Origin of the sequence: Ensifer sp. ENS02 (assembly GCF_014851885.1) — a bacterium.
Lineage (GTDB): Bacteria > Pseudomonadota > Alphaproteobacteria > Rhizobiales > Rhizobiaceae > Ensifer > Ensifer adhaerens.
In genome coordinates this window covers 115343-170916 of record NZ_JACVAO010000005.1, presented here as the reverse complement: position 1 = coordinate 170916, position 55574 = coordinate 115343, and the positions used below count along the sequence as shown (strand labels likewise).

61 protein-coding genes and 3 pseudogenes (2 of these 64 running past the window's edge) are annotated in these 55574 nt (G+C 59.8%); 33 read left to right on the top strand and 31 right to left on the bottom strand.

Annotated features, from left to right (window positions below; translation table 11 throughout):
- The 6 genes from IB262_RS12515 to IB262_RS12490 form a co-directional block, all read right to left on the bottom strand.
- Nucleotides 1–152 carry the 5' portion of a glycosyltransferase family 2 protein gene (locus tag IB262_RS12515; protein ID WP_192493625.1) on the bottom strand. 1828 nt of this gene lie to the left of the window's left edge, so only the first 152 of its 1980 coding nucleotides appear in the window; its start codon is at nt 150–152; the stop codon falls past the left edge of the window.
- 573 nt (nt 153–725) lie between these two features.
- A complete protein-coding gene (locus IB262_RS12510) occupies nt 726–1538 on the bottom strand; it encodes a sterol desaturase family protein (protein ID WP_113079420.1) in 813 nt (270 codons plus the stop codon).
- Between the two features lie 81 nt (nt 1539–1619).
- Nucleotides 1620–2417 carry a 3-methyl-2-oxobutanoate hydroxymethyltransferase gene (locus tag IB262_RS12505; RefSeq protein ID WP_113079421.1) on the bottom strand — a complete coding sequence of 266 codons (798 nt, stop codon included), beginning with the start codon at nt 2415–2417 and terminating at the stop codon, nt 1620–1622.
- A gap of 48 nt (nt 2418–2465) precedes the next feature.
- Nucleotides 2466–3692, bottom strand: coding sequence for an FAD-dependent oxidoreductase (locus IB262_RS12500; protein ID WP_113079422.1), 1227 nt, complete (start codon nt 3690–3692; stop codon nt 2466–2468).
- Nucleotides 3693–3741: 49 nt separating this feature from the next.
- A complete protein-coding gene (locus IB262_RS12495; RefSeq protein ID WP_113079423.1) occupies nt 3742–4059 on the bottom strand; it encodes a MocE family 2Fe-2S type ferredoxin in 318 nt (105 codons plus the stop codon).
- A 30-nt stretch (nt 4060–4089) separates the two neighbouring features.
- Complete coding sequence (locus IB262_RS12490; RefSeq protein WP_113079424.1) at nt 4090–5181, bottom strand: fatty acid desaturase family protein; 1092 nt, start codon at nt 5179–5181, stop codon at nt 4090–4092.
- 163 nt (nt 5182–5344) lie between these two features.
- On the opposite strand from IB262_RS12490, the gene IB262_RS12485 reads away from it, so the two are divergent.
- From IB262_RS12485 to IB262_RS36465, 6 genes are all read left to right on the top strand, one after another.
- On the top strand, nt 5345–6376 hold the full coding sequence (locus tag IB262_RS12485) for a LacI family DNA-binding transcriptional regulator (protein WP_113079425.1): 1032 nt from the start codon (nt 5345–5347) through the stop codon (nt 6374–6376).
- A 174-nt stretch (nt 6377–6550) separates the two neighbouring features.
- Complete coding sequence (locus IB262_RS12480) at nt 6551–7363, top strand: TIM barrel protein (RefSeq protein WP_113079426.1); 813 nt, start codon at nt 6551–6553, stop codon at nt 7361–7363.
- Between the two features lie 229 nt (nt 7364–7592).
- Complete coding sequence (locus IB262_RS12475) at nt 7593–8522, top strand: sugar ABC transporter substrate-binding protein (protein WP_113079427.1); 930 nt, start codon at nt 7593–7595, stop codon at nt 8520–8522.
- Nucleotides 8523–8687: 165 nt separating this feature from the next.
- Nucleotides 8688–10229, top strand: coding sequence for a sugar ABC transporter ATP-binding protein (locus tag IB262_RS12470; protein WP_034800591.1), 1542 nt, complete (start codon nt 8688–8690; stop codon nt 10227–10229).
- A 31-nt stretch (nt 10230–10260) separates the two neighbouring features.
- Complete coding sequence (locus IB262_RS12465) at nt 10261–11286, top strand: ABC transporter permease (protein ID WP_034800589.1); 1026 nt, start codon at nt 10261–10263, stop codon at nt 11284–11286.
- Between the two features lie 213 nt (nt 11287–11499).
- On the top strand, nt 11500–11622 hold the full coding sequence (locus IB262_RS36465) for a hypothetical protein (protein WP_255381084.1): 123 nt from the start codon (nt 11500–11502) through the stop codon (nt 11620–11622).
- Nucleotides 11623–11739: 117 nt separating this feature from the next.
- Here the strand turns inward: IB262_RS36465 and IB262_RS12460 are convergent, their stop codons facing one another.
- Nucleotides 11740–13119: a sensor histidine kinase gene (locus IB262_RS12460; protein WP_060583813.1), complete on the bottom strand. Its 1380-nt coding sequence runs from the start codon at nt 13117–13119 to the stop codon at nt 11740–11742.
- Entirely contained in the window at nt 13116–13793 is a 678-nt protein-coding gene (locus IB262_RS12455; protein ID WP_043616209.1) for a response regulator transcription factor, read from the bottom strand. Before IB262_RS12455 ends, IB262_RS12460 begins: the two co-directional genes overlap by 4 nt.
- 77 nt (nt 13794–13870) lie before the next feature.
- On the opposite strand from IB262_RS12455, the gene IB262_RS12450 reads away from it, so the two are divergent.
- Nucleotides 13871–14938 carry an ABC transporter substrate-binding protein gene (locus IB262_RS12450; RefSeq protein ID WP_113079428.1) on the top strand — a complete coding sequence of 356 codons (1068 nt, stop codon included), beginning with the start codon at nt 13871–13873 and terminating at the stop codon, nt 14936–14938.
- A gap of 60 nt (nt 14939–14998) precedes the next feature.
- Here the strand turns inward: IB262_RS12450 and IB262_RS12445 are convergent, their stop codons facing one another.
- Nucleotides 14999–15448 carry a DUF1801 domain-containing protein gene (locus IB262_RS12445; RefSeq protein ID WP_034800579.1) on the bottom strand — a complete coding sequence of 150 codons (450 nt, stop codon included), beginning with the start codon at nt 15446–15448 and terminating at the stop codon, nt 14999–15001.
- A gap of 460 nt (nt 15449–15908) precedes the next feature.
- Here IB262_RS12445 and IB262_RS12440 point away from each other — a divergent pair, with 460 nt between their 5' ends.
- From IB262_RS12440 to IB262_RS12420, 5 genes are all read left to right on the top strand, one after another.
- Nucleotides 15909–16853: a tripartite tricarboxylate transporter substrate binding protein gene (locus IB262_RS12440; RefSeq protein ID WP_113079469.1), complete on the top strand. Its 945-nt coding sequence runs from the start codon at nt 15909–15911 to the stop codon at nt 16851–16853.
- On the top strand, nt 16850–17341 hold the full coding sequence (locus tag IB262_RS12435; protein WP_192493624.1) for a tripartite tricarboxylate transporter TctB family protein: 492 nt from the start codon (nt 16850–16852) through the stop codon (nt 17339–17341). The genes IB262_RS12440 and IB262_RS12435 overlap by 4 nt, the downstream gene beginning before the upstream one ends.
- A 14-nt stretch (nt 17342–17355) precedes the next feature.
- On the top strand, nt 17356–18873 hold the full coding sequence (locus IB262_RS12430; protein WP_060583819.1) for a tripartite tricarboxylate transporter permease: 1518 nt from the start codon (nt 17356–17358) through the stop codon (nt 18871–18873).
- A 135-nt stretch (nt 18874–19008) separates the two neighbouring features.
- Nucleotides 19009–19176 (top strand): hypothetical protein, encoded by a 168-nt coding sequence (locus IB262_RS12425; protein WP_089045897.1) that lies wholly within the window; start codon nt 19009–19011, stop codon nt 19174–19176.
- 278 nt (nt 19177–19454) lie between these two features.
- On the top strand, nt 19455–19622 hold the full coding sequence (locus IB262_RS12420; RefSeq protein ID WP_089045876.1) for a hypothetical protein: 168 nt from the start codon (nt 19455–19457) through the stop codon (nt 19620–19622).
- A 185-nt stretch (nt 19623–19807) separates the two neighbouring features.
- Here IB262_RS12420 and IB262_RS12415 read toward each other — a convergent pair whose 3' ends face one another.
- The 15 genes from IB262_RS12415 to IB262_RS35930 form a co-directional block, all read right to left on the bottom strand.
- Nucleotides 19808–20254, bottom strand: coding sequence for a universal stress protein (locus IB262_RS12415; protein WP_060529669.1), 447 nt, complete (start codon nt 20252–20254; stop codon nt 19808–19810).
- Between the two features lie 101 nt (nt 20255–20355).
- Nucleotides 20356–20631: a hypothetical protein gene (locus IB262_RS12410; RefSeq protein ID WP_060643727.1), complete on the bottom strand. Its 276-nt coding sequence runs from the start codon at nt 20629–20631 to the stop codon at nt 20356–20358.
- A 99-nt stretch (nt 20632–20730) separates the two neighbouring features.
- Nucleotides 20731–21723, bottom strand: coding sequence for a P-type DNA transfer ATPase VirB11 (virB11, locus tag IB262_RS12405; RefSeq protein ID WP_113079470.1), 993 nt, complete (start codon nt 21721–21723; stop codon nt 20731–20733).
- A gap of 10 nt (nt 21724–21733) precedes the next feature.
- Nucleotides 21734–22906: a type IV secretion system protein VirB10 gene (gene virB10 / locus IB262_RS12400; protein WP_192493623.1), complete on the bottom strand. Its 1173-nt coding sequence runs from the start codon at nt 22904–22906 to the stop codon at nt 21734–21736.
- 9 nt (nt 22907–22915) lie between these two features.
- Complete coding sequence (virB9, locus tag IB262_RS12395) at nt 22916–23770, bottom strand: P-type conjugative transfer protein VirB9 (RefSeq protein ID WP_112975804.1); 855 nt, start codon at nt 23768–23770, stop codon at nt 22916–22918.
- Nucleotides 23770–24441: a virB8 family protein gene (locus IB262_RS12390; RefSeq protein WP_113079431.1), complete on the bottom strand. Its 672-nt coding sequence runs from the start codon at nt 24439–24441 to the stop codon at nt 23770–23772. Before IB262_RS12390 ends, virB9 begins: the two co-directional genes overlap by 1 nt.
- A gap of 4 nt (nt 24442–24445) precedes the next feature.
- Complete coding sequence (locus tag IB262_RS12385) at nt 24446–24721, bottom strand: hypothetical protein (protein WP_112975802.1); 276 nt, start codon at nt 24719–24721, stop codon at nt 24446–24448.
- A 36-nt stretch (nt 24722–24757) separates the two neighbouring features.
- Entirely contained in the window at nt 24758–25693 is a 936-nt protein-coding gene (locus tag IB262_RS12380; RefSeq protein ID WP_113079432.1) for a type IV secretion system protein, read from the bottom strand.
- A 3-nt stretch (nt 25694–25696) separates the two neighbouring features.
- Nucleotides 25697–25927: an EexN family lipoprotein gene (locus IB262_RS12375; protein ID WP_113079433.1), complete on the bottom strand. Its 231-nt coding sequence runs from the start codon at nt 25925–25927 to the stop codon at nt 25697–25699.
- Complete coding sequence (gene virB5 / locus IB262_RS12370; protein ID WP_192493670.1) at nt 25924–26622, bottom strand: P-type DNA transfer protein VirB5; 699 nt, start codon at nt 26620–26622, stop codon at nt 25924–25926. The genes IB262_RS12375 and virB5 overlap by 4 nt, the downstream gene beginning before the upstream one ends.
- Nucleotides 26622–29006 carry a VirB4 family type IV secretion system protein gene (locus IB262_RS12365; protein WP_192493622.1) on the bottom strand — a complete coding sequence of 795 codons (2385 nt, stop codon included), beginning with the start codon at nt 29004–29006 and terminating at the stop codon, nt 26622–26624. Before IB262_RS12365 ends, virB5 begins: the two co-directional genes overlap by 1 nt.
- Complete coding sequence (locus IB262_RS12360; protein WP_060529680.1) at nt 28981–29322, bottom strand: type IV secretion system protein VirB3; 342 nt, start codon at nt 29320–29322, stop codon at nt 28981–28983. The genes IB262_RS12365 and IB262_RS12360 overlap by 26 nt, the downstream gene beginning before the upstream one ends.
- 4 nt (nt 29323–29326) lie before the next feature.
- On the bottom strand, nt 29327–29626 hold the full coding sequence (locus IB262_RS12355; protein ID WP_060643736.1) for a TrbC/VirB2 family protein: 300 nt from the start codon (nt 29624–29626) through the stop codon (nt 29327–29329).
- On the bottom strand, nt 29623–30294 hold the full coding sequence (locus IB262_RS12350; protein WP_060529682.1) for a lytic transglycosylase domain-containing protein: 672 nt from the start codon (nt 30292–30294) through the stop codon (nt 29623–29625). The genes IB262_RS12355 and IB262_RS12350 overlap by 4 nt, the downstream gene beginning before the upstream one ends.
- A gap of 2 nt (nt 30295–30296) precedes the next feature.
- Nucleotides 30297–30818 (bottom strand): hypothetical protein, encoded by a 522-nt coding sequence (locus IB262_RS35930; RefSeq protein ID WP_082572927.1) that lies wholly within the window; start codon nt 30816–30818, stop codon nt 30297–30299.
- A 93-nt stretch (nt 30819–30911) separates the two neighbouring features.
- Between IB262_RS35930 and IB262_RS12345 the strand changes: the two genes are divergently transcribed.
- On the top strand, nt 30912–31274 hold the full coding sequence (locus tag IB262_RS12345; protein ID WP_192493621.1) for a MarR family transcriptional regulator: 363 nt from the start codon (nt 30912–30914) through the stop codon (nt 31272–31274).
- 231 nt (nt 31275–31505) lie between these two features.
- Here the strand turns inward: IB262_RS12345 and IB262_RS12340 are convergent, their stop codons facing one another.
- The 3 genes from IB262_RS12340 to IB262_RS12330 all read right to left on the bottom strand — a co-directional run bounded on the left by IB262_RS12340 (nt 31506) and on the right by IB262_RS12330 (nt 34901).
- Entirely contained in the window at nt 31506–33038 is a 1533-nt protein-coding gene (locus IB262_RS12340) for a hypothetical protein (protein WP_192493620.1), read from the bottom strand.
- Between the two features lie 51 nt (nt 33039–33089).
- On the bottom strand, nt 33090–33794 hold the full coding sequence (locus IB262_RS12335; protein ID WP_063979496.1) for an autoinducer binding domain-containing protein: 705 nt from the start codon (nt 33792–33794) through the stop codon (nt 33090–33092).
- Nucleotides 33795–33941: 147 nt separating this feature from the next.
- On the bottom strand, nt 33942–34901 hold the full coding sequence (locus IB262_RS12330; RefSeq protein WP_192493619.1) for a LysR family transcriptional regulator: 960 nt from the start codon (nt 34899–34901) through the stop codon (nt 33942–33944).
- Between the two features lie 151 nt (nt 34902–35052).
- Between IB262_RS12330 and IB262_RS12325 the strand changes: the two genes are divergently transcribed.
- Nucleotides 35053–35958 (top strand): nucleotidyltransferase and HEPN domain-containing protein, encoded by a 906-nt coding sequence (locus IB262_RS12325; protein WP_113079441.1) that lies wholly within the window; start codon nt 35053–35055, stop codon nt 35956–35958.
- A 221-nt stretch (nt 35959–36179) separates the two neighbouring features.
- Here the strand turns inward: IB262_RS12325 and IB262_RS12320 are convergent, their stop codons facing one another.
- Nucleotides 36180–36497 (bottom strand): hypothetical protein, encoded by a 318-nt coding sequence (locus IB262_RS12320; RefSeq protein ID WP_162731795.1) that lies wholly within the window; start codon nt 36495–36497, stop codon nt 36180–36182.
- An 80-nt stretch (nt 36498–36577) separates the two neighbouring features.
- Nucleotides 36578–37732 carry an amidohydrolase gene (locus IB262_RS12315; protein WP_192493618.1) on the bottom strand — a complete coding sequence of 385 codons (1155 nt, stop codon included), beginning with the start codon at nt 37730–37732 and terminating at the stop codon, nt 36578–36580.
- 74 nt (nt 37733–37806) lie between these two features.
- Between IB262_RS12315 and IB262_RS12310 the strand changes: the two genes are divergently transcribed.
- The 18 genes and pseudogenes from IB262_RS12310 to IB262_RS35925 all read left to right on the top strand — a co-directional run.
- Nucleotides 37807–38043, top strand: coding sequence for a hypothetical protein (locus tag IB262_RS12310; RefSeq protein WP_192493617.1), 237 nt, complete (start codon nt 37807–37809; stop codon nt 38041–38043).
- Nucleotides 38044–38254: 211 nt separating this feature from the next.
- Entirely contained in the window at nt 38255–39280 is a 1026-nt protein-coding gene (locus tag IB262_RS12305; RefSeq protein ID WP_192493616.1) for a BMP family protein, read from the top strand.
- An 18-nt stretch (nt 39281–39298) separates the two neighbouring features.
- Nucleotides 39299–40939: an ABC transporter ATP-binding protein gene (locus tag IB262_RS12300; protein WP_210337630.1), complete on the top strand. Its 1641-nt coding sequence runs from the start codon at nt 39299–39301 to the stop codon at nt 40937–40939.
- Nucleotides 40929–41978 carry an ABC transporter permease gene (locus IB262_RS12295; RefSeq protein ID WP_192493615.1) on the top strand — a complete coding sequence of 350 codons (1050 nt, stop codon included), beginning with the start codon at nt 40929–40931 and terminating at the stop codon, nt 41976–41978. Before IB262_RS12300 ends, IB262_RS12295 begins: the two co-directional genes overlap by 11 nt.
- Before the next feature lies 1 nt (nt 41979).
- Entirely contained in the window at nt 41980–42921 is a 942-nt protein-coding gene (locus tag IB262_RS12290; protein ID WP_192493614.1) for an ABC transporter permease, read from the top strand.
- A complete protein-coding gene (locus IB262_RS12285; RefSeq protein ID WP_192493613.1) occupies nt 42918–44210 on the top strand; it encodes an amidohydrolase family protein in 1293 nt (430 codons plus the stop codon). Before IB262_RS12290 ends, IB262_RS12285 begins: the two co-directional genes overlap by 4 nt.
- A gap of 379 nt (nt 44211–44589) precedes the next feature.
- Nucleotides 44590–44856: an AbrB/MazE/SpoVT family DNA-binding domain-containing protein gene (locus IB262_RS12280; RefSeq protein WP_034800189.1), complete on the top strand. Its 267-nt coding sequence runs from the start codon at nt 44590–44592 to the stop codon at nt 44854–44856.
- A complete protein-coding gene (locus IB262_RS12275) occupies nt 44853–45290 on the top strand; it encodes a type II toxin-antitoxin system VapC family toxin (protein ID WP_034800191.1) in 438 nt (145 codons plus the stop codon). The genes IB262_RS12280 and IB262_RS12275 overlap by 4 nt, the downstream gene beginning before the upstream one ends.
- Nucleotides 45291–45566: 276 nt before the next feature.
- On the top strand, nt 45567–45815 hold the full coding sequence (locus tag IB262_RS12270) for a hypothetical protein (RefSeq protein WP_112975789.1): 249 nt from the start codon (nt 45567–45569) through the stop codon (nt 45813–45815).
- Between the two features lie 216 nt (nt 45816–46031).
- Nucleotides 46032–47072, top strand: a complete 1041-nt coding sequence (locus IB262_RS12265; protein ID WP_060643746.1) for an ABC transporter substrate-binding protein — start codon at nt 46032–46034, stop codon at nt 47070–47072.
- A gap of 80 nt (nt 47073–47152) precedes the next feature.
- On the top strand, nt 47153–47962 hold the full coding sequence (locus tag IB262_RS12260) for an ABC transporter permease (protein ID WP_246802053.1): 810 nt from the start codon (nt 47153–47155) through the stop codon (nt 47960–47962).
- Between the two features lie 15 nt (nt 47963–47977).
- Nucleotides 47978–48781: an ABC transporter permease gene (locus tag IB262_RS12255; protein ID WP_192493612.1), complete on the top strand. Its 804-nt coding sequence runs from the start codon at nt 47978–47980 to the stop codon at nt 48779–48781.
- Nucleotides 48778–49866 carry an ABC transporter ATP-binding protein gene (locus tag IB262_RS12250; RefSeq protein ID WP_192493611.1) on the top strand — a complete coding sequence of 363 codons (1089 nt, stop codon included), beginning with the start codon at nt 48778–48780 and terminating at the stop codon, nt 49864–49866. Before IB262_RS12255 ends, IB262_RS12250 begins: the two co-directional genes overlap by 4 nt.
- Nucleotides 49867–49988: 122 nt before the next feature.
- Complete coding sequence (locus tag IB262_RS12245; RefSeq protein ID WP_060643750.1) at nt 49989–50849, top strand: TauD/TfdA family dioxygenase; 861 nt, start codon at nt 49989–49991, stop codon at nt 50847–50849.
- Nucleotides 50850–50882: 33 nt separating this feature from the next.
- Nucleotides 50883–51530: an RraA family protein gene (locus IB262_RS12240; RefSeq protein ID WP_192493610.1), complete on the top strand. Its 648-nt coding sequence runs from the start codon at nt 50883–50885 to the stop codon at nt 51528–51530.
- Nucleotides 51530–52459 carry a carbon-nitrogen hydrolase family protein gene (locus tag IB262_RS12235; protein WP_082584583.1) on the top strand — a complete coding sequence of 310 codons (930 nt, stop codon included), beginning with the start codon at nt 51530–51532 and terminating at the stop codon, nt 52457–52459. Before IB262_RS12240 ends, IB262_RS12235 begins: the two co-directional genes overlap by 1 nt.
- A 58-nt stretch (nt 52460–52517) precedes the next feature.
- Entirely contained in the window at nt 52518–53888 is a 1371-nt protein-coding gene (locus IB262_RS12230; protein ID WP_192493609.1) for an MmgE/PrpD family protein, read from the top strand.
- 98 nt (nt 53889–53986) lie between these two features.
- A pseudogene (locus IB262_RS35925) lies at nt 53987–54123 on the top strand (integrase); the annotation flags it as partial.
- 41 nt (nt 54124–54164) lie between these two features.
- Here the strand turns inward: IB262_RS35925 and IB262_RS35920 are convergent.
- Both IB262_RS35920 and IB262_RS35915 read right to left on the bottom strand, forming a co-directional pair.
- Nucleotides 54165–54311: pseudogene (locus IB262_RS35920) on the bottom strand (type II toxin-antitoxin system RelE/ParE family toxin); the annotation flags it as partial.
- Nucleotides 54290–54367 (bottom strand): annotated as a pseudogene (locus IB262_RS35915) (type II toxin-antitoxin system ParD family antitoxin); the annotation flags it as partial. The pseudogenes IB262_RS35915 and IB262_RS35920, both read right to left, overlap by 22 nt.
- Nucleotides 54368–54534: 167 nt before the next feature.
- Here IB262_RS35915 and IB262_RS12225 point away from each other — a divergent pair.
- Nucleotides 54535–55574 carry the 5' portion of an ornithine cyclodeaminase gene (locus IB262_RS12225; RefSeq protein WP_192493608.1) on the top strand. The gene runs 37 nt beyond the window's last position, so 1040 of the gene's 1077 nt are visible here — the first part of the coding sequence; the start codon lies at nt 54535–54537; its stop codon lies off the right edge, out of view.

Here is a 55574-nt window from a genome sequence, read left to right as displayed (position 1 = left end):
AGTCGGTGATCGGGATCGTGGACCGAAACCATGATTGGTCGGTCGGCGTAACGGTCCGCCGCATCCGCTAGTGAAACACCAAACTCGGCTCGACCAACCTCTTTCATCATCTTCCAATCAAAAACGGTATCGAGTTTTTCGGACAACGCCATTACAAGAAAGTCGACGAGAAGTAACTAGATGCGCAAGCAAGGAATCTCCTATGCTTTTCGACACGTTGTAGGCGAGATACATCTCCCACCGGACAGTCCGGTCTTTGGGATCGCGGATCGCGGATCGCGCAAGGTGATTGCAGTGGGTCGCGTAGCGATCATCACGGAGTGGTGGTTGGTGAGATGAATGCGGAAACAAGCAGTGTTTCACGGGGAAAACCATGCGACAGACGGGAATAGCACGATGCGATTGGTGAAGTTTACCTTGATTGGAGACAATAACGCTCCCGTGTACGTGAACCCCGATCACGTCGTGTCAGTAACTCCATTTGCCAAGTACACTTCGATCTTGACCACATGTCCAAGCTCGGATTCGAAAGAGGCTCGCATCAATGTAAGAGAGGCTCTCGATTCGGTGGTTTCAGGGCTCATTGGATAACGCTCTTCGCGGGATGTCACGAACCTGCCGGCATCCCAACTACAACCGCTAGGCCCACGACGAAGCAGAGGCATACCAGCGGACCCTGGGGGATGGCTGATCCGTTAACAGCATGGTCAGACATTTGCCTGGAATTAGTCGCCAGTAGGCTGTTCGACGACGTTCTTTTCCGCAAATGAATGTCGCAAATTGAGTGGTGGCGCCTCGCCTTCAAACGTCTCCACACGTCGGTCGTAGTTCGGCGCGACGGTCCCCATCACGCGATCCCAGAACGAGAAGTAGTTCGCGTAGTTGTACTTGAACTCGGCGTGGTGCTGGTCGTGATAGGTCGTGCAAAGCATCGGCGAGGGATAGCGCGCGGTGCGTGAGGCGAAGTATTCGAAGCCGGCATGGCCGAAGGTACCGTTGATCTGGTCGAACAACCGGTGCGCCAGAAGGATGATCGGCGGGAACGGCACGAGAAACGTAATGACGGCGTAGTAGCCCTGGCTCATGGCGGTATCGACCAGGCCGATCGAATCGTTGCTCCAGGCCGTCGGCGCGACACTGCGGTGATGCAGGAGATGGTACTTATAGAAGAGCTTGGTGTGCAGCAGCCGGTGGGCGAAATAGAACCAGGCGTCGAAGAGCACCATGCAGAGCACGAAGAGGGGGACGGCCGTCCACCAGCTGAACTCCCAGGGCGAGAACAGGGTCCATCCCTTGTACTGGACAAAGAGGCCGATCGCGACCGATGTGCAGGTCACGAGGATCGACGCCATGCTCTGGCGGATCTCGATCGCCTTGCGCTTCTCGCCGCGCCGCCCCTTCTGGATGCGGCGCTCGGGGTTGCGATCGTTGAGCCAGGTGATGCCGTAACCGAGGATGAAGTACAGCGCCACCGTCGCTGCATAAATCGCAGCCAGAAAGCCGACAAAGGTGAGACTGTCCTGAAGAAGGGCGCTCAAATCGTGATCCGTCGCGGAAAGAAAAGTTGAACTGGCGTGTGGACTATACCAAGCACCCTCTTTCGCGCAAGGCGTACAGCTTTAGCCGCGCTCAAACTCGGCCAGAAATGCGCGCAATTCTGCGCCGTCAATGCCGACGAGGTGGCCCTCCTGCGGATACCTGCCCGAGTGCACATCCTCGGCAAACTCCGAGAACGCGGCGATCCGTTCGCGCTGAAGCCGGTCGTATTCGGCGGCAAAATTGCGATAGGTCTTAGCGTGGCGCGGCACGTGGCCGCGATTGCTGCCGAGCACATCGGCGGCAAACAGATATTGAGCGTCGCAGCCTGAACCCGCTCCCATCGAAAGCATCAGCATCGAGGTTCTGGCACTGATCGCCCCTGCAACATCTCCAGGAACGACCTCGATTTCTGCCGCGAAGGCGCCGGCTTCCTCAAGCGCCTTGACCTGTCGCCAGATCACGAGCGCACTTGCCGCGGTCTTGCCGACGGCGCGAAAGCCGCCGGTCCAGGTGGCCTTGGAGGGGATGAGACCCACATGGCCGCAGACGGGAATGCCCTCCTCTCGCATCCGCCGGACGGTGGAAAGCCCCGCGGCACAATAGACCGCATCGCCGCCGGCCTTCAGCGCCTTGAAGGCCGCGCGCATGTACTCCTCGGCGGTAACGTAGTCGCCATATTCCAGCCCCGGAAAGGCAAAGCAGGTGGGCGCAACCTCGCGAAACTCCGGTCCTAAGAGCGTCGGGGGAACGGAAACGAGGTCGATGCCGGCGGCTTCTGCCGCTTCGGCTTCATCCAGCGTTTCGACGCGCAGCATGGTGAGCTGGCGCTTGCCCTTCATCGACAAGAGATCGGCAACGGTCGGACGTTGGCTTTTCATGAGACGGCTCCGGAAATAATGGAAACAGGACGAGATTTGCCGCTCGCGCTAGGCGGCGAGGAGTGCTTTGAGCTTGGTTTCGGGCGAGATGAGCGCCTGCGGATCGGGTCGCTTTCCGGCTGCAATCAGCATTTCTGCAAGCCGAATGTCGCGCGCGACCGCATTGCCCGGTCCGATGCCGGAGGCCGCAAGCAGCCGACCGGTATCGTCGAGATGAAAAAGAATGAAGGCATCGTCGGTAAGGTCGCGCCGTACGGTCGTTGCAGCACCCTCGGCAAGCCCCGCGATCTGCAGCGTCAGATCATAATGATCGGACCAGAACCACGGCACGCTGGTGATTGCCTCGCCACCGCCGAGCAGATTGCCGGCAACGAGCGTCCCCTGATCCTGCGCATTGCGCCACGCCTCAAGACGTATCCGACGATCACCATAGTGACAGAGCGGGAACGAGCAGCAATCACCAGCGGCGTAGATATCCGGGTCGCTGGTTTGAAGCATTGCGTCGACCGCAATGCCGTTCTCGATCGAAAGGCCGGCGACGGCTGCAAGCTCCGTGTTCGGGACCGCGCCGATGCCAACGACGACGAGATCGGCCTCAATTGTCTCACCGCCGGCGAGAACGACGCGCGCACGGCCTTCGTCCGCGTCGATACGTTCGGTCTTCGCGTCGCATCGTATGTCGACGCCTTCTGCACGATGCCGCGCGGCAACGATTGCAGCGATCTCCTCCGGCACGCCCCGCGAAAGAATGCGCGGCAACCCTTCGATAAGCGATACGGCAGCGCCTAGCCGGCGCGCCGTTGCTGCGAGCTCCAGACCGATGAAGCCACCGCCGATGATCGCAAGCTTGCGGCCGGGCGAAAGTTCGCGGCGGATCTCTTCAGCATCGGCATGGGTTCTGAGCGTGCGGATGCGGCGTGGCGCCTCGTCCATACCATCGATGGTTCGCGCCCGCGCACCGGTCGTCAACAACAGCCGGTCATAGGCGATGCTGCTTCCGTCTGCGAGCGTCACGCGCTTTTCGGCGCGATCGATGGCCATGACCGGGATATCCGTCAGCACTTCGATCCCGGCTGCCGCGTAGCGCTCGGCATCAGCGACATACTTCGGCGCGACCTCTGCCTTGAGACCATCCTTTGAAAGAGGCGGCCGCTCATAGGGAAGATGCGGTTCCGCGCCGATCAGAGTGATCTTACCGTCGTATTGCTTTTCCCTGAGGGCAAAGGCGGCCCTTGCGCCACATTCGCCGGCGCCCACGATGACGATGGAACCCATCTCAACCTCCCTGCTCGCCGCGACGAGCCCAATCCTATCGAGAGCGGCTTCAGCCGAGCGCGATGAACACGCTTCCGGCCTCGACCTTCACCGGATAGGTCTTCAGGTTGACGCAAACGGGCGCGCCCTTGGCCTGGCCGGTCTTGTAGTTGAAGCGGCCGTTGTGCTTCGGACATTCGATGATGTCGTCCATCACGAGGCCATCGGCGAGATGAATATGCTCGTGGGTGCAGAGCCCGTCGGTGGCAAAATACTCGTCGTCCGGGCTGCGGTAGACCGCAAAGGTGCGTCCGTCGTGATCGAAACGGATCACATCTTCTCCGTCGATTTCGTCCGCGACGCAGACTTCAACCCAGTTTCCGCTCATTATTTCCTCCCGTTTCCTGGCATCGGTTGGTTATTCGGCTGCGTGCACGATCGCATCGCTGTGAAATTCTTCCCGGTAGGGCTTTGCCGTCGCCGGCAGCTCGCGCTTCAGGAAGTAATCCTCGTTCCGCAACTGCCGCAGAAAGGCCGGGATCATTTCGCGGTAGCCGTCCAGCATCGACGGGTTCGGCTCCGGCAGATCATGCTTGATCATGGCGTGCAGCTTCGGCAGCGCGTGATAAGGCACCATCGGGAACATGTGGTGTTCCACATGGTAGTTCATGTTCCAATAGACGAAGCGGCTCACCGGGTTCATGTAGACTGTGCGGCTGTTCAGCCGATGGTCGGTCACGTTGTCGGCAAGACCGCCATGCTGAAGCAACCCAGTCAGCACATGGTGCCAGGCGCCATAGAGCCTCGGCAGACCGATCAGCATCAGCGGCAGGATCGAGCCGAGATAGACGCAGGCGGCAATGGTGGCCGCATAGATCGCAAACCAGATGCGTGCGACCAGGATCGCCTTCGGCTGCTCCATTTCAGGGATGAAAGTTGCTTCCTCGGCGCTGATGATACCGAACGTGTTGCGCACCATATCGATCATCGCGTGCCAGACATCGAGCATACCGAAGAAATTGAGGACGAGGCGAAGGAGATCCGGCGGCCGCATGACGGCAATCTCGGGATCCCGGCCGACGATCACCGTATCCGTGTGGTGGCGGGTGTGGCTCCAACGCCAGGTGACCGGATTGCGCATGATCATGAAGCAGGCGATCTGGTAGACGGCATCGTTCATCCACATCGTCTTGAAGGCCGTGCCATGGCCGCATTCATGCCAGCGACTATCGGAGGCCGAACCGTAGAGAACGCCATAGGCAAGGAAGAACGGGACGGCCCACCAGGTGCCCCAGAAGGTGATGCCGAGTGCGCCGAACAGAACGAGACAGCCGAGCCAGATGGCGGTGTCGCGGATGGCCGGACCATCCTCGCGCTTCATCAGTTCCTTCATCTGCTTGCGCGGAATGTCGGTGTGATACCACTTTGCGGCCGAGAGACCGTTGGCGACGGCCGCCTGGGCATCTCGGCCAAGCAGGCTGTAGTCTCGCTTCGTCGGTGTCATCGTCATTTGCGCTCCTCCCCGCGGTCGACCCGATCTGGCCGGCGACGTCTCATGTCGTGCAATGACGATAGGTTGACTTTTGCCAGGTCTCAATGCAGCAATGATATATTCTCTCAAATGATGTCATCATTCGCATTTCATTCATGATGCAAACCTATCAGGAGACGCGATGAGCAACCGACCGACAATTGCCGACCTTGCGCGCACCGCCGGCGTCAGCGTCGCCACCGTCGACCGCGTACTCAACGGGCGCCATCCGGTGCGCGAGGAAACCGCGCGCCGGGTCTATGAGGCTGCTAAATCAATCGGCTATCACGCCGTGGGCTTGATCCGGCAACGCGTCTTTGAGGACCTGCCGCAATACAGGCTTGGCTTTGTGCTGCAAAAGCCGGAGCAGGCTTTCTATCAAATGGTTGCGAAGGAAATCGAAAGCGCCGCGCTGTCGCTGTCGCATGCCCGCGTCTTTGCCCAGGTCGATTTTGTGGCAAATTCCACTCCATCGGCCATCACGGAGAAGCTTCGGGCCGCCGCAGTGCGCAACCAGGCCATTGCGCTCGTCGCTCCCGACTACCCGGCAGTGACCACCGCAATCGAGGAACTCAAGGAACGCGGCATTCCGGTCTTCTCCCTGCTATCGGATTTTGCGGCTGGCGTCCGTGAAGGTTATGTCGGCCTCAACAATCACAAAGTCGGCCGCACAGCCGCGTGGATGATCACAAAGGCGGCCAAGCGCCCCGGCAAGGTCGCGGCCTTCGTCGGCAGCCACCGCTTTCTCGGCCACGAGCTTCGGGAGATTGGCTTTCGTTCCTATTTTCGCGAGCACGCACCCGATTTCGAAGTGCTGGATACGATGGTTAACCTCGACACGGCCGAGATCACCCACGAAGCGACGCTCAATCTGCTGCAGCGCCACCCGGACCTGATCGGCTTTTATGTCTGCGGCGGCGGCATGGAAGGGGCAATCTCGGCGATCCGCGAGGAAAAGCTTGAAGGAAAACTGATCGCGGTCGTCAACGAGCTGACACCGGATTCCCGTGCGGCCCTTGGCGACGATGTCGTGACACTGGCGATATCGACCCCGACTCCCGCGCTCGCCCGGGAAACGATCAACCTGATGATCCAGGCGATCGACAAAGGCCCGACCGGGGCGCCGGGGCAAACTTTCCTTCCCTTCGACCTTTTTACGCCGGAGAATATCTAGCGGATCCTGATGGAATTCCATCATTGACGAAAGGCAATCTTGCAGGGATGCAAGACCTTTGCGCGTTGCGCGCTTTGACTGCGCTCCAACAGTTGGTGAATTGTCCGCAAGGCTATAAATGGAATGAACGTTCCATTTATAGCCCATAACCACCCCGCTGGAGGAGACATTCCCGTGACCGCCCTGCCCTTTGCCCTCAACCACATAACGACGCCGAACCTACCGCTTGGCGCCTTTTTCGAACTCGCCAGATCCCTCAGCATTTCATCCGTCGAAATCCGCAACGATCTCGCCGGCAACGCAATCCTCGACGGCACGCCCGCAAACGACGTCGCCGCCCTCGCCAGCCGTCACGACATCACGATCATCTCGATTAATGCCCTTCAACGTTTCAACGAATGGAACGAGGCCCGTCAGGCCGAAGCCGAAGAACTGATCGCCTATGCGCGCGACTGCGGCGCCAAGGCCCTTGTCCTCGTTCCCGTAAACGACGGCACGGGCCAGGCCGATGGCGAGCGCCAGGCAAATCTTCGCGAGGCTCTTTCCGCACTGAAACCGATGCTCGAAACGGCCGGAATCATCGGCCTCGTCGAACCGCTCGGCTTCGAGATCTGCTCGCTGCGCTCGAAGACGGAGGCTGTTGAGGCCATCAAGGCCGTCGACGGTGAGAAGATCTTCCGACTGGTGCACGACACGTTCCACCACCACCTCGCCGGCGAACCTGCAATCTATCCTGAGATGACCGGCCTCATCCACATTTCCGGGGTCGCGGATGAACGTGTCGCGGTGGCGGATCTGCGTGATTCGCACCGCGTTCTCGTCGATCGGAGCGACCTGCTCGACAATGTCGGACAGATTCGGCGCATGCGCGCGGCGGGTTATGGGGGGCCGCTTTCCTTTGAGCCATTCGCCGCCGAAGTCCACGGATTGGCGGATCCGGCCGCAGCCGTCAGGCAGAGCGCGGACTACATCCAAACCCAGATCTGAGTTTCCCCGGCCCGATGCCGGCAAATCAACAACGGGCGCCGCAGCAGGCCTTGACGGCGCCCGCATAAAATGGAATACATATTCCGTAATCGCAATTTACTGGTTCGTTTATTCCGTTTTATTCAAAAGCGCAGCGGGAGTGCCGCTTTTGAAATGAATGAGCGCAATCCGGCATTGCGTCCCCGGCAGGAGAAGGTGTCGCCGGGCACCATTGTGGAGGAGAAAGACAATGAAGAAACTCGTGCTCAGCACAGCGCTGGCGATGATGATGTCGACGGCAGCCCATGCCGAGACTATCGGCGTATCCATGGCCCTTTTCGACGACAACTTCCTGACGGTCTTGCGCAACGGCATGTCCGACTACGCCAAGACGCTCGATGGCGTCGAACTGCAGATCGAAGACGCGCAGAACGACGTCTCAAAGCAGCAGAGCCAGATCCAGAACTTCATCGCCGCCGGCGTGACCGCGATCATCGTCAACCCGGTCGATACGGATGCGACGGCTGCCATGTCGAAGATCGCTGCGGATGCCGGCATCCCGCTCGTCTACGTCAACCGCGAACCGGTCAACGTCGACACGCTGCCGGAAAAGCAGGCTTTCGTGGCATCGAACGAGCAGGAATCCGGCACGCTGCAGACGCAGGAAATCTGCAAGATGCTCGGCGGCAAGGGCAAGGCCGTCGTGATGATGGGCGAACTGTCCAACCAGGCGGCCCGCATGCGCACCAAGGACATCCACGACGTGCTTGCCACTGACCAGTGCAAGGGCATTGAGATCGTCGAGGAGCAGACCGCCAACTGGTCGCGCACGCAAGGCTCGGACCTCTTGACCAACTGGCTTTCGGCCGGTCTTGAGTTTGACGCCGTCATCTCCAACAACGACGAAATGGCGATCGGCGCGATCCAGGCGCTGAAGGCCGCAGGTCGTTCGATGGACAGCGTCGTCATCGGCGGCATCGACGCAACGCAGGACGCTCTGGCAGCCATGGCCGCCGGCGATCTCGACGTCACGGTGTTCCAGAACGCCGCCGGCCAGGGCAAGGGCTCGGTCGACGCCGCACTGAAGCTCGCAAAGGGCGAGCCGGTGGACAAGAAGGTCTACATTCCCTTCGAGCTCGTCACCAAGGACAACCTCGACAAGTACCAGGCGAAGAACTGATCGCCACAGTCGGGAGCGCGGGCAAACCCGCGCTCCCCCTTTAAAGTGCAGGTCCGTCCGCAAATGCCTGCGTCCAATGGATGCCGCATGCGGTAAGATGGGCTGGTCACCCGCCAGCGATGAGGACTTTCCGCGACAGCCGGAAACGACGGGGAGGCAAGGAACATGACGCTCAGTCCGACAACGATGGCAGCCGTGCGCGCCAGCGGCGCGGTGCCCAAGGCCGAATATCTTCTTTCTGCGGAAGGGATCCGCAAGGAATTCCCTGGTGTCGTCGCGCTCGACGATGTCGAGTTCAAGCTGAAGCGCGGCACGGTACATGCGCTGATGGGCGAAAACGGCGCCGGCAAATCGACGCTGATGAAGATCCTCGCCGGCATCTACACGCCCGACAAGGGCGACGTGAAGCTTAAAGGTGCCGAAATCCGGCTGAAGTCGCCGCTCGACGCCCTCGAAAACGGCATCGCCATGATCCATCAGGAGCTGAACCTGATGCCGTTCATGACGGTGGCGGAAAACATCTGGATCCGCCGGGAACCGAAGAACCGCTTTGGCTTCGTCGATCACGGCGAGATGAAGCGCATCACCGCGCGCCTCTTCGACCGCCTGAAAATCAAGATCGATCCCGAGATCGAAGTGCGTCACCTGTCGGTAGCCAACCGGCAGATGGTCGAGATCGCCAAGGCGGTCTCCTACGAATCCGACGTGTTGATCATGGACGAGCCGACGTCTGCGCTGACCGAGCGCGAAGTCGCGCACCTCTTCGAAATCATTCGCGACCTGCGCGAACAGGGCATCGGCATCGTCTACATCACCCACAAGATGAACGAGCTGTTCGAGATCGCCGACGAGTTCTCGGTGTTTCGCGACGGCAAGTTTATCGGAACGCATGCCTCAAGCGACGTTACCCGCGACGACATCATCCGCATGATGGTTGGTCGCGAGATCACCCAGATGTTTCCGAAAGAGGAAGTGCCGATCGGCGACGTCGTGCTGTCGGTCAAGAACCTCGCGCTTGACGGCGTCTTCCGCGACGTCTCCTTCGACGTGCGCGCCGGCGAAATCCTCGGCATTGCCGGTCTCGTCGGCTCCGGCCGCTCGAACGTCGCCGAAACCCTCTTCGGCGTCACGCCGGCAAGCTCGGGCACGATTTCAATCGACGGCAAGACCCTTTCGATCGACAGTCCGAACACGGCGATCAGGAACCGCATGGCGTTTCTCACTGAAGATCGCAAGGACACCGGCTGTCTCCTGATCCTCGATATTCTCGAAAACATGCAGATCGCCGTGCTTCAGGACCGCTTCGTCAAGGGCGGCTTCGTCACCGAAAAACAGGTCACTGCGGCCTGCGAAGAGATGAGCCGAAAGCTGCGTGTCAAGACGCCGAACCTGCAGGAGCGCATCGAGAACCTCTCGGGCGGCAACCAGCAGAAGGTGTTGATCGGCCGCTGGCTGCTCACAAATCCGCGCATCCTAATCCTCGACGAGCCGACACGCGGCATTGATGTCGGCGCCAAGGCGGAAATTCACCGTCTGGTCACCGAACTCGCGCGCAACGGCGTCGCCGTCATCATGATCTCTTCGGAGATGCCCGAGGTGCTCGGTATGAGCGACCGCATCATGGTCATGCACGAGGGCCGCGTCACCGGGTTCCTTGACAGAGCCGAAGCAACCCAGATCAAGGTCATGGAGCTCGCCGCGAGCTGAGCGGGAAACGACCCCAAAGGGAGGACTGAAAATGGATACCAATGTCGCCGCGCAGGGCGCGAGCGCACCGCTCTCAGGAACAAGGCGCCGCTTGCCGCCTGAATTCAACATCTTCCTGGTCTTGATCGGCATCGCGCTGGTCTATGAGATCCTCGGCTGGATTTTCGTCGGCCAGAGCTTCCTCATGAACCCGCAGCGCCTGACGATCATGATCCTGCAGGTGTCTGTGATCGGCATCATCGCCGTCGGCGTGACCCAGGTCATCATCACCGGCGGCATCGACCTGTCCTCGGGCTCCGTCGTCGGCATGACGGCGATGATTTCGGCAAGCGTCGCCCAGGCCTCCACCTGGCCGCGCGCGCTCTATCCATCCTTGACCGATATGCCGGCAATCGTTCCGATCGGGCTTGGCATCGGCATCGGGCTACTCGCCGGCTTTATCAACGGCCAGCTGATTGCCCGCACCAAGATCCCGCCGTTCATCGCGACGCTCGGCATGATGGTTTCGGCACGCGGCATTTCCAAGTGGTACACCAAGGGCCAGCCGGTCTCAGGCCTCACCGATCAGTTCAACTTTATCGGAACCGGCATCTGGCCCGTCATCGTCTTTCTGGTCGTCGCGCTCATCTTCCACATCGCGCTGCGCTACACGCGCTACGGCAAGTTCACCTATGCGATCGGCGCCAATGTGCAGGCAGCCCGTGTCTCCGGCATCAATGTCGAGGCGCACCTGATCAAGGTCTATGCCATCGCCGGCATGCTGGCAGGCCTCGCCGGTGTCGTCACAGCTGCCCGTGCCCAGACAGCACAGGCCGGCATGGGCGTTATGTACGAACTGGACGCGATCGCCGCGACGGTTATCGGCGGAACCTCGCTGACGGGTGGCGTCGGCCGGGTCACCGGCACGGTCATCGGCACCATCATCCTTGGCGTCATGACCTCAGGCTTCACCTTCCTTCGGGTCGATGCCTACTACCAGGAAATCGTCAAGGGCCTGATCATCGTCGCGGCTGTCGTCATCGACGTCTATCGACAGAAGAACCGCAAGAAGGCCTGAGTCCTAAAAGCAATACTCTCCTCCCAGTGAAGGCAACTGGCCGGGATGACGAAAGTCATCCCGGCATTTTATTTTGTTGAGAAGGCTATATCGCCAGGCTCAAGCCGTTTTCCACATATGCTTGGCGCGCAGGGCTGCCCCGGCGGACGCGCTCTGGCAAGATCCTTGGCGATGCACTATAAGACAGGCGTTCAAAACTATTGGAGACTTCCCATGTTGTCGCAGCGCAAGCTTGCGAGCCAGTTTCAGCCGCGTTTCGTTCTTCAGCTTTGGAACGCGATGCTGCGGGTACAGACCCGCGAGACAGCTTCCTTCTTCGGCCACCGCGGCCGCTAAGCAAGACCCAAAAAACTAGAATTGCCCCAGCCACGTGAGCGTGTCGCCTGACCGGTCGCAGATGGCTTTGGCTCAACCGGCCCGCATTTGGCGGCGCCAGGCTGAGCCTATTCGTGCTTAGCCCTCTGGAAAGCGGATGGTCACCTTGAGGCCGCGGCCGTCAGCCCCCTCGCTGAGGCTGGTCGTCGCGCCGTAAAGCTCGGCAATCTCTTCGACGATCGGCAGCCCGAGCCCGGAGCCCGGAGCATCACTGCCGCCGCGCTCGAAACGCCTGAGTACCGTCTCGTGCAATTCCGGCCGAATGCCGGGTCCGTTATCCTCCACCTCCAGCGACACCGAACCGTCCCGCGCAAAGACACGGCTCGTCACTTCCGCACCGCGGCCGGCATAAAGCAGCGCATTGCCGATCAGGTTCTTGAGGAGTTCACCGATAAGCAACGGCTCGGCGCGGATGAAAGCCTCGCCCTCACCGTCAAAGCCGAGATCGATATCCGCGTCGCCGGCCGCCGGCACATGCTCTGCCGTTATCTCCCGCACCAGTTCGACCAAATCGATGCGCTCCAGCGAACCGGTTTCGTCCTTGCCGGCAGCGTCGATCTTCGCCAACAGCAGCAACTGCCCCAGAATGCGCTCGGCATTGGCGACCGCCTCGTCGGCCTTTTTCACAGCACTTCTCGTCTCCTCGATCGAGCCGGCGCGTTGCGCCAGGGCGAGCTGCGTGCGGATGATTGCGAGCGGCGTGCGCAGCTGGTGGCTGGCATTGCCGGTGAAATTGCGAAGCGCATCGAGCGCCGACTGCAAGCGCCCCATGAAGGAATTGACCGTATCGACGAGACCCTGGACTTCGTTCGGAACCCGCTCGCCGATCGGATGCAAATCGTCCGGACTGCGCTCCGAGATCGCGTCACCCAGCCTGTAGAGCGGGCGCAAGGAAAAGGTAACGGCGATCCAGACGATCACCGCCGCACCGGCAATCATCATGCCGAGGCGGAGCGCCGAGCGCACCAAGATCGTCTGCGCCAGATGTCGGCGCGCGATTGTCGTTTCGGCAACCGTGACCACGAAGGGCACGGAATTGATGCCGGTTGACGCGGAGCGGCGAAGGGCGGCAATGCGGATCGGTTCGCCGCGGAAGATCGAATCCGCAAAGGTGGTCGATGCGCCCGGCTCCTCCGCCAGCGACGGCAGCGTCTGGTAGCCCGTGATGAATTGGCCGGGCGGCCCGTCGACCCGGTAGAACACCCGGTCCTGCGCGGCCGACGTCAGCATTTCCAGCGCAACATAGGGGATGTCGACTTCCAGAGATCCGTCTTCCGCCACGACCACGCGCTCGGCGATTGCCAGCGCCGAACCGGCAAGCACCCGGTCGGAAACGACGTTGGCGGTCGTCACCGCCTCGCGGTAGGTATCCATCAGTGCAATGACCCCGATCACCACCGTCGAGATCAACAGCCAGCCAAGCAGGCGCCGGCGGAGGGAATAGACCGTCGTCCTCATTCCGGCCCGGCCGCTTTGTCGAGATAGTAGCCGATGCCGCGGGCGGTGCGCACGGTCAGCCCATGCGGTGCGAGCCTCTTGCGCAGCCTGCTGACATATTGCTCGATCGCGTTGGGGCTCAAGTCGTCGTCGAACCCTGTCAGCGACTGCATGATCGCATCCTTGGCGACCACCTTGCCGGCACGCATGAACAGAAGCTCGAGAAGTCCGAGCTCGCGCGCCGGGATCTCGATCGGCGCGCCGCCGGACGAGAAGCTGCGGGTGTTGAGATCGAGTGACACATTGCCGTAACTGACGGTCGAGGCCCTGAGGCCCGCCTGACGGCGCAAGAGCACGCGCACGCGCGCTTCGAGCTCGCCGACGTCGAAAGGTTTGATCATGTAGTCGTCGGCGCCGAGGTCGAGCCCCTTGATCCGCTCTTCGGGCGCGCCCCTTGCCGTCAGGATCAAGACCGCGGCGCGGTTCTGGCGAGCACGCATCGCCCTCAGCACATCGAGGCCATCCATTTCCGGCAGATTGAGATCGAGAATGACAAGATCGAACGTTTCGGTGGCGGCCACCGCATGCGCCGACGCACCGTCACTGACGACGTCAACGGCATAGCCACTGCCGCGCAAGATCGCCGACAGGCCCTCGGCCAGGTCCTGGTTGTCCTCAACAAGCAAGATACGCAATTATCATCACTCCCCCGACCACCTTATCCGCCGACGCCTTGCTTGTGAACGGTACGACACTGAGGCATTGTGGATTCATGCGGTTCTTGATTTCTTTTCTTTTTTTTGCTCTTTGTCCTCAGCTGCTCCTTGCGGCCCCTATCATATTCCCGGCCCTTTCCGGCAAAGCGGACGTGCGCACGCTGGTCGTCTATTCATCACTCGACGAGCCGCTCGCAAAGCCGATGATCATCGGTTTCCAGCGGGCCAATCCGGACGTTGCCGTGCGCTATGAGGACATGCTAACCGGAGAAATCTACGACCGCATCATCAAGGAGACCGACGCCGGAATGAAGACGGCGGACTTCGCCTTTTCTTCCGCCATGGACCTGCAAGTCAAGCTCAGCAACGACGGTTACGCCCAGCGCAGCGACCTGCCGATGAGCGACCGCTGGCCCGCCTGGGCCAACTGGCGCAACACGGCTTATGCGCTGACCTTCGAGCCTGCCGTCTTCGTCTATCACAAGCCGAGCTTCACCAAGGAGAAACCGCCGTCGACGCGCGCGGAATTCGTCGATTACCTGAAGCGCGAGGGCGCGGCCGTCTTCGGCAGGATCGGAACCTATGACATCGAGCGGTCCGGCGTCGGCTTCCTCTTCATGTCGCGCGACCAGGAACAGTTCGGCGATATCTGGGATGTCATCCAGGCAATGGGGGCGGCCGGCGTCAAACTCTACTCGACGAGCGAAGCAATCCTCGAGCGTGTCGCCGACGGCCGCTTCGTGCTCGGCTACAACATCCTCGGATCCTATGCGGCGGACTGGGCGGCACGGCATCCGGATGTCGGCATCGTTCTGCCGAAGGATTATACCGTAGTGATGTCGCGCATCGGCCTCGTCCCGCAAGCTGCCGCCTCCCCCGACCTCGGCCGGCGCTACCTTGAATTCTTCATGTCGAAGGAAGGCCAGACGATTATGGCCCGGGAGTTGCAAATCCCGGCCGTCAGCCCAGAGGTCGCGGGTGAAAATACCGCCAACACCATGCAGGAGATGCTTGGCGGCCAGTTGCGCCCCGTCCCGGTAAGCCCGGGACTGATGGTCTATCTCGATCAGGTAAAGCGCTCACGGCTGATTGCCAAATGGAACGAGGTTCTGAGGCTCCATTGAAGACGACGGACCGGAAGCGCGGCGCTCCCGGTCCGATCGCAAATCCCGCCAGCTTCAGGCTTAAGCCTTGTTCCGCGTACGCCCGGACCGTAGGGCCTGCGCGGAAAGGTTCAGTTCGACGGCAGCAAGCACCAACGCCTTCAACGCCTCTTCGTCGATCGCCTCGCCCTCGTGGATATCGATGGCGCGCCGGACATTGCCGTCAAGGCTGGAATTGAAAAGACCTGCCGGATCGTCGAGTGCTGCCCCCTTGGCGAAAGTCATTTTCACAACCGCTTTATAGGTCTCGCCGGTACAGATGATGCCGGCATGCTCCCAGACCGGGACGCCTCGCCATTTCCATTCCTCGACGACGTCAGGATCCGCTTCCTTGATCAGCTTGCGTATCTTCGCAAGCGTCGCACCGCGCCAGTCGCCAAGTTCCGCGATCCTCGCGTCAATCTGCCCGGAGGCAGAAGCGGCGGCTTCTGCCGCATCGTCGTTTTTCGCCTTGGTCGTCGCTTTTGCCATCGTATTTACTCTCCCATCATCCTTGCCGGAGCTCGCCTTCAGGCGGGGCCGGTGCAAACCGTCTTCGCCTTTGTCGGCGTTGCTCCTCATACCTAGGCTCGGGCCGGCTGGCGGCAATATCCGAGCAACGATTCGTGGTACCGTCGCGAAATCCGGTCGGGACCTGGCTCAATTTGAACGCCGGGAACCGGCAACATCGCCTGTCAGCGCATGCGAGAACCTAAAATTCCGTAAACGATGAGGCAGGATTTTCGCATTCGGGGCTTGATGTCAGCTAAATGTCAGCTTTCTATGGTGCCTTAAGGTCACTGGCACCCGTGGAGGCGGGCCGCCGGTTGCGTACTGGGAGGAAGCCACCAATCCGGTCAAGCGATAAGGGTCGAAAGAGCCCGTCGCCGTCTTCCCGTTCGCACACAGCAACAACGTGCGCGGTGAAAACGCGCCTCACGGAGGACTGACCTTGAAACATATTTTCCTCGCAACGATTCTCGCCGGTGCGATGTCGCTACCGGCTGTTGCCGCTGATTACACGATCATTGCACCTGCAAACCCGGGCGGCGGCTGGGACCAGACGGCGCGTTCGCTGCAGACGGTCATGCAGCAGGAAGGCATCTCCGGCAACGTTCAGGTTCAGAACGTGCCGGGCGCCGGCGGCACCATCGGTCTCGCCCAGTTCGCAAGCCAGCAGAAGGGCAACCCGAACGCCCTGATCGTCGGCGGCTACGTCATGGTCGGTGCAATCCTCACCAACAAGTCCCCGGTCACTCTTAAGGACGTCACGCCGATCGCGCGTCTCACCGGCGAATACGAAGCGGTCGTCGTTCCGGCCTCGTCCGACATCAAGACCATGGGCGACCTCGTCGAAGCCCTGAAGAAGGATCCGGGCGCCGTGTCCTGGGCTGGCGGCTCGGCCGGCGGTACCGACCACATCGCCGTTGGCCTGATCGCCAAGGCGGCCGGCGTCGATCCGACCAAAATCAACTACATCGCCTATTCCGGCGGCGGTGAAGCGCTTGCTGCTATCCTCGGCAGCCAGGTTACCGCAGGTATCTCGGGCTACGGCGAGTTCGAATCGCAGGTCAAGGCCGGCACGCTTCGCCTGCTCGCCGTATCTAGCGCCGAGCGCCTTGCCGGCGTCGATGCTCCGACGCTGAAGGAATCTGGTCTCGACGTGACTGTCGAAAACTGGCGCATGATCGCTGCTGCTCCGGGCCTCTCGGACGAGCAGAAGGCTGCCGTAACCGCCGATATCGAGAAGCTTGCGAAGTCCGCCGGTTGGCAGGAAGTCCTGAAGACCAAGGGCTGGCAGGACACCTATCTCGCCGGTGACGCCTTCAACACCCAGCTCGACAAGGACGTTGCGGCGACCGAGGGCGTTCTCAAGGACATTGGACTGGTGAAATGACCAAGGGGCATCACCCTTCAACTGCAACGCGTCGCCCGGATCGGGCGGCGCTCTTCATCGCGGTGGTTCTCGCCGCTATCGCTGGACTGATTTTCTGGGATGTGTCGCGCCTGACGGGCGCTGCCGGCTACTCCCAGGTCGGGCCGACGACGGTCCCCTATGCGATCGCCTGCTGTCTTTTCGGCCTTGCGATCTGGACCGCGATCGAAGCGTTTCGCGGCGATTTTCCAGAGCGTGAGCACCAGGAAGTCGCTCCGGTTATCTGGATCGTCGGTGGTCTTGCCGCCCAGATGCTGCTGTTGAACATAGCAGGCTTCTCGATCGCCACCGGCATTCTGTTCGCGTTGACCGCACGCGGTTTCGGCAAGCGCAAGCTTTGGTTCTCGCTCCCCGTCGGCATTGCGATCTGCTTTGTGGTGTGGGTGATCTTCGCCAAGCTGCTGCTCCTGTCGCTGCCCGCGGGGCCGCTTGAACGCCTGTTCTTCTAAGAGGGCCGACGACCATGGCTACTTTTGAATTCCTGATGCAGGGATTGCTGGTTGCTGCGCAGCCAATGAACCTGCTCTACGCGCTGATCGGCGTAACGCTCGGCACGGCGGTCGGCGTCCTGCCCGGCATCGGCCCGGCACTGACCGTGGCGCTCCTGCTGCCGGTCACCTACCGTCTCGATCCCGGCGGCTCGCTGATCATGTTTGCCGGCATCTATTACGGCGGCATGTATGGCGGCTCGACCACGTCGATCCTGCTCAACACGCCCGGTGAAAGCGCCTCGATCGTGACTGCGCTCGAAGGCAACAAGATGGCGAGGGCGGGTCGCGGCGGGCCCGCACTGGCAACGGCCGCGATCGGCTCCTTCGTCGCCGGCCTGATCGCCACGCTTGCTCTTGCCTTCATCGCGCCTTACATCGTCAAGCTGGCCCTGGTTTTCGGTCCGCGCGAATATTTCGCGCTGATGGTTCTCGCCTTTGTCACCGTTTCCTCCGCCTTCGGCGACAGCACCCTTCGCGGTCTGACATCGCTGTTTGTCGGCCTGGCGCTTTCAGTCATCGGCATCGACCAACTGACCGGCCAGGCACGTCTTTCCTTTGGCGTTCCCGAATTGCTTGACGGCATCGAAGTCACGACGCTCGCCGTTGCCATGTTCGCCATCGGCGAGACGCTCTACATCGCTGCACAGGGCGACAAGGGGCCCGACAAGGTCGAGGCCGTCCGTGGCTCTGTATGGATGAATGCGGCCGACTGGGCACGCTCCTGGAAGGCGTGGCTGCGCGGTACCCTCATCGGCTTCCCGATCGGCGCCATGCCGGCTGGCGGCGCTGAGATCGGCACCTTCCTGTCCTACGCCACCGAAAAGCGTCTGACGAAGCATCCGGAAGAATTCGGCAATGGCGCGATCGAAGGCGTCGCCGGTCCGGAAGCGGCCAACAACGCCTCGGCCGCTGGCACGCTCGTGCCGCTCCTGACGCTTGGCCTGCCGACCACGGCAACCGCGGCGATCATGCTTGCCGGCTTCCAGCAGTATGGCCTCCAGCCCGGACCGCTGCTGTTTGCGACCAATCCGCAGCTCGTCTGGGGCCTGATCGCCAGCCTTCTGATCGCCAACTTCATGTTGCTGGTTCTGAACCTGCCGCTCATCGGGCTTTGGGTGAAGCTGCTGACAGTTCCGAAGCCTTGGCTCTATGCCGGCATCCTGCTGTTTGCCACGCTCGGCACGATCGGGGCCAACCCGTCGGTCTACGAGCTCGGCATGTTGCTCGCCTTCGGCCTGCTCGGTTACGCGATGCGCATCTTCGGATATCCGATCGCGCCTGTCGTCGTCGGCCTGATCCTCGGCCCGCTCGCCGAACAGCAGCTGCGCCGCGCGCTCGCGATCAGCCAGGGGGACTACTCGGTCCTGTTCACCTCGCCGATTGCCGCAGGCCTCCTGATCATCGCAGCTGCAGCGCTGATCGTACCGCTCATCCTTCGGGCCCGTGGCCGCGGCGAAGTCCTTTCGCAGCTCGCCGCCAACGAAGACTAAGCCCCAATAACAATCGGGTCCGGAAACCCTTTCCTGCTTCCTTTGCATGGCTGGCCTGTCCGATTGTGCATTGCAATAAGACCGACCAAACCCCATCTTTTGCTCATCAAAGAGAAAACGAAAGCGAGCAAGAAGATGGCTACCACAACTTACCACAAGGGTTTCATCGGTCGTGCATTCGCAGTTCTCGGCGCTGCTAGCGCTGCCGCCGCCGCTGTCGAAGGTCACCGCCGCCCGAAGGCAAGCGACCTGCGTACGCTGGGCATCGATCCGGCGAACTTCCCGGACACGCGCCGCGGCTAACATATTCCAGCGCCCCGAGGGGCGCCTTATCCTCCCAAGGATATAACGGCTCGGGGTCGAGAGACCACCGAGCCGTTGTATTTTCCGGCAGCCGGCATCTTCAGCCCCCGGCACTTCATAGACCCGGCTCAAGAGGGCAGACGGTCCGACGCCCACTCGTCCCAAGTTGAAGCAGCGTGCTTTCGTTGCATGGCTGGGGTGCTTCATTGTGCATTGCAAAAAGACCGACCAGACCTCATCTTTATTTCATCGAAGAGAAAACGAAAGCGAGCAAGAAGATGACTACCACAACCTATCACAAGGGTTTCATCGGTCGTGCATTCGCAGTTCTCGGCGCTGCTAGCGCGGCCGCCGCCGCTGTCGAAGGTCACCGCCGCCCGAAGGCAAGCGACCTGCACACGCTGGGCATCGATCCGGCGAACTTCCCCGACACGCGCCGCGGCTAACAGATTCCAGCGCCCTCGAGGGCGCCTTATCCTTCCAAGGATGATGAAGAACGGCTCGGGGTCGAGAGACCACCGGGCCGTTGCCATTATGGAAAAGCGCGTCCCTCCTCGTCGGGGTTCGTCGAACGCCGTCAACGCGTTGGCGGCGTATGTAGGACATCAACGAGGCGTCGCGCGACGTCGCCTCACTTCTTCGCGCGATAGATCAATACCGGTATCGTGGAGTGAGCCAGCACCTTGGCAGCTACGCTGCCGAGCATCAGGCTTCCGACGCCACTGCGACCATGGGACGCCATGATGATGAGATCGGCATCTTTGTATATCGCCTGGTCGCAGATTGCGCGGTAGACCTCGTGGCTGCGGACCTGCTCCGTCTGGCACTCCACGCCTTCCGCCGCAGCCTTGCGGGCTAAAGCCGCGAGCATTTCCGCGGCATGTTTGCTGGCCAGCGCCTCGTATTCGGTGCGCGTGCTCGACAACTGCTCGGGATCGACCGAGTAGAGGTGGAATGGTTCGGTAACGGCAAGGATGTTCACTCGTGCGCCGACGTCCTTTGCAAAGGTTATGCCTGCATCGACAGCGATTGTTGCTAAGGGCGAGCCGTCGGTGGGTATAAGAATATTGCGAAACATGGGATCCTCCTCTTCCAAGCTCCAGAGGAAGCTTAGTGCGTGGAGAGGCCTATTCCTTTGATCCCGATCAACGTTCCGGATTTCAGCAGGGAGGCGAATACTTAGCGACCTTTGTCGAAGCGGAAAAAATGTCGCAGTCGCCGCCGCAGGATGACGGACCAAGGCACCTCGGCATTGATCGCCTGGTAGCCAGCTTGTGTCAGCGAGAATTCAACGCGACCGTCATCTACCTCTCTTCGCGTGATGTATTGCATGTTCAGGGCGCGAAAGACCGCCGGGTGCAGTTCCGGTGGCCAGTAGATTTCATCTCCCGGCACCCGATAGGCGCCCGCGTTATAGAGCTCCTCAAGCACGTTCCTTAAATCACTAGCCAGCATTGGATGTTTATCCCGCGCAGCGTGGGGTTTGGCAATGTGCGACACGACGACCTAAGGAGATAGGTCGTCGCTCCAGCACCATTCCTAAACATATCTTCGTCAATGGGCCCTGAAATAGATCTCGGTTACGCGAAACTGCCCATCGATGCGCTTGCATTGTACGATGACGTCAATGGCGATTTTCAAGAGTTCGCGAATGTCGGCGCGCTCCAGGTCTTGTCCGCCCTCTGATTCCTTCACAAGAAGCGTCAGCTGTTCAAACGCCAGTTTCGCGGAGTCAGCGTGCACCGTCGTGATCGAACCGGGATGCCCGGAGTTTACGTTGCGGATGTAGTAGAAGGCCGTTCCATCGCGCAGTTCCTGTAGAAGGATTCGATCGGGCCGCATGCGCAGGCAAGATTCTAGGAGCTCCTTCACGCCGACTTTGGCGAGCCCCTGACCTCCCTTGGAATAGAACAAACGCGCGTGGTTCGGCTGATAAATCAGGAGTTCCGGCGTGTCTTCGATAGAGATGACCCGCTCATCATACGGAATATGACGAATGAGTGCCTTGGAGAGCGTTGTCTTCCCCGACCCCGTCGCTCCTGAGATGACGATATTCTTCCGGGCCAGCACCGCCTGGCGAAGGAACTCGGCCCACGCGCCCGTCTGATGCAGATCGATGAGTTTCCGGTCCGTCGCACCGGCCATGTGACTGCCGGGCGCCATGTTAGTGAACAAGCCACCCTTCTCAAGGTCGTCGAGACTTAATGCGGCCGACGAGGGCTTTCGAATGGTGATACTGACCGTGTTCCGAGTGGTCGCAGGCGGGATGACGATCTGGATTCGCTCATTCCCCGGCAGTGTTGCCGACAGGATCGGCCGCGTTTCATCGATGGATTGATGGGAAAGACTAGCCACGGCCCTGGCAAGGCGCATCAGCTTTTCAAAGGATAGTCCCGGCAGAACATGGGTCCGCCATCCACCAGAGCCTTCTGTCAGCACCTGCCCTGGCCTATTGACGATCACTTCGTAGAGCGAGGGGTCGTCAAGGTACGGCATGAACGGAGACAGCAGTTCACGAACGACCGTCGCATCAGGACCTTCGGTCATCGCCCGCACCCTACTTCGTCACGCGCGTCGACCGCGGGCGGACATCTTCCAGCAACGCGCGGTCAAGGGTTTTGTTTTTCGGCCCGATCACGCGCAATCCGTAAACACCGGAAAAATCGAGATCCCGTGCGACGAAGATCGAGACAAGCTCGCCTTGGTGCTTATTGAGCGTTGGCGGAACGTTGATCGATTGCTCGACAGCGATGGCTGCCGCCTGCTGGCCTGCGTTTGTGGTGGTCTCAGCGTCGACGTCGCTGTTACGCACGCGACTGTTGGCGTAGCTCGTGGCATCGCCGACGATGGACAGGAGAAGCGCACTCCCGAACCGCTCCCACCAGTGAGTGTCGACGTAGCCATTCACGCCCGCCCGGCCGAGCGCATCCGTTGCCGGCGAGGCCAAGGTGACGATGACGCCGTTCGGGGTTTTCGCGCGGTTCCAGAGCACGAAGAGACGCTTCTGTCCTCGCTGGAGGCCGCCCCGATATTCGCCAACAACTTGCGTGCCTTTCTCCATTAGCACAACCCGGCCATTGTCCGATAGAACATCCCGGTTGATTACGCAGCTGGTGAAGCCGGGCTGATCGGATGCCATGGCAGTTTCCAATACGCACGGAATTGACGATCCCATTGCAACTACGAAGTTACGATTGCCGAGCGTCCCGGCGCGCGAGCCTTCAAGCCTGGTCGGCCGTAGCAGCCCGTTGAACCGCTGTTCGTCGGCGTTGGCGGAGTTCTGACCCACCATGCTTCCATCAAGCGGCACGAAATGGCTGTCCGCGGGCACCGCCGGATCCGCGATCTCGCGGTGCGATGTTGTGTTCTTCTGTCCACCGCTGAAGGCGATGACCGGCGACCGGCGCGCCGAGTCAAGCAGCGGATCTTCGTCCTCCACTTCCTCTGCGGCGAGCGGGGTCGGCAGCTTCACTTCCGGCACGGCTTGGACCGGCTCCATCTTCTCCTTGACCGGCTCGAAATTCGCCGTTTGCCGGATGACAACCCGCTCGGGTCTGGTTCTGTCCGTCGGAGTGTGCTCGCCGCTCATCGACCACAGGGCGAAAGCGACAAAGGTAACAACAGCCAGCGCAACCGCGCCGCGCTTCAAGATAGGATTGCTGTCGATCCTCCCCCCGGGAACCGTTTCGCCGCGCTCCCCCGGTATCCGGTTTTCATCTTCCTCAAGCATGACTGTCTCCTATTGCGCCGCGCCGGCTTCAGTCCGAACGACCCGCTCGACCGACGGCGAGGTCGTGTTGGTGTCCGGGTTGATACCGACGCGGTCATAGGCCTCGTTGAAGACGCAGAGCACGTCCCGTCCCCTCCGCAGGATGAACTTCCGGCCAATCGCGTGGGCCAGGACAAGATTGCCGTCTACGGATTTCGGCACCAGGCTTTCACTACCGTCTGAGTTCTCGATGTAGATCGCGGGTATTTCCTGATTGCCGACGAAGGCAAATGTCGTAACCTTGCCATTGTCGTAGACCGAGTGCGGCTCCAGCGCCTGGGAGCCCTGCGCCGAATAACGCCAATTCCGAGCACCATAGCCCTCATGAATGGCCAGGACATTGTCGGCCTCCTTCGACTGAGCAGCGATCTCTCGCGCCGCCGCAGCTTGGCGGCGCCGCTGCGCTTCATCGGCCGGGTAGCGGTACTTGACGTAGAAGTAGGTGTTATGACCCACCTCCACTTTTCCGTCCCGCACCATCAGTTCCATTTGGTAGCTTCGGGTCGAGCCGTCGCGCCGAGTGGAGACGACAGAGAGATTGGTGACCGGCTGATTTTCCCGCGGTTTGAGAAACAGGATGTTTCCTGCCGGCGCCACCTCCCAAGCTACACTGTTGCCCAGCGCAACATGGGCGATCTCCTCGTCGGCCGCGAACTCCACCTGCACCGAAGAACGCAAGGAGCCTATGATGCGAGTGATGTTGTAGGGCTGGTAATCGACAAAGCGGACACGACTGTCCTGCGCCGCGCCGCGCGGAATATCGAGTGCAGATGCCGTGCTGGCGGACGTCGTAAGGAGGAGAGTAGCAATGAAAATAGTCCGCATCAGTTGATGGCCTCCGGATCGGCTCGGTATTCGCTGACGGCAAAACCGAGAGGATTCACCAGCCGATCCGTCGACGACATCGGCGCGTTTGCATAGGAGAACGTCAGCGTTGCAACCCAATGGGTTGTCCGGACTTCTTCCCCGCGGGTGATGGTGCGCATGTAACGGACGGATACGACATGCGAATTTATCAGCGAGATCGAGGCGATGCTGATGCGTGCGGTGGCGCCGCGCCCATAGGTGTTCTGCGGCGACTCCGGATTGCTGCCGCGATAGAGGGCCGAAAACCGAGCCTGCTCCGGCTGCGTCGAGAGAAGCGAGACTGAGCGGAAGTTCTCCTTTGCCTCGCTCCAGACGTAGCCTTCGCGAGCGCGGACGTATTTCGCGGCGAAGTATTTCGTCACGGCCTCGTCATAGGTGCCGGGCGTCGACGTCAGCGCCGAGACGACATCAACGATACCTGTCGAATTGTCGACCCGCACGACAAACGGCTCGACCGATTTCAACGGCGTGAGGCCGGAAATGGCAAGGATCGAAGCGCCGGCGAGAATGCTTGCCGCGACGGCAATGGACCAGGCAACGCGTGAATTGCGCTCGACCTGGAGCATGCGTTCCTGGTCGAAGCGCCGCGCCTTCTCAAAGTATGTCTTGAGTTCGTCGCCGGAGACCATCGCGTCAGCCCCCGCATGGACGATAGGAGGCGTCAACGTCGGACTGAGCAAAGGCGGAAGGTCCCCTGCCCTCTTCGACATAAGCGGTGGCGACGGACTGAGAGGTCGCCGGTCCCGCATAGGACTGTTTCTGTTTGACGTTGCTATTGTCTTCCCACTGCCACATCGAGCGATTGAGGGCGCGGCGCGAATAGCCATCGCAATTCGGGACCGGATAGGTCAGCGATGCGCAGCCGCTTAAGGCAGCCGCCATGCAGAGCAGCGGAAATGTTCTGATCATTCCTGAAGAGCCTTTTTCTTGTTCGTCCGAAAAGCGTCACGAGCCCGAGCCTTTCGAGCTGAAGGTTCGACCAATGGCCCGGACACCGCGTCCGGCCGCACGGGCGGTATGGGACGCCGCCCAGGCGAGCGTGCTTTCGTGGGCGTCGCGTGCAGCGCCGTAGCCGTAGGTCAACGACGCGCCGCCGGCGGCAAGCGCCGAAGCGATGTTCGGAAGCTGATAGAAGACATAGAGGGCAGCGAGGCAGATGGCGCAGAGCGCGGTTGGACGCATCAGCACGTCGGTATATCCTTGAATTGCCGTGAAGGTCGTATCGATGCAGGTGATCAGCAGTGTGCCGACGGCGACGACGAGCACCTGGAGGATCACGAAGTTTGCAAGCTGTCCCAGCCACGCCTCGGTGAAGCGCCGCGTCGCCTGAAACATTGCCAGGGCCACGAAGATCGGACCGATGGCGAGCACGATGGCGAGCGCCAGCCGGGCATAAAGCGATACAACGTAGCCGATCGCCGCTACTGTGAAGCTCGCGCCGATCACCATTGCGCCACCGATACCCATCACAATACTCGACGACCAAGTGGCACGGGACCAGATATCGATGGCTGAATCCTGTCCCTTGTCGAGCAGACTGTCGAACGTTGTAGCGCTCGGCGCCGCGCCGGTGTTCAGTGCCTGCGATATCTCACGCGGCAACACGTCGAAGAAAATGTCGGTGACGTAGGTCTGGTATTCGTCGGCGTCCCTCACCAGCGTCGCGATGATGGCGAGCTTGATCGTCCGAAATGCGAAGTCGAGGATGGGTTCCTGGACCGAGCCGCGGAGCACGAGATAGCCGTAAAGCACGACGTAGAGCGTGACCGCTGCCGTCAGGGGGCCCGAGATCCACTCGGAGACGTTCGAGGTTCCGTCGGAGATAAAGGTCTCCAGCGGAGCCTTGAACTGCTCGTCGACGAAGGCGAAGACCTGATACATGCCTCAGCCTCCAAGCGCTCTTCGCATGCGTCGAAAGCTAGCCTTGAAATCTGCAGCCGCTGCGTTTTGACAATTCGGGGTATTTCCTAATTCACCGGGGTTGGTGCCACACGCCGCCATGATTTCGGCCAGCAGAGCCTCGTCGGCGATGAGTTCGTCGACAGTGTAGGTCCGTTCGGCTCGCTCGGAGCAACTGACCAATAGGACAGCGAGAAGAACGATACGGCCCTTCATTGCAGTGCAGCTTTCATTGCATCCATGCGTCGGCGCCAGTCCTCCACCTCGCGCTGCTCGTCGACCTGTGCCTGTGCCTGCTGGACCATTCGGAGGGCCTCCATGCGCAGTACATCGGCCTGGAGGAAAGCTGTTTCCGCCTGAAGTCGCGCCTGAAGGTCGGCTATGTCCTTGGCGTCAGCCGCTGTCGAAATCTTCTCGCGCAGTTGGTCAATGCCATCGACGCGCTTGGCCGCGGCATCGTAGATATGCTGCGCTAGGCTCATCTGCCCGGCATTCTTGTTCTGAATGCGGGAAAGCTCCTGCGCGTAGAAGTCCTCTGCGCTGGTCCGATAGGTCGAATTACCCTCAAGGAATTTTGTGGCCGTATCGCCGAACACGCCCGTTGCGCTTCCCTTGAACAGTCCCTCGATGACGTTAAAGTCCCCAGGCAGCGCCTTGCGAACGGCAGGATCGTTCAAGACGCCGGCAACATCCGCCATGTCGGTGATCTTGTTGAGCGAGCCGTAAAGCTGCTGCGCCTGCTCTATCTGCTGGTTGAGCGCATCAAGCTGAGCTTTCAGTTGGGCGATACTCTCGAGGTGCTTGGCGATCGCGGTTCGGTCGATCACCGGGATTCCCTGCCCGGCTGCCGTGCCGGCGGAGAGAATGAGCGCCGCGGCTATTGCCGCGCCGTGAATTCGATAGAAAGCCATTAGCTCAATCTCCTTCTTTGCTGAAAAATCGGAAGCCAATCCGCGAGCCGGTCGCCGACTTCTGTGCGGATGGCATCGGCGAGTTCGACATTCGCGGTGCGGCCGGAGAGGATGGCAAGTTCGTCGTCGAAACCGCCGAGGTTCAGTTCGGCGACAACGCTATTGTGTCCTTGCTTCAATATGAATCGGCGGCTCTCGACGGAGAGCTCCCGTGCAATGAGTTCATACTCCCGCTCGGTGAGCTTGAAGCCGTCGACATAGTCGGCGTGGTTACTGCGGGAATTCGGTAGGAAGATCTGCGTCGCGCATTGCTCGATGATCGTATGAGCGATCGGCGATACGATGGCATCGCGCGGGCTCTGCGTAGCAAAGAGCATAAGCCCGTTCTGCTTGCGGATCGTCTTGAGCTTGTTCTGTGCGAGATCGCGAAACCCTTCATCCTGGAGCGCCTTCCAGAACTCATCGATAACGACGATGATGCGCCTGCCATCGATCAGTTGCTCGACGCGATGAAAGAGGTAGGCCATCAGCGGCGTGCGGATTTCCTCGTTGTCGAGGAAATCGGTCATGTCATAGCCGACGAATTTGCCGTCGAAACCGATGTGGTCAATGATGTTATCGAACACCCAACCGAGGGGCCCCCCTCTCTCCCACCGCCGCAGTCGCGCGGCAATGCCTTCGGGATCGGCGTTGTTGAGGAAGGTCCTAAGCGCGCCGATCGTCCGGCGCTCCACCGGCAAGTCGGCAAGGCCGTCGATGGCGACGGCGATATCGCGGAGTTCGGTCACCGTCAGTTCCCGTGTTGCCGAGCCGACAAGCCTGCCGACCCAGCGCGTGAGAAACACCTTGTTGTCCGGCGTCGGTTCCAGTGCCTTCAGGGGAGCGCACCCGGTCGGGGCACCATTCTTCAGCGGCAGATAGGTGCCGCCGGCGGCGCGCACGTAGAGATCAGATCCCCTGTCCTTATCGAAAAACACAACATGCGGGTCATGTTTCTCGAGCTGCGACAGCATGAAGTTCAAAAGCACGGTCTTGCCGGCACCGGACGGTCCGCACACGAAAGTGTTGCCGAGATCGCCATAATGGAAATTGAAGTAGTACGGTGACCCCGACGCCGTCTTGAGAAGAGCGACGGCAGGTCCCCATTCATTGCCGTGCTTCCGACCGATCGGGTAGGAGTGGAATGGTGCGAGCGCCGCGAAGTTGCGCGACGTAATCGCGCCGGACCGGGCGCGATAGCGGAAGTTCCCTGGTAGTTGTGCCCACCAGGCCGCCTCGAGGCCGAGATCCTCGCGCGCGACGACGGCGGCTCCACTGGTCAGGCTGGCGCGCGCCTTGGCGAGATTGTCGGTCAGTTCCTTCACCGATGGTGCAAAGACGGAAAGCGTCAGGTGGTGCTCGCCTAGCACGAACCGATTGGACTCCAGATCGTCCATCGCCCCATCAAGTTCCTCGATCTGTGAGGCCGCCTTGTCCCCACTGCTGACCATCTGGTTTTGCTTGCGGCCCATGATCACACGGGCGTCCGCTTTCGAGACGAAGGAGAAGGATTGCGCCAGGATCAGTTCGAAAGGACTAGTGAGCACACCGTCGAGCATGCCGGTCCGAGTTCTGGCCGGATATTCCTTAAAACTCAGCATGCCGGCAAAGCGGCTTTCGGCCTCGTGCCGGATCTCGATTGACTCGCGGCCGACAATGACACGATCCGAGTAGATCGCCGAGGCGATACGCCCCTCCGTCAGCGGGATCGGCTCGCGACGGCCGCCGACGAACTGATGCAGCACTTCGCTCGGCTCCGAGAACAACAGGCCGTCACGTTCGTAGAGGCACAGCACGCGCGGTTCGAAGCGTTTCAACGCCGCTGTGACTTCGACGACCTTGTCGCGGAGCTGCTTGAGGGCTTCCTCGTCGAGTTCGGCCCCGGCCCGACCTGCCCGACGCAAGCGCGCCAGCAGCCTTGCCGCCTTGTCGGACGGATCGCGGGCGGGAGACCACAGGATCGTCAGATAGAGGTCGTTGCGAAACAGGTCCTCCCCAACCATGCGCGCGCGATACTTATCATTGAGCGCCGCCGAGAAAGGTGTGGTGAACGTGCCTTCCGGATAGCTGTTGTCGCGACGGCGGATGAGATGTGTCCACAAGGCAAGCCGCTCGTCGGCGATGTTCCGATAGAGCGTGTTGAGGTCCCTATGGAGAGCATTCAGGTCGAGAACATCCGCGGTCTCGAAAGAGACGCCTTCGAGCGCGATCATTACCATCAGCGCCCGGGAATCGAGCGCGATCGTCGACACGTCGACATGGCGGACATAGGGGATGAAGGTCTCCGGACCGAGTTCGCGAGATCTAAGTGTGGTCAGGCTAGGCAAATCCGAGGTCCCTTTCATCGTATTTCCGGGCGAGCTTCAGGGGACTAAGCGTCGCTCCGCCCCAAAAGGCGCTATTGCGCGACCGGCCGCGTGTGTCCACCCAAGCCAGCAAGATGCGGAACATGTTGTGGTCGTGCTTGACGAGCGCGCGGAAAATGAGGTGAAAGACGACGCCAACAGCCAAGTAGGCGATCGAGCCGGCGACGATGTAAAGAATGGTCGTCAGCATGATGTTCATGCCCATGGCTTCCATCGTCACGCCAGCGATCATCGCCGGCCGGGTGCAAGCGATGAACAGCGTGTCTTCCTCAAGGATTGGCCGAAAACTCGCCATGGCGTCAGCTTCCGACGATGGTGTTCACGAGTTCGGTAGCGCCGAAGATGCCGCCAATGCCGATGATCCAGAACCCTGCGCGCCTCAGATCCATGTAGCCGAACATCCAGGCTATGCAGATCACGATGATCGCGATGACGGCCAGAAGCTTGGCGATGTTGCCTGTCAGCATTTCGACGATGTTCTGCAGCACGGTCTCGATGCCGGCCGCCTGCGCGAAGGCGGGTTCGACCATGGATGCCAGGATGGCCATTGCCATTACGGCGGATGCGGCGATCGGGCGGATACGGGCGCTGAAAGTCATTCACTCTCCTCCATATGACTGTTCTGAAACACGAGGACGGAGGACCTCCGTCTCGATCTGAAAACGTCCCAGGACGGCACCGACGCCGTTTGATCGGCAAGGGCCTCGTCCTTGCGTGCATCGCCGATCGCCTCGACAAGAGGCGCTTCGTTGAGCTCCCTCTCCCGTCCATCATCTTCGATCATGAGCGTCGTGATGGTGCTGGCGAGCCGGCTTTCTTCCTGGCGGACCTGCTCATCGTACCTGACCATCGCGCCGACAGATGGATCGTTTCGTCCGTAGTAGGAGTGCAGCATCACCTGTTCGGCCCGGCTCGGGTCCGCGCCCGCTTTCACCGCCAGCCGGTAGTACCCATCGAGAATGGTCGCCGTGGCCCGAAGGTTGCGGCATGGGTCGAAGGCATCTGAAATCGAAAGATTGAGCTGGCGGAGTTCTTCCATGCCGATGCCGCCGAGGCCGAGCTGTATGTCGTGCCGCTCGGCTGCCAATGACGTGGCGATTGCGATCGCCTTCACCTTGGTTGTGGGCTGCACCGAGAGTGTCGCGCCGCTGTTGACCCGGATGGCGAAGGGTTCGAACCGGCTTTCAAGGCTGACGATGGCGGCGAGCGTCTCGCTTGCAATTGTGGGTGCGCACGTTTGCGCCAAATCGAGGAAAGCAACAGGCATGCTCAGTACCACACTCGTTGCTTGCCAACCCCGTCGATGATCACGTCGATGTAATGGGGTTGGGGGCGGATGTTCGGTCGAGTCGTCACATAGCGCTGACACTGTGTACGGCCGTCTCTCCGCCGCCACGCTGCCGATGAGTTCATCCGATCATCGTTGGAGTAGCATTCAGCGTTCGAGACGGTCTGTGGCGTGGCCGAGATACAACTCGCTTCGAGCCCATGGTCTCCATACCGCGTTGTCAGGCGATAACCGTCATTGCAATAATAGGGGTCGTATCGAGGGCGCGAGGCCTGAAACCCAACGCTGCCGCAAGTGGGAAAGGAGCGCCCTCTTGCAAGCGCGCGCCAGAGCCTGTGGATTGGCGCCCGGCATTCCGCGTATTGCGTCGGACCGCTCGGATTGGAAAGGCACAGGATAACCTGGCACCCCCATTCGCCCGCCTGCGCTTTACTCTCGAAAACAAGATAGAATGGCGCTAAACTGGCTGCAGTGACAAATGCCCGTGTAAGAGACTTGTTCATGGCCACCACCTTCACTAACGCGATTGTGCGCAATCCTAACAGCGGCGCAATTTCGCGACGCTTTTTACAATCATATATCTGACAGTATAAAAAATGACAAGCGCACTTAATGCCCATTGGCAGAGCCAGCTGTTTTCGGCTTACGCACTGCAGGAAGTTTTCGACAAACCGGTTGAGGGAGAGACGCCGCAATCGCGTTTGAAGCAGGTCGGAATGATGACGGTGCTCTATATGATGCATCAAAACCATGAAAAGCTAACGCTCTCGAATATAAGCCAAATTACCGGTTTGACGCGCAATGCTGTGGCGGAATCAATCGATCCTCTCATTGAGCGGGGCATATTGACCGAAACGATTGTGAAGAATTCGATGGGACGAGGAACTGCGAGGCAGTTTGAGTTCTGCCCGGACGTTTTCGATCGCCTGAGGTTAAGTCCCGAGCAGCAAAAACCTTAAACTTAGTGATTTTTTTACGACACTAATAACGGCATGCGACGGTGGCGTTGAACCGGCCTGCACGCTGACCACTCGGCGCAGCAACTTCGAGCAGCTTCGTGACCTTCCAAGAAGGCGTTAGTTTGGGACCGAAAGTTCAACTCGGCATCCAGATCTGCCCTTCGCCGGTCGTCGGACGAATGCCTGCATCGCGATTTTCACTTACAGGACAGTTCCCAAGAGGTACTTTATTCACTTGGCCGTGCGCCGCAGCTCTTCCAGTAGCGGTCGCAGCTTGTGCTTGCGCCGGTGCTGCTCGATAAGCCCATCAAGGTACGCAAGCCACTGGCCGGACCGCCCGCAAGCCTTATACGCGCGGGCGGCAATCCCGAGCCACAATGCGGCCGTCTCATAGCGGCTTGATCTTCCTTCAGACATAATCGGGTCGGCCATGCGGCATGCAAGGACAATCACCCAATCGGGGTGATCCGCCAATGCCCGTTCAGCAAGTCGACCCAGCGTAGGGTCACGTGGACTGAAGAAACGCGTTTCCTGCAGGTCGATGCAAGCAACGGCGTCGGCGACCAAGTCCTCGTCGAGCAGGATTTCGATCCGCTCATAGGCGTAAGGTGCCGCGGTCAGCGCCGCAAGCAGCAATTCGCGCAACTTCGGCCAATCCGACGGAGCAACGAGTTTCTTGGCCACGCGGAAATCTTCCCGTGCAAGGCTTTCTTCGAAGGCTACTTGCGTTGCCTTGAACATCATATCCCGATTGCCTACCTCATGCGCCTTTTCGCGCAGCCAGCGTGCCAGCATTGCCCTGCCTGTTCTGTGATGCCAGTTTTCTTCGCCTTCGCCGCACCCGTCTCGCGACAGTCCCCAGGCCGCAAGGTCGATCGCGGCTTCCACTCGACCGACAGCCGCGACGGCCTCCGCAAGCCGCAGGAGATCACCATGTGTGGTCAGGCGCAGATGGGCGAGCGCGACCGCCTCATCGACACGCCCCGTCTGCGCCAGCTTCACCGCATGGTCGCAATGAAACCCAGCCGCACGGGAAAGGTTGAGGAAATGCTCACCACGCCCCATGGCTTCGAGCGCGGCAAGTCGGGCCCGCGTCAGATCTTCCTCGAGCGGATCGCTACCTCCTCCAGGCGGCCAGCTCTGCCCAAGCCCTGCGAGCCTCGCCTGAAGGCCTGGTTCGTCCCAGCCCTGCATGCAAGCTGCAATGGCAGTAGCAAAGGCATCGTCGGCGCCGAATTCTGCGAGTTCTCCCTGCCAGTCGGCCAATTCATCGGCGAGGTCATCGCGCGCCTCCTGTGAGACACCATCCATGAGGGCGGCTTGAGCGATCAATTGATCAAGCCGGGGAAAGAACTCGTGCAGGGTTTCATCCCAATCGGCGTTTTCCGGCCAATATGCGGCCAGCCCCGAGGCAACGGGCTTCAAGATCGTTAATGCATGGGCGCCGCGCCCGGTAGCAAGAAGGGGTTCAGCCTCGTCAATCAGTTGTTCGAGCGCCGCTTCATCGATACCCGCAGACCGTTCGCCCCAACTGTGCCGATGCCGCCCCGAACCGGTCGAAGCGAAAAGCGCTTCGGCGCGACGACGAAACGGCACCGGATCGAGCAGCGCGCTTGCCTCGTCAGCTACCGAAGCCGCGAACCTGGCATCGAGCCAAAGGGCAAAGCCCTCGTCTCTCTCGGCACGTTCCAGCACAAGCGCCTCAAGCCGTTCACGCGAAATCGCCCGTAAATGCTCCGCGCGCTCGTTCGCCGCCTGCTTCATCTGTACTCCTAGAAATTCGACTTCAGACGTTTGGCGGCGAAGCGCTTGGCTTCAAATCAGCTTTAGCTTCGTCGCCAGAGCCGTCGCCTGCGGAAGCGAGTAGGCATTTAGCTTCCTGCGCGCATTATTCATGTGGAAGTTGACGTTCCAGTAGGTCATGTTCTCGATGTCGGCGATTGCTCTCATGGATTTGCCCTCGGACGCCCACTTAAGCATAAGCGCCTGTCTAGTGGTCAAAGCGATGCTCGGTTTTGCTGTAGGCTCAATGTTCGTTTGCTCGATCCGCACATGAAGCTGGGCGACCGCCATGGCGGCCGCTACCGGATCGACATCACCTTTCAGCGAGAGGGAAGGCTTGTGTGAGGCCATGGTCAGCATTGCTATACGTCTGAACGCAGTCGCGACTGGAATGGTGATCCCCGACCGAATACCGAAACCGGCGGCATCCAGATAAAACTGCCGAACGCGCCTCGATCTGACGGTCCTTGAATTTTCGGAAGACCAGGTGAACGCCTTCATCGTCGCCCTTGCAATCTGGATCACGGGATCGATCTCGTTGAAGCTTTTGGCGAAGTACCAATCCTGCCATTCAGGATGATAATTCGAAACGGCGAATGTTCCGATTGGTTGAAGATTAAGGTAGGCGTAATACTCGAAGCCGAGCTCTTGCGCGAGCTCGGTGAGCGCTTCATTGAACATCTCCTTGGTGCGCGCCACGGTGGAAACATCGGTTAGCTTCTGAAACCAGCCCTTCACCTTCTCCTCCTTTTTGCCCTCTCGTCTTACTCAAACAATATTCGGCCCAGCGACATTCTGGACCTTTTGGAGAGCCGCCGGCAAGTTGTGCTCCTGCCAAGGACCCCCATCGCCAACCTCTGACGGCTTACGTTGCCACTTACCTACCTATTCGCCATGGGCCGGAAGACCGCGCTTGGTGTTGCTTCTTCCGGTATCGTCACCCACAGCTTTAAGCGATCTCGATGCCGCGGCCAGCGTGCGGGCAACTTCTACGATCTCTTCACGGTTCGCGGTCGGGTCCTCTTTGTTCCACGCAAGCCCCATGCCGATCGTGAAATCCACCCCCTCCACTTCCCGAAGCCGGAACGACTGGTGGGGCAAATCTCTGGTCCATTCCGGCGCGAAACCTACGCCCATCCCGGCCGCGACAAGCGAAACCAGGGAGAGCGTGTCATCGCAACTACAGGCAACCTGATCGAGAAGGCCAAATTTTTTGAACTGCTCGAAGAAGTACTTTTCCGTGTAAGATAGATTTGAGCGGGAAAAGGAGATGATCCGCTCCTGTTTCAGATCGCCCATTGTGACGGTCTCCGCCGTCTCAAGACGGCTGCCAAGTGGCACCGCCAGAAGATATCGTTCGTTGGCGATGCTCTGCCAACGGAGCGATCCGATGTTTTCGACAGGCCGGATGAAGCCAAGGTTGATGCGGCCCTTCTCCAGGTCACGGATGATTGCATCCGTGGAACCGCTGCTCACGTGTATCTGAATATCGGGAAATCGCTTGCCGAGCTTGTTCAGAAAAAACGGCAAGACACCGAAGGTCGCGGGATATATGGTTCCGATGGTGATCCGATCGACATTCTTGCCCGCAACAGCCCGGACGATAGCGGAACTGTTTTCGATCTCCCGCAGAACATTGATGCACCGCTCGTAAAAAACTTCGCCAGCTTTTGTCAGTTGAACACGACGCGTAGAGCGGATGAGAAGCTGAACGCCGAGCTCCTTTTCCAGCGTTTGTATCTGCACGCTAAGGGCTGGCTGCGCCATGGAGAGCGTCGCCGCAGCGCGCCCGAAATGCAACTCCTCGGCGAGGGTTGCAAAACATCTCATTTGACGGAATTCCATTCGCCTGTCCTCTGCATCCGCGCAAGTCATTCCACACGGAGACAGATCATCCATTAATCTCCCATATAGATCAATCTGTTATTTTTTAATAATGCAAAAACCATTAATTCCTGCAGTAGACGGCGAATCGTCTTTATCCTATCGGTTGAGTATGAAAACGAGCCTGGAACATCTTCCCGAGAAGAAGCAGCGCGAACTTGCGCGCGTCGTGGAGATCATCCACGAGGAGTTTGCCGATGCGCTCCAAGGCGGCTCGGCCGATTTCAAGAAGCGCGGTCGGATCCTGAAAATCATCCTCTTCGGCTCCTACGCCCGCGGCACCTTTGTTGACGAACCGCATACGATGAAGGGCTATCGCTCCGATTACGATATCCTCGTCATTGTCAATTCGAAAAAGCTCGCAGAACCGGAATACTGGGAGAAGGCGACCGACCGGTTGATGTGGGACAAAGGAGTCTCGACGCCCGTCGGGCTGATTGTCCATGGCGCCCGGGAGGTGAACAACTTCCTTGCGGACGGACAGTATTTCTTCGTCGATATCCAGCGCGAAGGGATCGTGCTCTACGAACTCGACGACCGGCCTCTGGCCGAGCCGAAACGACTCTCGCCTGCCGACGCGCTCAGGGTGGCGAGGGAGCATTTCGAGAGACAATGTGCAAGCGCGAAGTATTTTTGTCAGTTGGCACGGTACGCCATTTCTGACGAACAGCGAAATCATGCAGCGTTTAATTTGCACCAGGCAGTGGAGACCGCCTATTCTTGCCTGCTCCTCACACTAACCAATTACAGCCCACCGTCGCACAATATCAAGTTTCTCCGTGGCCTCGCCGAAGATCGTGATCAGCGGCTGGTGGAAGTCTGGCCGCGTGACCAGCATCGCTATGCCGCCTGGTACAACATTCTCAACGAAGCCTATGTAAAGGCGCGATACTCGAAGCACTTCGAGATTACTGAGGGAGCGTTGGCTTGGCTTCTCGCGCGGACCGAACATCTCCACAGCCTCATCGAGGCGATCTGCATGGAGCGGCTGGCGGAATTGGAGAGGGGCTCAGCCTAGCTTCCACAGCCTACATCTCCCGACATGAGTTGGAATGAGTATAGGGCGTGATCGACACCGAGGTCGCACCGCCGAAGGCACCTTGACCGAACCCGTACTCGTGCAGCGTCCGTATTGCCGAGCTTCGGGACTACGTCAGCGACGTTTGGCCATGTCGCTCACCAAATCAGACCAGCCATAATGACGGAAGGTCCGAATAGTCGTCCTGCTTGCAGGATGCATCATTTGGTGATCCGCCTGGTGCAATGGTTCTCTCGCTTGATGCAGGCAATCTCCGCCGTCGAGCATTCGGCAATGCCATTAACGATAACGCAGTGCGAGCATTGATCGGTGAATTCCAGGCAATCCGGATTGGCCTTGATGAAGTCTTGCAGGCTGGCATTCTCGGTCTGCTGCGGCTCAGGAACAGCGTCGGCAGCCGGCGTATCCGCCGCCTGAGCGGCGGTCATCCCCGCGATGGCAAGCGCCAGGCAAAGCGCGACACGACTACTGGACCGCCTCATCCCCTGCTCCTCCTCTATGCACATCCGACGCGACATGAAACGGCTCTCGGCCGAAACTGCGCACTGTCGGAGAGTGCCGTCAGGGCGCCCGCCGTGCAAGCGACCGTCCGGCGCCCTCACCCCAGTTCGTTGCGGATCGCCCGCATGAACACCTTGGCGCCGATGCCGATCAGGTCATCGGGAAAATCGTAGTCCGGATTGTGGAGCCGCGCGTGGTTCTCGCCGGCGCCGAGAAAGAACATCGCCGAAGGCGCCACGCGCCCGAAAAGGCCGAAATCCTCCGAACCCTTCATCGGCAGCACGCCCTCGCCGCGGTCACGGCTGACGCCCTCCTCGTCCATGGCCCGCTCAAGCGCCGCCACGGCGCGTTCCGCATTGCTGCACTGGTGGAACACGTCCTCGTAGCCGATCGTGACCTTCAGCCCGGCAGCACGGGCCTCTTTCGCAACCAGCGTCTCGGCACGGGCCACAAGATCGGCCATGCGCTCGTCGGTCAGTGTGCGCAGCGTCGCCCAAATCTCGGCATAGCCGGGGCTGATGCCGAAGGCCGCCTCGCCGAGGCGGGCATGCGTCACCGTGACCAGCGTGTAATCCTCGTTAAGCGGCCCGTTGTTGCCAAGCGCGGTCAGCCCGGAAAGCAAGGCGGCGATCGCAAAGGTCGGCGCAATGCCGTCCTCCGGCGTCGAGGCATGCGCCGTCTTGCCGGAAAGCAAGATCCGCATCCCGCGCGAGGCGCAATTTACCGGTCCTGAGCGCAGCGCCGCATGGCCAAAGCGTAATCCCGGAAAATTGTGCAGCGAGAAGACCAGATCCGGCTTGATGTCAGCAAATTTCGGGTCGGCAAGCACGGCCGCAGCACCGGCGCCGTTTTCCTCCGCCGGCTGGAACATCAGGATCGCGCGGCCTCTCGCCGGTCGCTCGCGTCCAAGCCCTTTGGCCAGCGCCATCAGGATCGTCATATGTCCGTCATGGCCGCAGAGATGCCCCTTGCCTTTGATCTTCGAGCGATGGCCGATCTCCGAGATCTCCTCGATCGGCAACCCGTCGAGCTCGGCACGCACCATCACCGTCGGCCCTGGTTCTCGGCCCTCATAGATCGCCGCCACTCCGTGCCCGCCAAGACCTGTGATCACTGCATCCGGTTTCGTCTCGGCCAGGGCCTTTACGATCGTATCCGCCGTCTCCCGCTCCTCGCCCGAGACTTCCGGCCGCCGATGCAGGTCGCGCCGAAAAACGGTGAGCGCCTCAAGTTCACGGTCGATCAGAAACATTCACGCGCCTCCGCTTCTTTATCAGGATAGAAGCGCCAGTTTCCGGCTCCACTGCTCATGCCTCTGGACAACGCATGATCCTGGTGACCTGGCCCATTCAAAAGTCTCCCAGCCACGACCTTAAACCATCTTCGCTATTGAAAGAGAAGCGCGAAAGACGTCGTTGGACACAGCTGCAGTGGGATCGACTTCAGCCCGATCTCACACTTGCTTTGCCGGTCGCACTGGAACTTGTTCGCCCAGGTCGCAACCAAGAAACCGGTTGCTCGAAACTGCGCCCAAAGTACGCACGGCTCTCGGTCTTCAAGTGAGGCCTCCAACTTGTCGCGTTGAATGATCGGTTAGCGGCTTCAGACGCGACACGTCTTTCTTCAGACTGCACAGAGCTTGTCGCGCAAGCTGCGTCATATCCGGTTGAATGGCGTACCACACCCCAATTGCTGCAAACTCCAACTTCCCCTACATTGACCAAGTGGTAAAAAAGACGCGCGCCAAACGCGCAATCAATCAGAGGGGAACTTAATGCAAAGCGATTCCTTCAATTTTGCCATTTCCAGAAGAACCCTGATCAAAGCTGCTGGCGCTTCCGGCGTGGTGGCGGCGACGGGTCTGCCGGGCCGTCTGCTCGCTGCGGATCCGATAAAGGTGGCGGCCATCTACACCGTTCCGGTCGAGCAGCAGTGGGTCAGTCGTATCCACAAGGCAGCGAATGCAGCCAAGGAGCGCGGCGACATCGAATATGTCTATTCGGAAAACACCGCGAACAACGATTACGAGCGCGTCATGCGTGAGTATTGCGAGGCGGGTCACAAGTTGATCCTTGGCGAGGTCTTCGGCGTCGAGGATGCGGCCCGCACGGTTGCCAAAGACTACCCGGATGTCGCCTTTCTGATGGGCTCGAGCTTCAAGCCCGACGCCGCTATTCCGAACTTCTCAGTTTTCGACAACTATATCCAGGACGCATCCTATCTGTCCGGCCTTGTCGCCGGCGCAATGACGAAGTCCAAGAACATCGGCATGGTGGGAGGCTATCCGATCCCAGAGGTTAACCGGCTGATGAATGCATTCATGGCCGGCGTCAAGGAAGTGGCCCCGGACACCAAATTCCAGGTCGCCTTCATCGGCTCATGGTTCGATCCGCCAAAGGCCAAAGAGACCGCTTTCGCCCAGATCGATGGGGGTGCGGACTTGCTATATGCCGAACGTTTTGGTGTGTCCGACGCCGCCAAGGAGAAGAAGGTCTTGGCCATCGGCAATGTCATCGATACCCAGGCGGACTATCCGGACACCGTTGTCGCATCCGCACTGTGGCATTTCGAACCGACGCTAGACAAGGCGATCAGCGAAGTGAAGGCCGGCGCGTTCAAGGCTGACGACTATGGCATCTATTCCTTCATGAAAAACGGCGGCTGTTCACTGGCGCCTTTCGGCACCTTTGAGAGCAAGGTTCCGGACGCCATCAAGGTCAAGGTCGCGGAAAAGGAAAAGATGATCAAGGACGGTTCGTTCGCCGTCGAGATCAACGATGCCGAGCCGAAGTCTTCCTAGCCTTCCTTCCTCGCGTTCATGGGAGAAGTGGTCGGCTGTGGCGGACCAGGAATTACACTTCGCCAACAGCGACCATTCTCTCCTTGGACGGGAAAGGAAGTCCCCACAACTCCTCTTCCGGTCGCCGACGTGTCTAGCAAAACCGCCCTTCGTCTTTCCCGCATCAGCAAGCGCTTCGGCCCACTCAGGGCTAACGACGCCATTTCGTTTGAACTCAAGCAGGGCGAAGTCATAGCACTTCTCGGGGAGAACGGCGCCGGCAAGACGACTCTGATGAACATTCTGTTCGGCCACTACGTCGCCGACGAAGGAACCGTCGAGGCATTTGGCAAGCCGCTGCCGCCGGGAGATCCGCGCGCTGCCATAGATGCCGGCGTCGGCATGGTTCACCAGCACTTCACCCTCGCTGACAACATGACGGTGCAGGAAAACATTGCGCTTGGCACGCAGAGCATTTGGCGCCTGCGGCTCGACCGGGCCGCCGCGCGACGGCGCATCGAGCGATTGTCCGCCGATTTCGGCCTCGCCGTCGACCCCACAGCTTCCGTCTCCAGCCTTTCAGTCGGCGAGCGACAGCGCGTCGAGATTCTAAAGGCTCTTTATCGCGAAGCCCGAATCCTAATCATGGACGAGCCGACGGCTGTCTTAACCCCCGCCGAGACTGAGGCACTGTTCCGGACGCTGAAGCTGCTCGTCGCCAAAGGCCTGTCGATCATCTTTATCTCTCATAAATTACACGAAGTGATGGCTGTGAGCGATCGTGTGCTGGTTCTGCGTTCCGGCCAGCTCGTCGGTGAGCGCGAAACAGGTTCGACCGATCGCAAAGAACTGGCAGCGCTCATGGTTGGAAAAGAGGTCAAGCCAGCCAACGTCAGTCCGCTGAAGCTCGGAGCACCGCTGCTGGCACTCGAACAGGTCTCCGCAACGGCCTACAACGGGGCGGGCCTCGACAAAGTATCGCTCACCCTCACAGCCGGTGAAATCACCGGAATTGCCGGCGTCGCCGGTAATGGTCAGGCTGTCCTTGCTGCCCTTATCGCCGGCATCCGGCGTCCCACCAGCGGCAGCATTTCCATCGCTGGACGGGACGTCGCCGACTGGTCGCCGCGCGCCGCGCTCGCACATGGCGTGGCCCGCATTCCGGAAGACCGCCACGCTATCGGCAGCATCGGCGACATGAGCGTGACGGAAAATGTCATCGCCGAACGCTACCGAAGCCCTCGGTTCAGCCGCATGGGCTTCCTGAATTGGAAAGCCGCCGGGCGTTTCGCAGAGAAACTCATTGCCGACTACGACGTCAAATGCCCTTCGCCCGAAGCACGCATACGCCTACTCTCAGGCGGCAACATGCAGAAGCTCATTCTCGGCCGGGCCCTTGATGCCGACCCCGCGGTCATCCTGGCAAGTCAGCCGACACGCGGCCTCGATGTCGGCGCCGTCGCCTATGTTCATCGCATGCTGCTCTTAGCGCGAGATCGGGGCGCCGCGATATTGCTCATTTCGGAAGATCTCGAAGAAGTCCTGGCATTGTCCGACCGCATCTTCGTTATGTTCAAGGGGCGCCTTTCCACACCCTCTGCAAGGGGCGAACGCAGCATTCGGGAACTGGGGGAACTGATGGCGGGCCACAGCGGGGAGCGCGGCGATCATGCGGCTTGAACCGAAACCCGCGCTGTCCCTGGCGATCACCTTGCTGTTTCCGCTGGCTGCCATAGGCACCACACTGGTGCTGACGTCGGTACTGGTTCTCGCCGCCGGCGCTTCCCCACTGTCCGTCTTCTATCTTGTGGCGAAGGGGGCGGCCGGCTCACAGTTCGCATTCCTAGAGACCTTGACCCGGGCGACGCCACTGATCTTCACGGGTTTGGCGATCGCCGTCGCCTTTCGGGCAAAGCTCTGGAACATCGGCGCAGAAGCCCAACTCTACATCGGTGGCGTCGTTACCGTGGCGCTGGGAACGGGCGCACTGCCCCTGCCTTCGGTTGTTCTAATCCCGGTAATTATGGTCGCCGTCATGGCCGCAGGCGCGTTGCTTCTGCTCGGCCCAGCCGTGCTGAAGACGCGTTTCGGCGTCGACGAGGTGGTCACAACGTTGCTGCTTAACTTCATCGTCCTGCTGTTCGTGTCGATGCTGCTCGAAGGTGTGCTCAAGGATCCGATGGGGCTCGGCTGGCCGCAATCGCAGAAGGTCATTGCCGAAGCACAACTGCCGCGCCTTATCCAGGGCAAGCGCCTGCACTATGGCTTCATCATCGCCCTTGCTTCGGCCGTCCTCATCTGGATCGTCATGAAAAAGACGCTTCTCGGTTACGAAATGCGCGCCGTCGGCATCAATCCCGAGGGCGCACGTTTTGTCGGAATTCTGGTCGACCGCACTCTGATGAAGACGGCGTTGCTTTCGGGAGGACTGGCCGCTCTCGCGGGTTTTTCCGAAGTCTCCGGGCTCAAAGGCAACCTGACGCTCGACCTGTCGCCAGGCTACGGCTACGCGGGCATCGTCGTCGCTATGCTGGCCATGCTGAATCCGCTCGGCGTCATCGCCTCTGCCATCTTCGTCGCCGGCATCTTCGTCGGCGCAGATGCCATGAGCCGAGTGGCCAAGGTACCGAGTTACATAGCCGACGTCATGGTCGCCACCTCGTTACTGACGATGGTTGTCGCGATCCTTCTGACGCGATTCCGAATCAGGTGGAGGTGACATGGACGCGCTCGAAATCCTCTTCACCGCTTCTTTCTGGGTTGCCGCAATCCGCATAGCATCTCCGCTGATTTTCGCGACGATGGGCGAGTTGATCTGCGAGCGCGCGGGCGTTCTTAACCTCGGCATCGAGGGGATCATGACGGTAGGCGCTTTCGCCGGCTGGTTTACCGTATATTCCGGCGGAGATCTTTGGGCCGGCTTGCTGGTCGCTGCCCTTTTCGGTGCCATGTTCGGCCTGCTGCATGCGACGCTTACGGTACCACTCGGCCTGTCGCAGCACGTCGTCGGCATCGGTGTTACGCTACTTGCCACAAGCCTTACCTATTTCGTCTATCGCCTTGCGCTGCCCGAAGTGACGTCGCCGCCCAAAATCGAGCCGTTCCAGCCCCTGCCGATCCCGGGCTTATCCAGCATCCCGGTTGTTGGCGAGGCGCTGTTTACCCAGACGCCATTGACCTATCTCGCATTCATCTCGGTTGCAGCCGTTGCCTGGATCCTCTATCGCACGCCCATCGGTCTCGCCGTTCGTGCTGCCGGCGAAAATCCGTCAGCGGTCGAAGCGCAGGGCATTTCGGTCACGGGCATCCGCGTGGGCGCCGTTGTCGTCGGTAGCGCGTTGATGGCGGTCGGCGGCGCCTTTCTCACCACCTCGGCTTTCAACTCGTTCTTCTTCCAGATGATCAATGGACGCGGCTGGATTTGCATCGCACTCGTCGTCTTTGGCTCCTGGCGGCCAGGAAAGGCGCTGATCGGCGCCGTCCTCTTCGCCGCCTTCGATGCCTATCAGGTTCGTCTGCAGCAAATTTCGGGCGGCATCGTGCCCTATCAGGTTTTCCTGATGATGCCCTATGCGCTGTCGATCCTGGCGCTGATCCTGGTCGCACGTCGTGCTGCATACCCTAAAGCTTTGATGATCCCGTACCAGAAAGGCGAAAGATGAGTTTTGATCTGATCGTAAAAGGTGGCACGCTACCCGATGGCAACGTCGCCGACATCGGCATCAAGGGCGATAGGATCGCCGCGATCGAGCCACGCATCGATGCCGAGGCTGGTCGTGTCGTCGACGCCTCGGGCGACCTCGTCAGTCAGCCCTTTGTCGATCCGCATTTCCATATGGACGCAACGTTGTCCTACGGCCTGCCACGTATCAATGCCTCAGGTACGCTGCTCGAAGGCATCGCGCTGTGGGGCGAACTCAAGCCGCTCCTGACCCACGAGGCCGTCAAGCAGCGGGCGCTAGCTTATTGCGACTGGGCGGTCTCGATGGGTCTCCTCGCCATCCGCACCCATGTCGATACATGCGACGACCGCCTTCTTGCGGTGGAAGCACTGCTAGAGGTCAAGAAGGAGATCGCCGCCTATATCGACCTCCAGCTTGTCGCCTTCCCGCAGGACGGGTTCTATCGCTCCCCGAATGCTCGCGAAAACACCATCCGCGCCCTCGACATGGGCGTCGACATCGTCGGTGGCATTCCGCATTTTGAGCGGACCATGTCCGACGGCACGCGTTCCGTTACCGAACTATGCGAGATCGCGGTAAAGCGCGGCCTGATGGTCGACCTGCATTGTGACGAGACGGACGACCCGTTATCGCGCCATATCGAGCAGCTTGCCTATGAGACCCAGAGGCTCGGCCTGCAAGGCCGGGTAGCTGCCTCGCACCTTACATCGATGCATTCGATGGATAACTACTACGTCTCGAAGCTACTGCCGCTGATTGCGGAAGCCGACATCTCAGTGATCCCCAATCCACTCATAAACATCATGCTTCAGGGGCGCCACGACACCTACCCTAAGCGCCGTGGCCTGACGCGAGTGCCCGAGATGCTGAAGGCCGGCATCCGCACCGGCTGGGGTCAGGATTGCGTGCTCGATCCCTGGTATTCCCTCGGTACAGCCGATATGCTCGACGTCGCCTTCATGGGAATGCACGTCGCCCAGATGTCCTCGCCCACAGACATGCGCACCTGCTTCGACATGGTCACCAAGATCAATGCCGAGATTATGGGCCTCGATCATCTCGGTCTAGCCGTGGGCAAATCCGCAAGCCTCATCGTACTCCATGCGGGCAACCCCATCGAGGCGGTGCGCCTGCGTGCCGAGCGGCTTTGTGTCGTCGCAAAGGGCAAGGTCGTGGCAGAACGCGAAAAGCGCGATACGACTCTGTCCATTAAGGGCCGTCCCGCGACCATCAACCGCCGTCACATTGTGCCAATGCAAGCGTTTTGATATGCACATGCACCCGCGCACCGAAGCGCCAACATCTTTGACTTCCCTAAACATCGGCTGCCTGCGCCTCCAGATAGGGCAGATCACGGTGCCAACACCACGACGTTCGGCCTGGTTGGCAATGTCGCCGAGCGTGGCTTTGCGCTGCAGCAGTGCTTTCCGAAATCCCTCGATCGCGACCGGAAGACCGATCTGTTCCCGCACCAGAACGCCACAACACTTTGCCACCTTGCCCCGGTCGCATGAGATCGAGTTTGGCTGCTATCACGGCCTTGATCCTGTTTGCAGGAAACCTTCCTTTCACCGAGCAAGTCAAGCTCTCACTTGAAATCTCGCTTGTCAGTGTGTATATGCAAATGTATATGCAGAGGAGAGTTTTATGCCGCAGATTAGACACAACGAACCTCCTGCGAGGGAAGCTAAGCTCTTCCGGAATAACAAGAGCCAGGCTGTTCGCATCCCGGCTGACTTTGAGCTTCCCGGCGATCGAGTGATGATCCATCGCGACGGGGATCGGCTTATAATAGAGCCGCTGCGTCGCAAGAACCTGCTGGAAGTCTTGGCAGGTCTGGATCCTCTTGGGCCTGAAGATCAGTTCCCAGATATTGACGAGACTTTGTTGCCCGCCAAGGAAATCGACCTGTGAGCAACCTTTTCATGCTGGACACAAATATCGTGTCCGAGTTGGCTCGGAACCCGAGAGGGCAGGTCGCTGAACGTATTGCGGCGGTCGGGTCGGAGGCAATCTGCGTCAGCATCATAACGGCGGCAGAATTGCGTTATGGATGCGCCAAGAAGGGTTCCCCAAAGCTGCTGGCCCAAATCGAAGCCCTTCTAGAAAGCATTCTGGTGCTCGCGCTCGACGTGCCCGCCGACGCCAAGTACGGCAACATCCGCACTGAGTTGGAAGCTGCAGGCAAACCAATCGGCCCAAATGACCTATTGATCGCTGCTCATGCCTGTGCCGCAGGCGCAGTCCTCGTCACAGCCAATGCCCGTGAGTTCACGCGCATTCCCAACCTTCGGGTTGAAAACTGGCTGGACGCGACCTCAAAGCAACTTAGGGGTGCATCCAACTGAGAAATGATCAAGTTAGGCAAGGCTCCAGCATCCGCAATGCCGGCGCCGCTTAACAGCTTGCACAGGAGCCAGATCATCTCGGGCGTCAGCCCGAAAACTTCAAAGAAGCTCGACCAAAGATTTCAGCGCAGAGTTTTGGACTTCTCCCAGGGCGGGAAGTAAGCTAAGATTCAACCTGTTCGATATGAGCGGCACCGTGTGCTTCCGGACGACGCGATCTTCGCTGTGAGACCGTCCGGCCACATTTCCTCGCCGGACTCTCACAGGAGAGTCGCCATGTCGAAACCTTTGAAGAATGTACTGGAACCGTCAGACGAGGCGGGTGCGCAACATGACGTCGCGGTGGCGGCGGCTGTGGAACTTGCGATGGAGTTTTACGGCTGCGACGCCGTGACCGCTGCGGCCAAGCGCGCATTCGAGGCCAGGGATCTCAATCGCGAAAGCCATTACCGGTTCTGGCTTCATATCTTCAAATCCCTGAAAGCCAATCCACGCCTAATCAACGAAATCTGCCAGCCGGGGTGACAGAGCGGCTGCCTGTGGCAGCGCGTATAAACCCAAGCGCGGATTCATAGAGCTTGAGGCCCTCAAGACCGAATCCGCTTTGAGCCGTCCGCCAGCTCAGCGAATGCAACACGATTGATATGATTTCCGTATCAATACCGGGAAATCAATATTGGAGATCGCAAGACTGGCTGGCGCAATGTCACCGTACCGACAACACCAACAAAGGGGATCGTCATGAGGTACACTGCGCTGTGCGCGCCCGCGATCGTATCAATGGTTTTGGCTGCGAACGGCCACGCCGAAACGCTCATCGTCAACAGCTATGGCGGGCCGTACGAAACCATCATTCGGGAGCGGATCATTGAGCCTTTCGAGGCCAGGTTCGGGATAAAGGTAATCTACGACGCCGTCGGTTCCGCCTCCCAGGATTACGCCAAGATCAAGGCGACGAATGGCCGCCCTGGCTTCGACGTCGTCGTAATGACCGCTTCCCAATCGCTCGAAGGATGCAAGGAGGGCCTGCTTGAGGAATTTTCACCAGAGGAGGTTCCTAATCTTGAGCGTCTGTCGTCGGTGATTGCCGGCGTTGCTGGCCCCTGCGGCGCGGTTCACGAAGTACAGTATCTCTCGCTTCTTTATCGGACGGACAAGCTGGCAGAGCGTCCAAATTCCTGGAACGCGCTCTTGGATGATGGCCTCAAGGGCAAAATCATTCTGCCGACATTCCAAAACGTGATGGCCGCCTACCTGATGGAGATCTTCTCGGTCGCCCATGGTGGAGATCTGCTCGAGAACGTCGATCCCGGCTTTGCCGCCATGGCCAAGCTCGCCGGACAGTCGATCGGCTTTGAGCAGTCATCCTCAGTCATGGAAACGTACCTCAAAGGGGGCGACGTCTGGGCGATGCCATTCTGGAACGGGCGCGCGCAGCTGCTCGTCGATAGCGGTTTGCCGGTCGACTATGTTCTGCCGAAGGAAGGCTCTATCCCCTTGGTCGCAACCCTGAACGTCCCGAAGCACGCGGCGAACCGAGACGCAGCTCTCAAGTTCGTGAACTTCTTTCTCGAAAAGACCAGCCAGGAGGCATGGGTCACCGGCTACAAGGTCGGCAGCGGCAGAATCGACATCGAGGTGCCCGCCGATATCCGCGCCAAGCAGATCACCACCGAAGCCGATCTCAAGGCCCTTCTGTTGCCCGATCTCGCGGCGGTCGCAACACGGCTCTCCGCCTGGGGCGAACGATGGGAACGTGATGTCGTCGCGGCGGCCAAGTGAGGTAGATCATGGCCGTCATTGTTTGCTCCACTCCGACAAAGCCCCCGCCCGCCGGAGCCCCTGCCAAGGGACTTCTGCCGATGGTCGCGCCGTCGCTCGTCCTGGTGCTCTTCTTCGCGATACCGATGGGCATGATGATCGGGATCAGCTTTCAAAGTCAAACGGAGGGCGGCCCGACACTTGCGAGCTACAGCCGCTTCTTCAGCAACGACCTTGTCCTTGCTGGCCTGGCCCGCACCGTCGTGATGTCCAGCCTCGTTGCGCTCTGCGTGACCGTCTTAGCCTATCCCCTCGCCTACTATCTGGCTCGCGCCACGTCGCGCTGGCGAACGGTCATCTTCGCGCTTGCCATTGCGCCCGAATTGGCGGGGGTCGTGCTTCGCACCTATGGCTGGCTCATCATTCTTGAAGATCGCGGGTTTATCAATTCCGCGCTGATGTGGACCGGATTGATCACGGAACCCTTGCCTTTGTCGAAAAACCTTCTCGGCGTCGTGGTTGGGCTTACTCACGTCATCCTGCCATTTGGCGTGCTGTCGCTTCTGACGAGCCTCCAAGGTATCAACCCCAGTCTGGAAAAATCTGCGCAAATTCTTGGCGCGTCACGTCTTGCTGTAATCCGGCACATCATCCTGCCGCTCTCCGTGCCAGGAATCGTAAGCTCCTTCTTGATTGGCTTCACCATGGCCGCAAGCGCCTATGCGACCCCGGCCCTCCTTGGCGGCGCTGGTTTCAAAGTCATGGCCACAATGGTCTACGAGCAGGTGCTGTTCTATCTCGATTGGCCCTTCGCGGCGGTCATGGCGAACGTTCTTCTCATCCTGATGCTGGCCGCCGGCTTCGTCGGATCCAAGCTGGAGTCGCGCCTCCACCAAAAACTTCACCTTTAATTTCGGGAGGCTCCGATGAACCGACTGCTCACATATCTGTTCAGGATGGCGCTTGTCGCCATCCTTGCCTTTATCACTCTTCCGCTGTTGGTCGTCGTTGCGGCCTCTTTCAGTCCAACTTCGGCTGTGACGTTCATCCCAAGCGAATGGACCTTTCAATGGTACGCGGCACTATGGACTAGCCGCTGGCTCGATCCGTTTCTACTCAGCGTCGAACTTGCCGTCATCGTATCGCTCGCTAGCGGACTGCTCGGCGTCCTTGGAGCTTACAGCGTCGCCTACGCAAAATGTCCGGGGCATACCGCCATCATGGCGTTCCTCTTGTCACCCATGTCGGTCCCGCAAATCGTCAAGGGCGTGGCCGTCGTCCTGTTCCTGTCCTCGGTTGGACTTTACGACCTGCTAGGGACACCCGGCCTTGTCATGGCTCACATCATTCTGACGTTGCCCTACGTCGTGCGCATGGCGGCCACGGCGATGTTTGGTTTCGACAAGCGGCTGGACCGCGCGGCACGCGTATTGGGCGCTAGCGTCACGCAGAGGATCCGATACGTGCTGTTACCGCTGATCCGCTCCGGCCTCTTCTCGGGGATGACCTTCGCCTTCATCATTTCCTTCAACAACATCCCGCTCTCCGTCTTCCTGGTCAGACCCGGTCAGACGACACTTCCGATTACCGTCATCAATCATCTCGAATACAGCCTGGATCCGGTGCTTGCGGCCGTGAATGTCACATCACTCCTCTTCATCCTTGGCGTAATCATCCTTTTCGAAAAGATCGGCGGCTTCTCCGCCCAATTCCACGGGGGTAGCAAATGACCACCATCGATATTGAACTCCTTTCCGTCAGCAAGCAGTTCGGTGCAAACCGCATCGTCGACGATATCAGCCTTGCCATCCCTAAGGGAAAATTCGTCAGCATTCTTGGTCCGTCCGGATGTGGTAAGACGACGACCCTCAATATGATCGCCGGATTTGAAGCGCCCTCGAGCGGACAAATCCGAATTCGCGGCCGCGATCAGCAAGGCGTCCCGCCGGAAGCCCGGAAAATCGGACTGGTCTTCCAGAACTACGCACTCTTCCCGCATATGACGGTCGCCCAGAATGTCGGCTTTGGCCTAAGGATGCAGGGCCGGCCCCGCGAGCAAATCGCCGACGGTGTCTCACGAGCCTTGAAGAGTGTCCATCTTGAGGGCTTTGAGGATCGCTATCCGAAGGAACTTTCAGGGGGGCAACAGCAACGGGTCGCGGTCGCCCGGGCGATTGCGCCCTCGCCGTCGGTGCTGCTTCTCGATGAGCCGCTCTCAAACCTTGACCTTAAACTCCGGGAAGCGATGCGCGTCGAGCTGAAAGAGATCCAGCAAGATCTCGGCATGACCTTCATCTATGTCACACACGATCAGGAAGAGGCGATGGCCATGTCCGATCGGATCATAGTCATGCATGGCGGAGTGGTCGCGCAGGAAGGAGCGCCCGCGGATATCTACGGCCGCCCGAGAACCTCCTTCGTGGCAGATTTCATAGGCAAGTCCAATATCCTCCCGGCATCCGCAGAGACCGGGGCCGATCGGAAGCTGAAGGTTTCCCTCGGCGCGGGAAAGGCGGTGCTCACCGCCGAGCCGGCAGAGGACGTTGATCCTGACGATGTGCGCTTCTGCTGTATCAGACCGGAGGCCGTTAGGCTCGCAGATGCGGCAGGGGCCCTCGACGAACCGGCAAACCGCCTGACGGGAACCGTCCAAAAGGTCGTCAATCTGGGCGCCTATCTCGAGGCCTGGATGCTCGTCGATGGCGGGATCACCTTGAAGTCCATGATCCGCTCGACCCGTCTCGAGAAGCTCTCGGCCGGCTGCCGCGTAGACCTCGCCATCGCCCATTCCGCTGTCCAACTGCTGGAGCAATAGTGACATTCATTGTATTCCAATATTAATGCAAACGAATTGATATTGGAATGCCGACTTATCACTCCGCTAAGCTCTATGTGATCCCGAGCCCGGGATCTTCCCACACAGAGGCGAAGACACACATGAAAACAAGAGTTTCGGCAATCCAGAATGACAGCAACGTCTGCGCAGATATCGTCGGGTTCGATTTCTCCGACTACAACGACGCGGACATTGCGGCAGTTCGATCCTACTGGCTGCAATACGGCGTCATTCGCTTTCGGGCGACCGATATCACAGACCAGCAGCAGGTCGACTTCTCCCGTCACTTCGGAGATTTCGTCATCCATCCCAAGCAATTACAGGAAGGCGGACACCCGATCCATCGCGAAATTCTGGTGATCAGCAATGTGATGAAGGACGGCAAGCCGGGCGGCGCGCTCGGCAACAGCGAGGCGACGTGGCACACGGACACATGGTTCTACGAACGCCCGCCCGCCGGCGCCATCCTCAGGGCGATCGAGGTTCCCGCTTCCGGCGGAGACACGTATTTCCTGTCGACCTACCAGGCTTTTGAAACGCTCCCCGAGGAGCTACGCAGTGCTGTTGAGGGGCGGCAGATCTTCTTCCAGAACGTCTATGACAAAACGGGAAAATTGCGCCTCGGGAAAGGCGAACCGACGAGCGCGGATTTTCGCGAGTGGAGCGGCGTCGTTCATCCGCTGGTCAGGAGCCACGGCGAGACGGGCCGCAAAGCGCTTTATCTTGGCGGGACGTCGGAAGGGGCGTGGATCGTCGGCTTGCCGCTCGATGAAAGCAACGACCTGATCTCAAGGCTTTGGGAGCACACCACCAACACGCCGGAAGTCTTCGTCCAGAAATGGAGCGTGGGCGACATAGTGATGTGGGACAACCGTTGCACGATGCACCGGCGCGATTCATTCGACCCGAACACGATCCGGATTATGCATCGGACGACGACATCCGGCGAGCGCCCGGTCTGATTTGTGAACCACAGGGCAGATCGGAGTTCATCGATGTCCCAGCCTTACAAGATCGAAAAACAGCTGCAAGCGATTCCGGACGCATTGCGAACCCTGCTTGAGGGAGTCGAAACCGCAACCATCGGCCACTTCGAATATCTTGGATTTGTTGGGGCAGGAATTGCGCCGGTCTTTCCGGTCAAGGCAATTGGAACGGCAGTCACGGTCGCCGCGCCCGGCCGTGATGGAGCCGTCATCTACACGGCAATCGATCTGCTCCGCCCGGGAGATGTTCTCGTCATCTCCCGGGTCGACCGGGACGACGTCGCCTGCGTCGGCGGCGGTGTCGTTGCTGCTGCCCGAGCGCGTGGCGCTGTCGCCATTATCGTCGATGGTCCTTGCACCGACATCGAGGAGATCCGCGCCAGCCGCTTCCCGGTGTGGTGTCGCGGAGTCTCGTCCAAGACGACCAGCCGCCGGCACCAGATTGGTGGCGCGATCAACGTCCCGATCGCATGCGGCGGGGCGGCCGTGCTGCCCGGCTATGCGGTCTTAGCAGATACGGAGGGTGTCTTCGTTGCCGATCCGTCCGATATGCGCTGCATCGCGGACGTCGCCCTCGAGCGCCAACAGCGTTCCCTTAAGCTCCGGCCCTACCTTGAGGCCGGCCATTCCATCTTCGAACTGGATGGGATGGTATAATGAAGATTTCCCTCGTCCAGATGAACTCCCAACCCGACCGCGACAGCAATTTACGCGCGGCCGAGAGCCTGATGCTGCAGGCAATCACACGCGATACACCAGATCTCATCGTTCTCCCGGAACATTTCGACTGGTCCGGCGGCACGGTGGCGGAGAAACTGGCGGCGGCTGATCATATGCCGGGCGGCGACGCCTATCGCATGTTGCAGACGTTCGCCGCCCGGCAAAAGGTCTGGATCCACGGCGGCAGCTTGCTCGAAAGGGTCGATGGGAGTTCGAAGATCTACAACACAACGGTCGTCTTTAACCCAGAAGGTAACGAGGTCGGCCGCTACCGCAAAGTTCACCTGTTCGACATCGAGGCGCCAGATGGCAAGATGTATCGAGAATCCGCCACCGTTGCGCCCGGAGAAAGCCTGTTCGTCTACGAATCCGGCGGTTTCAGGATCGGCTGTGCGATTTGCTACGACCTTCGCTTCCCCCGGCTCTTTGATGCGCTTGCAGACGCCGGCGTCGATGTGGTCATTCTGCCCGCGGCCTTCACGTTACAGACGGGAAAGGACCACTGGGAAGTGCTCTGCCGTGCACGCGCGATCGAGCACCAAGTCTATTTCGTCGCCTGTGGTCAGTGGGGAGGCTACACTGCAGCGGACGGAGATCGCCGTTTCACCTACGGCAACTCTCTCGTCTGCGACCCCTGGGGACAGGTTGTAGCCCGCGCCGTCGATCAGGTCGGTGTGGTTTCCGCACACCTCGATCTCGACCGTGTGGGGGTAGTCCGCAAGCTCATTCCCGCCGCGTCACACAAGGTTTCGTTTGTCGATCAGGCACGCGTCGACCGAGGTTGCAGGCGCAGTGATCGTTGCAATTCCTCCTGCAGCTCCTCTGCGCAGACCTTCGGGGCACCAATTTCTTCTAGTAGCACGTAGACAACGCGCACCTGAAAATGGACCGCCAATCGCCATCGTCGGGTAATCGGACACAGATATGACCGCTTTCATCACGCAAACGTTCGGCAGCTACATCGCCGAGGAAGCACTCGCTCGTGTTCCGAGCGACGTTTTCGACAGGAGCAAGCTTTGCCTTCTGGACTCCCTTGGCTGCTTGTTCGGTGGGCGCCAGCTGCCCACGGCTGGAATGCTGAGAAACCTACGGGGGGACAGCCAGGTCGCACCCTCCTCCGGCGGACCTGTCAATGGCTGTGCCGAACCGGCGGCGGCCGCCTTCGTCAAGGCCACTTTGATCAATGCGCTCGACTTCGACGACATCTACGAGAAGGGCCATCCCGGAGCCACGGTGATTGCGGCAGCCTTATCGGTCGCTGAGCACACGAAGTCTTCAGGCACAGAATTCCTCGCGGCCGTGATCATCGGCTATGAGGTGAGTTGCCGCGTTGGCATCTCACTGGCTCACGTCCAGCCCAGAAAGGCGATTCACGGCCATGGGACTTGGCAGATATTCGGTGCAGCAGCCGCGGCCGCGAGACTCATGCGTCTCGACGCCGGACGAGCGGCGCATGCCATCGCGATCGCTGCTGCGAATGCGCCAGTAGCGTCCGTCATGAAGACCGTCTACGGAGACGCGCCTTCGATGGCGAAGAACAACTTCGGCATGGCCGCGCAAATGGGAGTCTTGGCCGCACGCCTTGCCGCTGCCGGCTACGAGGGGCCTTTGGATGTCTTCGAGGGTGAGACAGGTTTCTGGCGGATGGCGGGCGCCGACGAGTGCCGTTTCGATAAACTGACCAAAGGTTTGGGGGACGCCTACGAAATTCTTCGGGTTGGCTTCAAGCCATTCAGTTGCTGCCGACTCATCCTAAGCAGTGTCCAGGCCAGCCGCGACGTCATCCGTATGGCCGGCATTGATCCTGCCGACGGCTTGCATGCCAAGCTGATCGTGACCGCGCCTCCGATCGTGTGCGAACCGCCATTTTGCAAAGTGCGTCCACGGGACATGTGGGCAGCACAGTTCAGCGCACCGCACGCCATAGCCATGGCCGTATTCGGCGTCGAGCCCGGTCCCGACTGGTTCGTGGATGATTGGCTTCATGACGAGATCGCCGGGCGGTTTCAAGACAGTATCGAGCTCAGGCCACATACCAGCCACGCCTCGCCTCGAGGCGCTCACGCCGCAAGCGCTTGGTTACAGTTGCGCGACGGACAAATCTTCGAAAGGCACGTGGACGTTGCGGAGGGAGAGGCAAGTAACCCCATGCCGAAATCAGCTCTCGAGGGTAAGTTCTTGCGACTTGCGAGCCCGGTCGTGGGAGACAGCGGTGCTTGCGAAGCCATTGATAAGGTGTACGCGCTGGATAAGGCGGGATCGCTCCGGACGCTCCTTCGCGTATTGGTCAGCTGATACCGGCATATACCGACATGACACATTTTGTTCGCAAGCTAAGCCTGCAACCGCAAATCAACACCTTGGGGACGGGAGTCCCCACGGTCCTTCCCCCTGGCCTGCATAGCGACCTCAGCGAAGAATGCGGGCAGCCAAATTCTCTAGTCATTCGCTGCGCGCCGGCTTGCCCTCCTCAGCCGAAGTCGACGAGCCCCACGTGCAGAACCGCAGCTACCACCGCCGACGCGACTGATTTAGGGTCAATCTGACGAGGGCCTCGGGGCTGTAAGAATCTTACCCCGCCAGCATACGTGCGAGCATATTTTCTGATGTGGTCCTGCGCGCCGTAGAAAATTGCCGCGACAACGATTCCGCGGCTATGTCCACCGGTAGAAACCAAATAGCCGCCTTGTCCCGCCGTAGAAACCGGATCCCGAAATGGAACGGGCAAACGAATCCTGCTGCTCGGTCAACGAGATCGACGATTTCACACTCATCGGCTTATCTTCTTTGAGCCTAAGTTGCTACTCAGTAGCGCCTCAGCGGCGGAAGTCGTTCATTTAAAGACGACAAAAATGTATCCGAACCTTTCCTTTAATCCCTCCGTTCCAGATGCGAAATTGCTCCCGGTCGCATGACGTCGGCAATTCCACGGAGAACGGTGATGGAGAGCACACCCAGATACATTTCACTTGCGGAAATGAAGCGCCTCGGCGTCCGTCTCGAGGCCTCCGCGCTCCACGATGCCGCCAGGGCAGCTTGGTCCGACATCCGCTTGGGCCAAGCCCATGGCCTGAAATCTGTTTTGTCCTTTCCCGAAGCCGCCTTATGGAACCAACCCCAGTTTGAAGCTTACCGCGATACGTTGCAAGGCGAGCGATTGGGCTGGAAGCTCTCTGCGCTTTCCAGCGTCGGGGCCAGATATGCGGCCGTGAAGGTGGTCGGTGCCAATGCGATAAACCGTCGACTGGGTCAGCCGCGTTCGACGTCGACGATCCTGCTGCTAGACAGCTTCACGCTGCGCCCGCTTTGCGTGATGGACGGAACCGATATCTCTGCTGCAAGAACGGCAACCTATGCCTCAATGGCGCTTGAACTTTTCTTCCCCAAATCAGAAGAACTCTCTGTTTTCCTCTTTGGAGCAGGCCCCATTGCCGAGCAGATCATCAGAGTGCTCGATCATTTCGGAGCCGGCATCGTCTCGAAGATATTCGTGCGCAGCCGCTCAGGCGCTTCCGCGCGCCAACTCGTTAAAAGCCACAGACAGTCACCTCGAATTCGGCTTGAGGCTGTCGCGGATAATAAGAGGCTGCGTGGTTGCGGGTTTGTCATCACCGCTACCAATGCCAGCGCACCGGTGTTTGACAGCGCGGAAATTTGCCCAAATGCCGTTGTCCTGCATCTTGGGGGAGACGAGACGCCGTCCGGCCATATCCAAAAAGTTCTTCGGTCCGGACTGGCGCTCTGTGATGACGTTTCGATGGTGTCGCGGCGAAACTCGCAAAGCCTGGCGCTCTATTTCTCGCGCAAGGGATCGACATTGGAGCAGCTTGGCCCAGCGCTCGGTGTCATGAACTTAACGGATTTCTGTGACTCGGGCGGCGGATCGGAATTCCCGATCCTCATCACGTGCGTTGGCCTGCCTATGCTGGACCTTTACGTCGCCGCTCATGTTTACGAAACCTGGTTCTCGCCAGAGGGGGG

Coding starts and splice junctions, on each gene's coding strand:
- IB262_RS12280 (WP_034800189.1), top strand. CDS start 44,590: ATGCCGCAGATTAGACACAACGAACCTCCTGCGAGGGAAGCTAAGCTC.
- IB262_RS12430 (WP_060583819.1), top strand. CDS start 17,356: ATGGCTACTTTTGAATTCCTGATGCAGGGATTGCTGGTTGCTGCGCAG.
- IB262_RS12470 (WP_034800591.1), top strand. CDS start 8,688: ATGACGCTCAGTCCGACAACGATGGCAGCCGTGCGCGCCAGCGGCGCG.
- IB262_RS12305 (WP_192493616.1), top strand. CDS start 38,255: ATGCAAAGCGATTCCTTCAATTTTGCCATTTCCAGAAGAACCCTGATC.
- IB262_RS12490 (WP_113079424.1), bottom strand. CDS start 5,181: ATGACGATGACACCGACGAAGCGAGACTACAGCCTGCTTGGCCGAGAT.
- virB11 (WP_113079470.1), bottom strand. CDS start 21,723: ATGACCGAAGGTCCTGATGCGACGGTCGTTCGTGAACTGCTGTCTCCG.
- IB262_RS12330 (WP_192493619.1), bottom strand. CDS start 34,901: ATGGAATTCCGTCAAATGAGATGTTTTGCAACCCTCGCCGAGGAGTTG.
- IB262_RS12255 (WP_192493612.1), top strand. CDS start 47,978: ATGAACCGACTGCTCACATATCTGTTCAGGATGGCGCTTGTCGCCATC.
- IB262_RS12315 (WP_192493618.1), bottom strand. CDS start 37,732: ATGTTTCTGATCGACCGTGAACTTGAGGCGCTCACCGTTTTTCGGCGC.
- IB262_RS12310 (WP_192493617.1), top strand. CDS start 37,807: ATGATCCTGGTGACCTGGCCCATTCAAAAGTCTCCCAGCCACGACCTT.
- IB262_RS12420 (WP_089045876.1), top strand. CDS start 19,455: ATGACTACCACAACCTATCACAAGGGTTTCATCGGTCGTGCATTCGCA.
- IB262_RS12365 (WP_192493622.1), bottom strand. CDS start 29,006: ATGAAAGGGACCTCGGATTTGCCTAGCCTGACCACACTTAGATCTCGC.
- IB262_RS12270 (WP_112975789.1), top strand. CDS start 45,567: ATGTCGAAACCTTTGAAGAATGTACTGGAACCGTCAGACGAGGCGGGT.
- IB262_RS12445 (WP_034800579.1), bottom strand. CDS start 15,448: ATGGCAAAAGCGACGACCAAGGCGAAAAACGACGATGCGGCAGAAGCC.
- IB262_RS12320 (WP_162731795.1), bottom strand. CDS start 36,497: ATGTCGCGTCGGATGTGCATAGAGGAGGAGCAGGGGATGAGGCGGTCC.
- IB262_RS12485 (WP_113079425.1), top strand. CDS start 5,345: ATGAGCAACCGACCGACAATTGCCGACCTTGCGCGCACCGCCGGCGTC.
- IB262_RS12250 (WP_192493611.1), top strand. CDS start 48,778: ATGACCACCATCGATATTGAACTCCTTTCCGTCAGCAAGCAGTTCGGT.
- IB262_RS12475 (WP_113079427.1), top strand. CDS start 7,593: ATGAAGAAACTCGTGCTCAGCACAGCGCTGGCGATGATGATGTCGACG.
- IB262_RS36465 (WP_255381084.1), top strand. CDS start 11,500: ATGTTGTCGCAGCGCAAGCTTGCGAGCCAGTTTCAGCCGCGTTTCGTT.
- IB262_RS12290 (WP_192493614.1), top strand. CDS start 41,980: ATGGACGCGCTCGAAATCCTCTTCACCGCTTCTTTCTGGGTTGCCGCA.
- IB262_RS12390 (WP_113079431.1), bottom strand. CDS start 24,441: ATGGTCTCCGGCGACGAACTCAAGACATACTTTGAGAAGGCGCGGCGC.
- IB262_RS12355 (WP_060643736.1), bottom strand. CDS start 29,626: ATGACTTTCAGCGCCCGTATCCGCCCGATCGCCGCATCCGCCGTAATG.
- IB262_RS12240 (WP_192493610.1), top strand. CDS start 50,883: ATGTCCCAGCCTTACAAGATCGAAAAACAGCTGCAAGCGATTCCGGAC.
- IB262_RS12260 (WP_246802053.1), top strand. CDS start 47,153: ATGGTCGCGCCGTCGCTCGTCCTGGTGCTCTTCTTCGCGATACCGATG.
- IB262_RS12345 (WP_192493621.1), top strand. CDS start 30,912: ATGACAAGCGCACTTAATGCCCATTGGCAGAGCCAGCTGTTTTCGGCT.
- IB262_RS12325 (WP_113079441.1), top strand. CDS start 35,053: ATGAAAACGAGCCTGGAACATCTTCCCGAGAAGAAGCAGCGCGAACTT.
- IB262_RS12285 (WP_192493613.1), top strand. CDS start 42,918: ATGAGTTTTGATCTGATCGTAAAAGGTGGCACGCTACCCGATGGCAAC.
- IB262_RS35930 (WP_082572927.1), bottom strand. CDS start 30,818: ATGAACAAGTCTCTTACACGGGCATTTGTCACTGCAGCCAGTTTAGCG.
- IB262_RS12235 (WP_082584583.1), top strand. CDS start 51,530: ATGAAGATTTCCCTCGTCCAGATGAACTCCCAACCCGACCGCGACAGC.
- IB262_RS12300 (WP_210337630.1), top strand. CDS start 39,299: ATGGGAGAAGTGGTCGGCTGTGGCGGACCAGGAATTACACTTCGCCAA.
- IB262_RS12460 (WP_060583813.1), bottom strand. CDS start 13,119: ATGAGGACGACGGTCTATTCCCTCCGCCGGCGCCTGCTTGGCTGGCTG.
- IB262_RS12360 (WP_060529680.1), bottom strand. CDS start 29,322: ATGGCGAGTTTTCGGCCAATCCTTGAGGAAGACACGCTGTTCATCGCT.
- IB262_RS12505 (WP_113079421.1), bottom strand. CDS start 2,417: ATGAAAAGCCAACGTCCGACCGTTGCCGATCTCTTGTCGATGAAGGGC.
- IB262_RS12425 (WP_089045897.1), top strand. CDS start 19,009: ATGGCTACCACAACTTACCACAAGGGTTTCATCGGTCGTGCATTCGCA.
- IB262_RS12500 (WP_113079422.1), bottom strand. CDS start 3,692: ATGGGTTCCATCGTCATCGTGGGCGCCGGCGAATGTGGCGCAAGGGCC.
- IB262_RS12375 (WP_113079433.1), bottom strand. CDS start 25,927: ATGAAGGGCCGTATCGTTCTTCTCGCTGTCCTATTGGTCAGTTGCTCC.
- virB9 (WP_112975804.1), bottom strand. CDS start 23,770: ATGCGGACTATTTTCATTGCTACTCTCCTCCTTACGACGTCCGCCAGC.
- virB5 (WP_192493670.1), bottom strand. CDS start 26,622: ATGGCTTTCTATCGAATTCACGGCGCGGCAATAGCCGCGGCGCTCATT.
- IB262_RS12465 (WP_034800589.1), top strand. CDS start 10,261: ATGGATACCAATGTCGCCGCGCAGGGCGCGAGCGCACCGCTCTCAGGA.
- IB262_RS12410 (WP_060643727.1), bottom strand. CDS start 20,631: ATGCTGGCTAGTGATTTAAGGAACGTGCTTGAGGAGCTCTATAACGCG.
- IB262_RS12350 (WP_060529682.1), bottom strand. CDS start 30,294: ATGCCTGTTGCTTTCCTCGATTTGGCGCAAACGTGCGCACCCACAATT.
- IB262_RS12415 (WP_060529669.1), bottom strand. CDS start 20,254: ATGTTTCGCAATATTCTTATACCCACCGACGGCTCGCCCTTAGCAACA.
- IB262_RS12265 (WP_060643746.1), top strand. CDS start 46,032: ATGAGGTACACTGCGCTGTGCGCGCCCGCGATCGTATCAATGGTTTTG.
- IB262_RS12245 (WP_060643750.1), top strand. CDS start 49,989: ATGAAAACAAGAGTTTCGGCAATCCAGAATGACAGCAACGTCTGCGCA.
- IB262_RS12230 (WP_192493609.1), top strand. CDS start 52,518: ATGACCGCTTTCATCACGCAAACGTTCGGCAGCTACATCGCCGAGGAA.
- IB262_RS12435 (WP_192493624.1), top strand. CDS start 16,850: ATGACCAAGGGGCATCACCCTTCAACTGCAACGCGTCGCCCGGATCGG.
- IB262_RS12385 (WP_112975802.1), bottom strand. CDS start 24,721: ATGATCAGAACATTTCCGCTGCTCTGCATGGCGGCTGCCTTAAGCGGC.
- virB10 (WP_192493623.1), bottom strand. CDS start 22,906: ATGCTTGAGGAAGATGAAAACCGGATACCGGGGGAGCGCGGCGAAACG.
- IB262_RS12295 (WP_192493615.1), top strand. CDS start 40,929: ATGCGGCTTGAACCGAAACCCGCGCTGTCCCTGGCGATCACCTTGCTG.
- IB262_RS12340 (WP_192493620.1), bottom strand. CDS start 33,038: ATGAAGCAGGCGGCGAACGAGCGCGCGGAGCATTTACGGGCGATTTCG.
- IB262_RS12495 (WP_113079423.1), bottom strand. CDS start 4,059: ATGAGCGGAAACTGGGTTGAAGTCTGCGTCGCGGACGAAATCGACGGA.
- IB262_RS12380 (WP_113079432.1), bottom strand. CDS start 25,693: ATGTATCAGGTCTTCGCCTTCGTCGACGAGCAGTTCAAGGCTCCGCTG.
- IB262_RS12450 (WP_113079428.1), top strand. CDS start 13,871: ATGCGGTTCTTGATTTCTTTTCTTTTTTTTGCTCTTTGTCCTCAGCTG.